We start from the raw sequence: 47,023 nt of genomic DNA on the forward strand, positions 1-47,023 counted from the left end.
CACCTTCCAAGCGAAGAAGATGCCCGAGAGCAGCACGCCCACCCCGACACCAAGCGCGAGATTGTGGGTCCCGACCACGGTGGTCACTGTCGCCAGCATGACGATGCTTGAACGACGGGGGTGCTTCCTGAGATCGTTCAGAGAAGACCAGCTGAACGTGCCGATCGATACCATGATCATGATGGCGACCAGGGCCGGCATGGGAATGACGCGCAGCCAGTCGCCGAGCGACATGAGCATGAACAACAGAAACGCCCCGGCCACAAATGTGGAAAGCCGCGTGCGTCCACCAGATTTGACGTTGATAACCGACTGGCCGATCATGGCGCAGCCGGCCATGCCGCCCAGGAACCCGGTTACGAAGTTGGCGATACCCTGGCCAACACATTCACGGTTCTTGTCGCTTTTTGTGTCGGTCATCTGGTCGACAATGGACGCCGTCAGCAGGCTTTCGAGCAGGCCAACCGCGGCCACGCCTAGTGAATAAGGCAAAATGATCCACAGCGTTTCCAGCGTGAAAGGCACGTCCGGCAGCAGGAAGGTCGGCAAGCTCGACGGCAGTTCGCCGAGGTCGCCCACCGTCCGCACGTCGATGTGAAGCAGCAGCGATAGGGTGGTGAGCACGATGATGCACACCAGAGGCGAGGGCACCGCCTTCGTGATGCGGGGAAACAGATAGATGATGGCAAGGCCGAGACTGATCATCGCATAGGTTTGCCACGGCATGCCGACCAGCTCCGGCAGTTGGGCCATGAAGATCAGAATCGCAAGCGCGTTGACAAATCCGGTCATCACCGAGCGCGACACGAACCGCATCACATAACCCAGCCTGGCGAAGCCGGCCGCGACCTGGACCACGCCGGCCAGAATGGTTGCCGCGAGCAGGTATTGCAGACCATGGTCGCGCACCAAGGTGACCATAAGCACGGCTGTGGCCGCGGTGGCAGCTGAAATCATCGCCGGCCGGCCGCCGGTGATGGAGATAATCATGGCGATGGAGAAAGAAGCGTAGAGCCCAATCTTGGGGTCAACGCCGGCAATGACAGAAAAACCGATGGCTTCTGGTATCAGCGCCAGGGCGACAACAATGCCCGCGAGCACGTCGCCGCGCAGGTTGCCGCGCCACTCGTCGCGGTAGGTTTTGAATGTGAGCATGGAATTCCGGTCAATCATTTCCAGACCGCGACGGACCGCAGCCCATCATAGTCAGCGCAGATCTGGTTTTGTTGTTGTCCGGCGGATCGGCGGCCGGAAGAGCCACCCGGAATTGCACTGGGTCCATCTTGGATATCTGCACATAGCCGCAAATTTTGGTGCAGTGCAACAAGTCTTTGCTGCACGGCGTAGGCGCTGGCCTCGCTGAAACGGCCGTTTTAGAGTGACCTTGAGCCGCGCAAAGAAAAAGCCCGGACGAACCGGGCTTTTTCTTTAAGTTTCTGAACCGTCGAAGGGTTCGAAACCGGAATTTGGTGCCCAGAAGAGGACTCGAACCTCCACTCCTTGCGGAACACGGACCTGAACCGTGCGCGTCTACCAATTCCGCCATCTGGGCTGGTGCGGGCTCATGTAAGCGGGCAAGCGATGTGTGTCAACGCGCTTTTTTCGCGGTTGCTCCGTTCGCCGGCTCAGTCGTCCAGCACTTCCTTGGACGCGACGGTGGAATCGGCGTTGAGCTGGTAGATGACCGGCACGCCGGTGCCGAGTTCCAGCTTGACGATCTCCTCGCCCGACTTGCCGTCGAGCGCCATGATCAGCGCGCGCAGCGAGTTGCCGTGCGCGGCGACCAGCACGGTGCCGCCGCGCAGCACATGCGGCTGCAGATCGTGCAGGTAATAGGGCCAGACGCGGGCGCCAGTGTCCTTAAGGCTTTCGCCGGCGGGCGGCGGTACGTCGTAGGAGCGGCGCCAGACATGCACCTGCTCCTCGCCCCATTTCTTGCGGGCATCGTCCTTGTTGAGGCCGGAAAGGTCGCCATAGTCGCGCTCGTTCAGTGCCTGGTCGCGGATGGTCTTCAGGTCGCTCTGGCCGACCGCGTCGAGAACGTGCTGGCAGGTCTTTTGCGCCCGGATCAGCGCCGAGGTGAAGGCGATGTCGAATTTCAGGCCGCGCGCCTTGAGTTTCTGGCCGGCGGCCTTGGCCTCGGCATGGCCCTGCTCGGTCAGGTCGACGTCGCGCCAGCCGGTGAACAGGTTTTTCAAATTCCATTCGCTCTGGCCGTGGCGCACGAGCACGAGGGTTCTCGACATGTTTGCTCCCTTCAGGTTGGGCAAGTTGGCAGATTGGCCGCTCAGCTGAGGCCGAGCACGTCCCGCATCGAATACAGCCCCGGCTTCTTGCCGCGCGCCCAAAGCGCCGCCTTGACGGCGCCGCGGGCGAAGATGGCGCGGTCCTCGGCATGGTGGGCAAGCGTGATGCGCTCGCCGGTGCCTGCCAGCATCACGCTGTGGTCGCCGACCACCGAGCCGCCGCGCAGCGTGGCAAAGCCGATCGAGCCCGTCTTGCGCACGCCGGTGTGGCCGTCGCGGACGCGTACCTCATTGCCTGAAAGCTCGATACCACGCCCGGCGGCGGCGGCTTCACCCAGCAGCAGCGCTGTGCCCGATGGCGCGTCGACCTTGTGCTTATGGTGCATTTCGAGGATCTCGATGTCGAAATCGTCGGCATCGAGCGCGCGTGCCGCCTGCTCGACCAGCACCGCCAGCAGATTGACGCCGAGGCTCATATTGCCCGACTTGACGATCGTCGCATGGCGCGCCGCCGCCGCGATTTTCGCATTGTCGTCGGCCGTGCACCCGGTCGTGCCGATGACGTGAACGATGCGCGCTTGCGCGGCGTAGCCAGCGAATTCGACTGATGAGGCCGGGGTGGTGAAATCGAGCACGCCGTCTGCCTTGGCGAAGACCGGCAGCGGGTCGTCGCCGATCGGCACATTGATGATGCCGATGCCCGCCAGTTCGCCTGCGTCCTTGCCCAGATAGGGCGAACCCGCCCGCTCGACCGCGCCGATGACCCGCGCGCCGGGGATGGTGTGGATGGCACGGATCAGCGTCTGACCCATGCGGCCGGCAGCGCCCACCACCACAAGGCCCATATCGCCTGCTTCGCTCATGTGCTCCTCACAGAAGTCTTCTTCGCACGCGTGGCCCGGACCGGAGTTTGGATCGGCTCGCGGTCCTCGACAAGCCCCAGCCCCTTCTTGCCCTGGATGCGGTGGAAGCGGGAATAGATGCTGTCCGGGTCGGCCATCAGCGTCGCATGAGTGCCTTCCTCGACCAACCGTCCCTCTTCCAGCACGATGATGTGGTCGGCATTGACCACCGTCGACAGCCGATGCGCTATGACGATGGTCGTGCGGCCTTGCATGACTTGGGTCAGCGCTTCCTGGACGCGCGCCTCCGCCTCGTTGTCGAGCGCCGATGTCGCCTCGTCGAGCAGCAGGATCGGTGCCTGGCGCACGATCGCGCGGGCGATCGAGACGCGCTGGCGCTGGCCGCCGGAAAGGGTCGAGCCGCCTTCGCCGACCGGCGTGTCGTAACCTTGCGGCTGCTGGCGGATGAACTCGTCGGCTGCCGCCTGTTTCGCCGCCTGCTCGATCTCGGCGTCCGTGGCCGACAGACGGCCGTAGCGGATGTTGTCGCGGATCGTGCCCTCGAACAGATATGGCGCCTGCGCCACATAGGCGATCGACTGCCGCAGCGAATGCTTGGTTACCTTCGAGATGTCCTGGCCATCGACCTCGATGCTGCCCCGGTCGACGTCGTAGAAGCGCTGCAAGAGCGCCACCAGCGTCGATTTGCCGGCGCCCGACGCACCGACGATCGCCGTCACCTTGCCGGCCGCGGCGGTAAAGCTCAGGTCCCTAAGCACCGGCATGTCGGCGCTGTAGCCGAACGTCACATTGTCGAAACGCACCTCGCCGGTGGTGATCCTCGCCTCGACGGCATCGGGTGCGTCGCCCTGTTTCGGCTCCAGGTCGAGCAACTCGTAGATCATGCGCGCGTTGACCAGGGCACGTTCCATGCCCACCTGTGTGCGCGCCAGGCGTCTTGCCGGATCGTAAGCCATGATCAGTGCGGTGATGAAGGAGAAAACCGCGCCCGGCGGCTGCCCAAGATACAGCGCCCGGTAGCCGGAATAGGCAAGCACGGAGGTGATGGCGAGACCGCCCAGAATCTCGGAAATCGGCGACAGCCGCTCCGAGACGCGGGCGATCTTGTTGTTACGCTGCTCGGCCGTGTCCGCCATGATGCCGATGCGGCGCGCCAGCTCGGCCTCCAAGGTGAAGGCCTTGACGATGGCGATGCCTTGCGTGGCTTCCTGCACGGACCCGTTCAGCCGCGAATTGATCAGGACGGATTCCCGGTTGATACGCCGCAGTCGGCGGGTGATATAGACGACGGCCCAGATCAGTGGAGGGCCGATCAGCAGCGAGCTGAGCGACAACACCGGATCCTGATAGATCATCACGCCGACGAGAGCGACCAGCGTGACCGCGTCGCGGCTGATGGAGGTCAGTGTCAGCGACAGCAGATCGCGAACGCCGCCGACATTCTCGCTGACCTGTGCCGCCAGCCGACCGGAACGCGTATCGTTGAAGAAGTTGACGCCGAGCTTCATCAGATGGTCGAAGCTGCGCTTCTGGTAGCGCGCGACCAGATTGTTGCCGATACTGGCCAACGCGACTGCTTGGCCGTAACCGGCGAAGCCGCGCAGCAGGGAGGCTCCCATGAAACCGGCGCAGATCAACCAGAGCATATCGCCGCGTCGTTCGTAGAAGATCTGGTTGATCATCGGGGCCATGATCCACGCCGTGAAGGCAGTGGTGCCGGAAACGATCAGCAGGCAAGAGACGGCGACGACATAGGTCCAGCGATACTCGTTGCCGTTTTCAGCGAGGATGCGGCGGAGCACCGCTGTGACCTCGCCGGGCCGGGCTTTTTGTTTGTTTGGAGCTTGAAGTGTCAAATCGGGAGCGCTTTGTGGTTTTCCGCCTCGTGGGACCGGGGCTGCAAATTCGGCACCCCTCTTAACGCCCTGCGGCCTGATTGCCTATGCCCGCACCTGATTAACTTCGTCGCGGGGGCGCGAGCGCTTCGCTGGCTTTCAGGCCTGCCAGCGCCGGCCCTCGGTCTGGACACCGAACAGCGAGGGGGTCCTGGCATAGGCGGCAAGGCCCAGAAGTGCAGCCAGCGGGTGGATGATGACGTAGACCGGCATGGTGCGCATCATCGCGCTGTGCGGCGCCTTGTCCTCGAAAGCGGCCCGGAAATTGCCGGCTTTCAGCGCCGGCACGATCTTCTGCGCGATGCCACCGGTGAGGAACACGCCGCCGCGGCTCATGAATACCAGAGCAAGGTCGCCTGCGGTGCGCCCAAGGCAGGTGACGAAGATCTCCAGCGCTTCCTCGGCAACCGGATCGGTTTTCGCAAGTGCCGCGGCAGTGATCTCGGCCGGCGTCGTGAAGGGCGACGCCTTGCCGTCCGCCTTGGCCACCGCCCGGTAGACATTGACCAGGCCGCGCCCGCACAGGATCTGCTCGCCCGAAACGCGGCCTTCGAGCTTCTCGATATGCGGAAAAACCTCGAAATCGCGCGGTGTGCGCGGGCCGATGTCCATATGGCCGCCCTCGCCGGGGACCGGTATCCAGTGGTGCAGCGCATGGACCAGCCCGGCGACGCCGAGCCCGGTTCCCGGACCGAGCACGACGCGCCCGGCATTGGGCTCCGGCGTGCCGCCGCCGATCTTTTCCATGTGCTCCTCGCCGAGCGCGACGACGGCCAGCGCCTGCGCCTCGAAATCGTTGAGCACGACGATGTCGCTCAGGCCGAGGCTGGCGAACATTTTCCTCGGCTTGACGATCCAGGGGCAGTTGGTCAGCTCGATCTCGTCGCCGTCGACCGGGCCAGCCACCGCCAGCACCGCCGAATTGGGACGCACCGACGAGCGGTCGAGCACGGCCGCCTGGATCGCCTCGTCGATGGTGTTGTAGTTTGCCGTCTGGACGATGGTCGGCTCGCCAGCCTCGGAATTGGCGTCGAGCACGATCGAAAAGCGCGCATTGGTGCCGCCGATGTCGCCGATCAGGATCGGAAACCGCAGCAAAGTGTCGTCGTCGCCTGTGCGTGGCATGCTCTCGTCCGTCTCCGGCGCCCCCGACGGCATCTGGCCGTTCTTCCGTTGACTAGCGCATGGGTTTGAAAAGGGAAACGGTTTTCGACCCCGGCGGCGCGCTGAGGCCGGCTCTGCGGCCAAACCGCCACGGTTTCGCAAAAATGCGGCGCTGAACCGATTGAGTCTGCCTATAAGCCGTGATCGTCAGTTTCCAGGCGGCCGCGGTCTCGGCAGCGGCACGCCGATCTCGGGCGTCGCCGTGAAAGCGTTCATCGTGCTTGGCAAGCCGGCGGCGGCCGGGGTGGCGGGCAACGAGGGCGCTTCGGGTTCGGGCGCGGCAGCCGCGACCGGCACGCCGCCGCCATGGTAGGTCGCCGCCTCGGCCGACGACGGCCCCGGCGCGTCGAGCACGGCGCGGCATTCGCTCGGCAGGTTCTCCATCGTCATCAGGTCGCGGGCCTTGGGCGCATCGGGGTTCTTGTTGGGGCGCCAGGGCTCCTGCGTGAACCACCAGGCCAGCGGCTTGCCGCAACCGTCATCGTCCGGCGTCGCTTCCTGCGCCTTGCAGCCGGGCGATCCGGGCTGACAGCCGATGCGCATGTGGAAATGATAGTCGTGGCCCCAGAACGGCCTGACCTTACGCAGCCAGAAGCGGTCGCCCTTGACGGTATCGCAGAGCTTTTTCTTGATGCCCGGATTGACCAGGATGCGCTCGACCTGGCTGTAGCTCGCCGCGCGCTTCAAAAGCCTTGTGTGCGCTGGCGTCCACAGCGCGTCCTTCACCAGATGGGTCTTCTCATCGACCATCAAGGTGGCGCTCATCGATTCGCGCTGCGCCATCGACAGCGGGCGGCTGGGCATCGGCGTCAGCCAGATGTCGGCGTCGAGCCCGATCTGGTGCGAGGCATGTCCTGTCAGCATCGGGCCGCCGCGCGGCTGCGAAATGTCGCCGATCAGCAGGCCTGGCCAACCATCGGCCGCTGCGTCGCGCGACAATTTCTCGACTACCGCGATCATCGCCGGATGGCCCCAGCGGCGGTTGCGCGACGGCCGCATCACCTGCCAGGTCGGACCGTCCAAGGGAATGGCGACGCCGCCGGCAAAACAGCCCTTGGAATAGAATCCGATCGACTGCGCCGCGGTGGCGGCCGGCAGTTTCTTGGCGCCGAACAGGTCTTTTGCCCGCTCCTCGGCGCTCGCCGGCTGAACGGCTAACCCAAGCACGGCAAGCAGGCCGACCGCAGCGGCCAACAGGGGCGTTTTGCCGAAAGATGGCCTCATCGCTGTCTTCATGAACCCGGTTCTCCACCGCAATCCCAAGGCCGAATCATAGCACGCCGCGCCCGCGGCTTCGATCGTCAGCGCTTCATCGGGCTGCGCGCTTCGCCGTCACGCCAATCGCCGCTTGCCCACATATGATCGAAGGCGGCGCGGTAGTCGCGAAAGCGCAGGGAATAGCCCGCCGCCTTGATCGCCGCGTTGGCGACACGCTTGTTCTCGCCATAGAAGGACCGCGCCATGGGCGAAAGTTGGGCGGCGTCGAAGGGAATCTCGGGCGGCGGCTCTATGCCCATCAGCGAAGCGGCATAGGCGACGACATCCTGTGGCGGCGCCGGCAGATCGTCGGTGACGTTGAAGATGCCGCCTGTGTTTCCTTCGATGAGCTGCCACAGGGAGCCTGCAATGTCCTCGCAATGGATGCGGTTGAACACCTGGTCTGGCTTGACCAGCCGCCTTGCGGTGCCGTTTTCCAGATTGACCAGCGCGTTGCGGCCGGGGCCGTAGATGCCGGACAGGCGCAGGATCGCCCCCGGTCGGCCGATCTCGCGGCCCAGCTCCAGCCAGTCCTGTTCGGCGGCAACTCGCATCACCGAGCGCTTCGACACCGGCCGGCATTCAGCCGTTTCATCAACCCAGGCGCCGTCATAATTGCCATAAACCCCGACCGTAGAGAGATAGCCGATCCATTCCAGCAAAGGCATTTGAGCGATTGCCGCGCGCGCGGCATTCAAAACGGGATCGCCGGCCTCTTCCGGGGCAATCGAAATCAGCAGATGCGTTGTTTTTCCCAATGCATCACCGATTTCGCCGGTCATCGCGCCGTCGAACAGGAGCGGCGCGATACCGGCCTGCCGCAGCGTCTCGAATTTTTCCGGCGAGCGTGTCGTGCCGAAGATCGTCGCGGCGCCTTTGTTAGCCCGAGCAAAAGCCCTGCCGGAATAGCCGGCGCCGAAGATGAAGATCTGCTTTTCGCTCATGCATTCGCCCTGGTTGGCCGCGCCAGACGCCATTCGTCGCGCACGGCTTCGTCGCTCTCGGTTTTCAGGCCGATGGCTGCCCTTTCTGAATATTCGGCGTCGAGCACCAGCCGCGCCAGCGCCCATATTGCCGCGCCCCGCACCAGCGGCGAAGCATCGTCCAGCAAGACGCGCACAGTGTCGGCAAGAGAGGCATCGCCGGAATTGCCGGCGGCGATCAGCACGTTGCGAATGAACCGGTCGCGGCCGATGCGTTTTATCGGCGAACCGGAGAAGAAAGCGCGGAAGGCCACGTCATCGAGACCCAAAAGGTCGGCGAGCGGCGGCTCGCGCAAATCATCGCGCGCGACGAGTTTTGCTTCGGAAGCCGCCCTGGCGAATTTGTTCCACGGGCAGGCGGCAAGACAATCTCGCAGCCATAGATGCGGTTGCCGATCTTTTCACGGAACTCATGCGGGATCGGCCCCTTGTTCTCGATGGTGAGATAGGAAATGCAGCGCCGCGCATCGAGCCGGTAGGGCGCCGGAAAAGCATCGGTCGGGCACGCGTCGAGGCAGGCGCGGCAGGAGCCGCAATGATCGATCTCGGCGCGGTCGGGCACGAGTTCGGCGGTGGTGAAGATGGTGCCGAGGAACAGCCAGGAGCCGTGCTCGCGGCTGACCAGATTGGTGTGCTTGCCTTGCCAGCCGAGCCCGGCGGCCTCGGCCAGTGGCTTTTCCATCACCGGCGCAGTGTCGACGAACACCTTCACATCACCGCCGGCGCGCGCCACGAGCTTGCCTGCGATCTCCTTCAGCCGCCCCTTCATCACATCGTGATAGTCGCGGTTCTGCGCATAGACCGAGATGGCGCCACGGTCGCGCTTGGCCAGCACGCCGCGCGGATCATGGTCGGGGCCGTAGTTCATCGCCAGCACGACGATCGACCGCACCTGCGGCCACAGTGCCGCCGGTTCGGCCCGGCGTTGCAGCGTCTCGGCGATCCAGTCCATCGAGCCGTGAAAGCCATCGGCGACGAATTCGGCCAGGCGCGCCGGCGCCAGCGGGATCGCATCGGGGGAGGTGACGGCGACGGCATCGAAGCCGGCGCGCTGCGCCTCCGCGTCGATCAGCGCGCGCAGTTTTGCGGCGTCAGAAGTCGAGGTCCGCATAGTGCGACACCGGTGACAGGCCACGCACCCGGTCGGTCAAAAGCGGCCGGAAAGAGGGCCGCGACTTGACCCGTGTGTACCATTCGCGTGCAGCGCTGTGCTCGCGCCAGTCGATCTCGCCGAGATAATCGAGCACCGACAGCGTCGCCGCGGCCGCGAGATCGGCATAGGTGACCCTCGAACCGGCCAGCCAATGGCGGGTGCCGGCCAGCCAGTTGGTGTATTTCATGTGCTGGCGGATGTTGGCGCGCGCGGCACGGATCGCGCCCGAATCGGGCGAGCCGCCGCCCGCCGTTTCCGGCATGACCGGCTTCAGCACGCGCTCGCGCACCAGATGGCGGGTGACTTCGCTTTCAGCCTTGTTGAGGTACCAGTCGATCAGCCGGCGGATTTCGGCGCGCTGCATCGGGTCTTCGGCGAACAGCCGCTTGTCGCGCTTCAGCACGCCGCGCGTTTCATCGAGATATTCCGATATGACCGTCGCGCCGACGATCGGCACGTCGCCTTCGGCCAGCAGGATCGGCAGCGTGCCGGCCGGGTTCAGCGCCAGGAACTCCTTGCGCCGGGTCCACGGCTTTTCCTCGATCAAAGCCAGCTCCTCGCCATACTCGCCGAATGCGAGGCGGACGAAGCGACAGGTGGCGAACATGGGATGGTGGAAAAGCGTCAGCATGGTTCCGCGATGATAAAGCGCACTGGCGAATCGCAGGGCGCACCGGTAAGTCTTGGCCGCCCGGTTAGCGGGCCGTCAGGGTGTTGCGACCTATAGGGGGACTTCAACGCCATGACAAGCAAGCCCTTCTGTCAGCCGTCACGCCAATGCCGAGGTAGCCATGGAAAGCCAGACCATCGTCGAAGCCCTGCTGCTCGGCCTGCTGGAGGGGCTGACCGAGTTCATCCCGGTGTCGTCGACCGGCCATATTCTGCTTGCCGGTCATTTCCTCGGCTTCCATTCGACCGGCAAGGCCTTCGAGATCCTGATCCAGCTCGGCGCCATCCTGGCGATCCTCAGCGTCTATTTCCCCCGGCTGTGGAAGATGCTGCTCGACCTGCCGCATGACCGGCTGACGCGGCATTTCGCCATCGGCATCCTGATCGCCTTCCTGCCGGCGGCGATCATCGGCGCGCTGGCGCATGATTTCATCAAGACGGTGCTGTTCGAATCGCCGAGGCTGATCTGCATCATGCTGATCATCGGCGGCGTCGTGCTGCTGGCGGTGGACCGCATGAACCTCAAGCCGGTCTACCGCGATGTCGAGCGCTTCCCGACCCGGCTTTACCTGCAGATCGGGCTTTTCCAGTGCCTGTCGCTCATTCCCGGCACATCGCGTTCGGGCTCGACCATCGTCGGCGCCCTGCTTTTGGGCGTCGATAAGCGCGCGGCTGCGGAATTTTCCTTCTTCCTTGCGATCCCGACCATGGTCGGCGCCTTCGCCTTCGACCTGTTCAAGAACCGCAACGTGCTGAGCAGTGCCGACCTGCCGATCATCGCCGTCGGCTTCGTCGCCGCCTTCGTCACGGCGCTGATTGTCGTGCGCTTCCTGCTCGACTACGTCTCGCGCAAAGGCTACGCGCTGTTCGGCTGGTGGCGGCTAGTGGTCGGCGGTGTCGGGTTGGTGGCGCTGATGATCTGGGGGTGAGGAGTGATCCGCGAAGCGGACCCTACGCTTCGTCATCCACGGGCGGAGCAAGGAGCGTAGCGACGCAGCGCAGACCCGAGGATCCATGCCGTGACGTCGATCGGAGGGTTCGGCGATCGAGAATAGCCATCGCCAAGCTCGCCAAATCCGGCGAAAAGTCTCCCAATTCCTGCACCGTAGAGGCGCTTAGAGGTCGCGGCATGGATCATCGGGTCTCCGCGACGGAGCTTCGCTCCTGCTCCGCCCGTGGATGACGAATGAAGGAGGGACGCTCCCTCAACTCCTTCCGTAAAACGCGTTCTCGACATGCACCGGCCAGCGCCAGGGCAGTACCGCGACCATGTCGAAGCGCATCGACAATCTGCCGTAGTCCGCTTGGCGTGACAGCCAGATGTCGGCCGCACCTTCTATGCGTCGCTCCGATTCGTGGCCGATCGCCTCCATGGCTTCCATCAGCGTGCGCCGCGCCTTGACCTCGACGAACAGCACCAGATCGCCGCGCCGCGCGATCAGGTCGATCTCGCCGAAGCGCGTACGATGGCGGCGCGCGAGAATCCGGTAGCCCTTGAGCATCAGCGCCAATGCGGCCAGCCATTCGCCGCGATGGCCGCGCCGATAGGCCTTTTGGCGGCTGGCGCTCGGGCGTTCAGCCACTGCCCTCTCCGGAAACATCCTTGAGTTCCAGCAGCCGCCGATAGAGACCCTGCTTCTGGCCGCCGGTCATCTTCGCGGCTTCCGCCGCCGCTTTGGAGGCCGGCATCTCGGCGGCAAGCGACAAAAGCAGCCGGTCGATGTCGGCGGGCTCGTCGGCCCTGGCCTCGGCCGGACCGACGCAGACGACGATCTCGCCCTTCGGCGTATCGGCCGCAGCATAGTGGTCGGCCAGCGCCTGAAGCGTGCCGGTGCGCATCTCCTCGAAGGTCTTGGTCAATTCACGGCCGATCGCCGCCTTGCGCTCGCCGCCCAGCGCTTCGACCATGGCACCGAGGGATTCGGCCAGCCGGCGCGGCGATTCGAAGAAGATCAGCGTCGCCGGCACGGCTTTCAGTGCCTCCAGCCGCGTCAACCGCTGCCCGGTCTTCACCGGCAAAAAGCCGGCGAACATGAAGGCATCGGAGGGCAGGCCGGATGCCGTCAGCGCCGCCAGCGGCGCCGATGGGCCGGGGATCGGCACGACGCGAATGCCGTGGTCGAGCGCCTCGCCGACCAGCCGGTAGCCGGGATCGGACACCAGCGGCGTGCCGGCATCGGAGATCAACGCCACGCTCTGTCCGGCCTGGAGCGCCGCGATCAGCTTCGGCCCGGCCTCGCCGGCATTGTGCTCATGATAGGCCGTGGTGCGACGGCGGATGCCGTAGCGGTCGAGCAGCACGCGCGACACCCGCGTGTCTTCGCAAGCGACGATGTCGGCGGCGGCCAGCGTCTCCAGCGCGCGCAGCGTGATGTCGGCGAGATTGCCGATCGGCGTCGCCACCAGATAGAGCGCCGGCTCCAATGGCCGTGCCGCGATCTCGGTCTGCCCGACCACATAGCTGCGCTTGCTCGTCTCTGCGGTCACCGATGACTTCTCCATTCAGCCCTGTTTGGCACGGCTGACGCGGGCTTGCAAAAGCTGACGCCGATGTAAGGAATTCGCCTTTCCTTTGCCACAGTGGGGAACCAAACCGGCGTTGGCAGATTAGCCCCTGATTCCGGAGGAGGACAGGATGGACAGCCTGAAGATACAGGACGCTTTCGAGCCCTACTATGCCGGCCGCAAGCGCGGTGCCGCGCCCACGGCCAAGCGCCCGCCCGCCAAGACCGAGAACAGCCTGACCAAAGAGCGGACCGCGAGCACCTCGCCGACGAAGGGCAGGCTTTCCGACAGCAACAAACCAGACAGCACGACGGAGCACTGACCGGACGATGCCCAATCGCTTCGATATCTTCATCACCCGTCTTGAAACAAAGAATGCCCGCAACGGCGCGCAACTAGCCTCGATAGGCGACCAGCACCGCGCCCGCCGCGATAAGGGCGACGCCAAGCCAATTCGCTCCGGACAACCGCTCGCCGAGAAAGGCCGCGCCAAACACCGCCACAAGCACGACGCTTAGCTTGTCGATCGGCGCCACCTGCGCCGCATTGCCGATCTTGAGCGCCCGAAAATAGCAGAGCCATGAGGCGCCGGTCGCCAGACCGGACAGGCCGAGGAAAGCCCAGGTCTTTCCCGAGATTGTAGCCGGCGACTGGAACTGGCCGCTGGCGAGCAGGATGGCACCGAGCACGATCAGGATGATGACCGTGCGGATGAAGGTGGCGAAATCGGAATTGATGTTCTCGATGCCGACTTTGGCGAAGACCGCCGTCAGGGCCGCGAATGCAGCCGAGAGGAGGGCCCAGAATTGCCAGGAGGATACGGTCAGGTTCATGCCGGTGGCCTTTGCGGATGGCGTCTCAACCGAGATACCGTGAAACGCGTGCCTTCAGAAGGCTAATCAACTCAAGATCCATGAATTCATACTCGTCAGGTATATCGAGGCAGATAACACGGGCCTTCTTCAGGCTGGCCTTGAATTTCTTCTGCAGTTTGGTGCGGTGCGCCTTTTCCATGACGAAGATGAGGTCGGCCCACGCCACCAGATAATGCGTCAGCGGCGTGTCGGCATCGTGGTTGGTCCCCGCCGAGGCCACCTCGATATCCCGGCGCGTTGAAAACACCTGTTCGGCGGTCGGGCTGCGCAAGCGGTTCTGGCTGCATACGAAGAGGACGTTCTTCAAGGGTTAGCGCGCCAGGTCCGCCACTACGGCGTCGAGCACGATCATACCGGCCGGCGTGGCGCGCAGGCGCGAATTGCCGATCGGCGCTACCAGCCCCTCTCCCTGCAGCATCGACAGTCGCGCGCTCGACAGGCCGCGTCCGGAGAACGCTTCGTAGCGGGAGAGGTCGATGCCTTCGGCGAGCCGCAGGCCCATCAGCAGGAATTCGTCGGCCTCTTCCGAACGCGTCAGGATTTCGCCGCCGGTGACGCCATGGCCCTTGGCCTCGACCAGATTGGCCCAGGTTTCCGGCATCCGCTCGGCGATCGTCACCGTGCGGCGACCGTTCTCGACGAAGCGGCCATGCGCGCCGGGTCCAACGCCGACATATTCGCCATAGCGCCAATAGGTGAGGTTGTGCCGGCTCTCGGCGCCCGGCCTTGCGTGGTTGGAAATCTCGTAGGCCGGCAAACCATGCGCCGATGTAATCTCCTGCGTCAGCGCATAGAGGTCGGCGGCGTGGTCATTGTCGGGAATGATGAATTTCTTTGCCGCGTGCAGGGCGTGGAAGGGCGTGCCTTCCTCGATGGTCAGCTGATAAAGCGACAGATGGTCGGCGGCATGGCCGATCGCCTGTTCCAGCTCCGATGCCCAAGCGTCCGGGGTCTGGCCGGGGCGGGCATAGATCAGGTCGAAGGATAGCCTTGGGAATATTTCCCGCGCGAGGCCGATGGCGTGCAGCGCTTCCTCGACATTGTGCAGCCGCCCGAGGAAGCGCAAATCCTTGTCATCCAGCGCCTGCACGCCGAGCGACACGCGGTTGACGCCGGCTGCCCGGTAGCCGCGAAAGCGTTCGGCCTCGACCGAGGACGGATTGGCCTCCAGCGTCACCTCGATGCCGTCAGGCACAGTCCAGTTCTTCGCCACGGCGTCCAGAACCCTGGCCACCGTTTCCGGCTTCATCAGCGACGGCGTGCCGCCGCCGAGAAAAATGCTGGTCACCTCGCGCGGCCCGGTGCGTTCGCGCATCGTCGCCAGCTCGGCCTCGAAGGCGCTGGCAAAACGATCCTGGTCGACGGGCTGGTGGCGGACATGGCTGTTGAAGTCGCAATAGGGGCACTTGGCCGCGCAGAACGGCCAGTGGACATAGACGCCGAAGCCGGGCGCCCGGTCGAGCAGCATGCTCATGTCGAGCCCAATCTCGCTTTGGCGAATTTCTGGAAGGCGCGAGCGCGATGCGACAGCGCCGTCGGCTGGCCGGGCTTCCAGCCGTGCTTTTCCTCGGCCGTCATCTCACCAAAAGTCTTGTCGAAGCCGTCGGGGAGGAAGACCGGGTCGTAGCCGAAGCCGAGTTCGCCGCGCGGCGGCCAGACCAGCGTGCCTTCGGCCTCGCCGCGATAATATTCCGCCTCGCCGTCGGGAAACGCCAGGCAGATGACGGCAACGAAACGTCCCTTGCGCTGTTGCGGCAAGGCCGCGCCGACTTCCTGCAACGCCACTTCGGTGCGCTGCATGGCCATGCCGAAATCGCGCGATCCATCCGGGGTTTCGGCCCAGTTGGCGGTGTAGACGCCGGGCGCGCCGTCGAGCGCGTCGACGCACAGGCCGGAATCGTCCGACAGCGCCGGCAGGCCTGTCGCCTTGGCTGCGGCGAGCGCTTTGATGTAGGCGTTCTCCTCGAAGGTGGTACCGGTCTCGTCCGGTTCCGGCAGGCCATACTCCTTGGCCGATTTCGCTTCGAAGCCGAACGGCCCCATCAGGTCGGCGAATTCGCGCAGCTTGCCTTCATTGTGGCTGGCGACGACGATCTTCTTTCCGTCGAGAGAATGCATCAAAGGCCCCAGATTCGTGGCTCGGCGAATTCGATCGAATTGCCCGAGGGGTCGCGTGTATAGATCGAACGGCCGCCCTGCGGCCATTCAAATTCGCTTTCGATAGCGATGTTCTTCGCCTCAAGATGCGCTTTCCAGCGCACGATTTCGTCGGCGGTCGCAGCAAAGCAGAGATGGCCTTCGCCGACCGTGCCGTGCGGCGGCACCGGCAGCCTGGCGTCGGACGCCGGCGGGATTTTGGTCGCCTCGGCGTTGAAGACGAGCAGCACGCCGGGGCCGCAGCGGAAGAAGAGATGCCGGCCGGCCACCTTGCCGAGGAGGGGGAGGCCGAGGATGTCGGTGTAGAAGGTTTCCGCTGCGGTCAGGTCGCTGACGTAGAGAGCTGATTCAAGGATGGCAGAGGGCATCACGAGGCACCCCCCTCTGCCCTGCCGGGCATCTCCCCCGCAAGGGGGGAGATTGGCAGCCTCCGCATCGCCGCGCCCTTTGCAACGTTAGAGATTAGCGAAGCCCGAAACGACATCCGATCTCCCCCCTTGCGGGGGAGATGCCCGGCAGGGCAGAGGGGGGTGTTCAAGCTCGGCATTTAATCCTAAGCCACTGCCATCTGCTGCAAACTCACCAACCGCTGGATGCCTTTCTTGGCCAGGCCCATCAAGTCCGCGAACTGCTCTTCGGAGAAAGGCTCGCCCTCGGCGGTGCCTTGGATCTCGACGATGCCACCCTTGCCGGTCATGACGAAATTGGCGTCGGTGCCGGCCGCGGAATCCTCGATATAGTCGAGGTCGATAACCGGCTGACCGTCATGGATGCCGCAGGAGATCGCAGCGACATGGTCCTTCAGCACCTTGGCGACGCTGGCCATCTGGCGCGCTTCCATCCAGCGCAGGCAGTCATACAGCGCCACCCAGCCGCCGGTGATCGATGCGGTGCGGGTGCCGCCATCGGCCTGGATGACGTCGCAGTCGACGGTGATCTGCTGCTCGCCCAGCGCCTGCAAATCGACCACGGCGCGCAGGGAGCGGCCGATCAGCCGCTGGATTTCCAGCGTGCGGCCGCCCTGCTTGCCGGCCGAAGCCTCGCGGCGCATGCGCTCGCCGGTCGAGCGCGGCAGCATGCCGTATTCGGCCGTCACCCAGCCCTTGCCGGAATTGCGCATCCAGCCAGGCACTTTTTCCTCAAGGCTGGCCGTGCACAGGACATGCGTGTCGCCGAACTTCACCAGGCACGAGCCTTCGGCATGCTTGGAGACGCCGCGCTCGAAGGAGATGGCACGCATTTCGTCGAATTGGCGTTTGGAAGGGCGCATTCAGGCTGCTTTCTTGTCATTTTTCGGAATCTTGGCCGGCTTGTAACCGCATGGGACGCGTGGCGCAAAGGAAAATGGCCTGACGATCTGACGCAGACACCGGGTGATCTCACACAGACACCGGGTGATCTCACAAAGACACCGGGTTGCGCGGGTGCAGTGTAAGTCTATATCCTTGGGCCGGAGGTTTTTGGCCGTATGACCAAGGCAGTCGATCCGAGTTCGCAGTCGCCCGCGCTTCAGTCGCTCGATATGCGTTCCCGCGACATCTTCCGGCGCATTGTCGATTCCTACCTCAGGGACGGTGAACCGGTGGGCTCGCGCAGCCTGTCGCGCATCCTGCCGTCCTCGCTGTCGCCGGCGACCATCCGCAACGTGATGAGCGATCTCGAGCATCTCGGCCTGATCTACGCGCCGCACATCTCGGCCGGCCGGTTGCCGACGCAGGCCGGCCTGCGTTTCTTCGTCGATGCCTTCATGGAGCTTGGCGACCTTTCCGACGAGGAGCGCCGCGCCATCGAGGCACAGGTTCGGGCGTCCGGCTCGGGCGCGACGCTGGAACACATGCTGACCGAGGCCAGCCAGATGCTGTCAGGCATGTCGCGCGGCGCCGGCCTGGTGCTGGCCGCCAAGAACGAGGTGGCGCTGAAGCACATCGAATTCATCCAGCTCGAACCGACCAAGGCGCTGGCGGTGCTGGTGTCGCAGAATGGCGACGTCGAAAATCGCGTCGTCGAGCTGCCCGCCGGCATCACCGTCTCGCAACTGCACGAGGCCTCGAATTTCCTCAACGCCCATATACGCGGCCGCACGCTGGCCGAGGCGCGGATCGAGATCGCCCGCATCAAGGAAGAAACCCGCGCCGCACTCGACACGCTGTCGCAGGACCTGGTCGAAAAGGGACTGGCGGTGTGGGCAGGCGCAGACAGCGGCCTGCCGGCGCGGCTGATCGTGCGTGGCCGCGCCAATCTGCTCGAAAACGTCACCGCCCAGGCCGACATCGAACTGCTGCGCCATCTGTTCGAGGACATGGAGACGCAGGACGGGCTTATCCAGCTGCTTGACCTCGCCGAAGAGGGATCGGGCGTGCGCATCTTCATCGGCTCGGAAAACAAGCTGTTTTCGCTGTCAGGCTCGTCGCTGGTTGTCGCGCCCTATCGCGACAAGGATGCCCGCGTCGTGGGCGCGCTCGGCGTCATCGGCCCGACCCGGCTGAACTACGCGCGCATCGTCCCAATGGTCGACTATACGGCGCAGCTGATTTCCCGCATGCTGCGCTGAGCTGATCCAACCGAGGAGACGATGATGGCGCTCGAAGAATTCAAGGCCCGGATCAGCCTGCTGCTGGAAGAGATGGTCAACCAGCCGGAAGACCAGCACGAGATCCAGGAGCAGTTGCGTGAAAAACTGCAGGAAATGCGCGCCATGGGATTGCCGCTGCCGGCTGACCTCGTCGAGTTGGAAAAACGCCTCGACGACGATTTTTACGCCGCCGGGACCTGAGCCGGGAAACCGGAAGCTTCCTCCACCTCATCGTGTGCCGTGGAACGATCGACGAGACCGCTCGTTCCTGTTCTCACGCCCAAACATTGGAGGACCGAATGATGCGTTTTGCCGGCCCCGCACTTTTCGCCGCACTGTTTCTCTCGACCGCTTCGTTCGCGCAGCAGGCGGACGAGCCGGTGCTGAAAGGTGCGGCCGCCTTCGGCGACTGGCGAGCGGACAAGCCGGGCACACGTCGGCTGATCAGACCGGATGATCTGCCTAAGCCCTATGCCAACAGATCGACCTCGAACAGCGCCGGCGTTGCGGACATGCCGGCAGACGCGAAGCTGCAACTGCCGCCGGGATTCTCGGCCGAGCTGGTTGCATCAGGCATCGACAATCCACGCGTCGTGCGCGTCGCGCCGAACGGTGACCTGTTCGTCGCCGACAGCAAAGCAAATCAGGTCCGCATCTATCGCCTGGCGGAAGGCAGCGCGAGCCCTGTGCAGGACGGCATCTTTGCCGGCAATCTCAAACGGCCCTATGGCATTGCCTTCTATCCGCCGGGCGCTGACCCGCAATGGATCTATGTCGCCAACAGCGACAGCATCGTGCGCTTTGCCTACCGCAATGGCGACCTGAAGGCCTCCGGCGATCCGGAAACCATCGTCGGCAACATCCCCGCCAATCATCACTGGACCCGCGACATCGCCTTTTCGCCGGATGGCAAGACGCTTTATCTGTCGGTCGGCTCGGGATCGAATGTCGCCGAGCGCATGGGCAAGGAACCGAAGGGCGGCCTCGACGCCTGGGCGAAGTCGCAGCCGCTCGGCGCCACATGGGGATCCGAGGACGGCCGCGCCGGCGTCCTGGCCTTCGATCCCAATGGCAAGAATGGCCGCATCCTTGCCACCGGCCTGCGCAACTGCTCGGGCATGACCGTGCAGCCGGCGACCGGCGCGCTGTGGTGCGTCGTCAACGAACGGGATGCGCTTGGCGACAATGTGCCGCCCGAATACGCGACCGTGATCAAGGACGGCGCCTTCTATGGCTGGCCGTGGTATTATATCGGCGACAATGAGGATCCGCGCCACAAGGGTGAGCGCCCCGATCTTGCCGGCAAAACGACCGTTCCCGATGTGCTGATGCAGGCGCATTCGGCGCCGCTCAACATCGCCTTCTACGATGGGAAGAGCTTTCCGGCCGAGTACAAGGGCGATGCTTTCGTCGCTCTGCACGGGTCATGGAACCGCGGCAACCGGACCGGCTACAAGGTGGTGCGGTTGCTGTTCAAGGACGGCAAGCCAACCGGCGAGTATGAGGATTTCATCACCGGCTTCGTCGTCTCGAACGGTGAGGTCTGGGGGCGGCCGGTCGGCGTGGCGGTGGCCCTGGATGGCGCGCTGATCGTCACCGAGGACGGCAACGGCACCATCTGGCGTGTCACCCATGGCGACGGTCGTTCCTGAGCGCAGTTCGCACAGGCGTGGTGCAATCGAATCCGAGTTTCAGGGAATTCACGCCCGCCGGACTTTGTGCGATAGGATGCCGTGATAGCAGCGTCGCGCAAGGCCGCAACCATGACCCTCACCGGATTCCTCGCCTACAGCGCCGCTCTCGGCATCGCCGCCGCGATTCCTGGTCCCGGCATCACCGCGCTGGTCGCCCGTGCGCTCGGCTCCGGCTTCCGCTCGTCGCTGGCGATGTCCTTTGGCCTGATGGTTGGCGACATCACCTATCTGACCGCTGTGGTGCTCGGCCTCGCCATCGTTGCACAGAGTTTCGGCATGGTTTTCCTGGCCATCAAATGGCTCGGCGTCGCCTATCTCGCCTTCCTCGGCTGGCGCTTCTGGAACAGCGGCATCACGCCCGAGACCGTCGAGGCCAGAAAAGGCAAAAGCGGGTTGCTGTCGAGCTTTGCCGCCGGCCTGACCGTCACGCTCGGCAATCCGAAGACGATGATCTTCTACCTCGCCATCACGCCGACCATCGTCGACCTGAAGACCATTACGCTGGCCGACTACGGCATTCTCGTCGCGCTGACGGTCGTCGTGCTTCTGGTGGTGCTGGTGCCGTATCTGGCGCTGGCCGCCAAGGCGCGCTGGTTCCTGAAGTCGCCGCGCGCGCTCAAGGCGCTGAACCGTACGGCTGCCGGCTTCATGGTCGGTGCCGCTGCAGCGATTGCCGCCCGCCAATAGCGGGCTTTCGGCCAAAGCATTTCGCAAACAGGCCTTTGCGGGAAATGCTTTTCCGAGACGGCACTGTTTTAGACACAGGTCCCACTCGGATATTTTCAATCGACAGTCTATCTTGCGCGGTCGAAGGTCCTATGTTGCCCGCAAATCCACTTGCCTGAATTCTGGGAGCGAAACCAATGAACAAGCCCGCCACATCAGCCCGCGTGCCCGGCCGCGGCCGCGTCTACGATTCCATCACCGACACGATCGGCGATACGCCTCTGGTGCGGCTCGACAAATTCGCTCGGGAAAAGGGCATCGTCGCCAATCTCATCGCCAAGCTCGAATTCTTCAATCCGATCGCCTCGGTCAAGGACCGCATCGGCGTGGCGATGATCGAGGCGCTGGAGGCGTCAGGCAAGATTTCTCCCGGCAAGACCACGCTGATCGAACCGACGTCGGGCAACACCGGCATTGCGCTTGCCTTCGCCGCTGCCGCCAAGGGCTACAAGCTGATCCTGACGATGCCCGAAACGATGTCGATCGAGCGCAGGAAAATGCTGGCGCTGCTCGGCGCCGAGCTGGTGCTGACAGAAGGCCCGAAAGGTATGAAGGGCGCCATCGCCAAGGCCGACGAACTGGCAGCGACGATCCCCAACGCGATCATCCCGCAGCAGTTCGAGAACCCGGCCAATCCGGAAATCCACCGCACGACAACGGCCGAGGAAATCTGGAACGATACGCATGGCGAGGTCGATATCTTCGTCGCCGGCATCGGCACCGGCGGCACCATCACCGGCGTCGGCCAGGTGCTGAAGAAGCGCAAGCCCTCGGTGCATGTCGTCGCCGTCGAGCCGGACTCCTCGCCGGTTCTGTCGGGCGGCCAGCCCGGCCCGCACAAGATCCAGGGCATCGGCGCCGGCTTTGCGCCCAAAATCCTCGACACGACGATCTATGACGAGATCGTCAAAGTGTCGAACGAGGATTCCGTGGCCAATGCCCGCCTCGTCGCCCGCCTCGAAGGCGTGCCGGTCGGCATCTCTTCGGGCGCCGCCCTGCAGGCGGCCATCGTCGTCGGCTCGCGGCCGGAGAACAAGGGCAAAAATCTTGTGGTGGTCATCCCGTCCTTCGCCGAGCGTTACCTGTCGACCATCCTGTTCGAGGGGCTGGGATCGTAATCCGACGCTTCTTCGTGACCAAGCTGGCCCGCTGAAAAAACGCCCGTGGCCGCCATCGGCGGCTTGAGCACGACACCGCTTCCGGTTCATATCGCCCCCGGCCTGCTTTGCGCGGGCCGGGGGAGGATTTCATGTACAAGCTTTATACCCGTCCCGGCAGCGGCGGCTTCGTGGTCGAGGCGGCGCTGGCGCTGGCCAATGTACCATTTGAGCAGATCGACGTGCCGAAGACCGACCGGCCCGATCCCGCCTTCCTCGACATCAGTCCGTTGAACCAGGTGCCGGTGCTGACCCTGCCGGACGGAAGGTCGATGACCGAATCGGCAGCGATCTGCATCGTGCTTGCCGAGCGCCACCCCGACGCCAATTTGGCGCCGGGAGCAGAAGCGCCTGCCCGCGCGGATTTCCTGCGCTGGATGGCCTTTATGTCGTCTGTTCTCTATTCGGCAGGGCTGCGTTTCTACTACGCATACCGCTACACTGCCGGTCCCGAAGGCAGTCAAGCAGGCGGCCGTGGCCGAGATGGACCGTGGCTTTACCATTCTCGATGCCGCGCTCGAAGGCCGTGACTGGCTGGTCGGTGACCGGATGTCGCTGGCCGACATCTATCTGGTCATGCTGGTGGCCTGGCATCCCGACATCGACAAGGCGCGGGCGGCCTGGCCCGAGATCGAGCGTCTGTGGTCGAAGCTGCGCGGGCACCCGCTGATGAGGACGCTCAACACATCGCATGAGATGTGGCCAGGCTGAACGAGCCGGCAAGGCGCCGCCTTGGCGAGGCTCAGTTTCGAAGCACCGCTCTTTTACCTTGCAGGAACCGGCGCACCGCCGGGTCTCGCTCGAGGCCGATCGCCCGGTCGTAGGCTTCGCAGGCTTGCGGTACCTGACCAAGCCTGGCCAGGAGACCGGCGCGTGCGGCCCAATAGGGCTGGTACTCGTCAAGCCGCTTGTCGTCGCCCAGCACGTAAAGGGCCGCCAATCCGGCCACTGCGCCCTCGGCCTCGGCGATCGCCACCGCGCGGTTTATCGCCACCACCGGCGATCCTGCGATCGAAAGCAGCGCGTCGTAGAGTTCCTGGATCGCCACCCAGTCGGTGCGGCCGGTGAACCTTCGTGCCGCATGCGCGGACTGCACGGCCGCCTCAAGCTGGTAACGGCCGATGACGCCCTTGGACGCGGCGTGGGAAAGCAGCGCCTCCGCCTCATCGATGAGGGCGCGGTCCCATAGAAGGCAATCCTGTTCCGCCAGCGGCACGAAGTCGCCTTCGGCACTGCGCCGTGCGGCGCGGCGGGACTCAGCAAACAGCATCAGCGACAAGAGGCCCAGTGCCTCCGGCTCCTCCGGCAACAGCGAAGCCACCAGCCGGCCGAGCCAGATGCCTTCGGTCGCCAGGTTGCGGCGCCGCGTTTCGGTGCCCGCCGGATCGGACCAACCTTCGGCGAAGGCGGCGTAGATCGCTTCCAGCACCGCATCCAGCCGTTCCCCGAGTTCGGCCCGCTCCGGCACGCGGAACGGAATGCCGGTTTCACGGATGCGGGACTTGGCCCGCACCAGGCGCTGGCCCATGGCTGCGGGCGAGACCAGGAAGGCGGAGGCGATCGTCGCGGCGTCGAACCCCAGCACCGTCTGCAGGATAAGTGGCGAGCGTACGCTCGATTCGATCGCCGGATGGGCGCAAGCGAACATCAGCCGCAGCCGATCGTCGGGCAGATCTTCCTCGGTCATGCGTGCCTCCGCCTCCTGCGCAATCAGCTTGAGATGCTGGCGGCCGGCCTCGCTGGTGAGCCGCCGCCGCACCGCATCGACACGGCGCCGCCGCGCCACCGCCAGCAGCCAGGCTTCCGGCTTTTCCGGCACGCCGGTTCGCGGCCAGCGCTCGAGGGCGGCCGCAAAGGCATCGGCCAGCGCGTCCTCGGCGGCGGCCACGTCGCGCGTGCGCGCCGCGAGCCAGGCGACCAGCTTGCCGTAGCTCTGCCGCGCGGCCGCCGCGGCGGCCGCCCGGGCGATGTCCGGGCGACTGTCCATCACCGTCATTTCTTGGGCATGTAGTCGGCCATTTCCCAGATCGGCCGCAATTCGACCGTGCCGGTGCTGGCTGCCGGACAGCGTGCCGCCCATTCGATGGCTGTATCGATGTCAGCCGCCTCGATCATGTAGAAGCCGGCAAGCTGCTCCTTGGTGTCGGCGTAGGGGCCGTCGATCACGTTGGTCTTGCCGTCAGCGATCCGCACCGAGGTGGTGGCCTGGGTCGGGCGCAGCCTTTCGCCAGCCAGCCACGCACCGGATTTCTTCAACGCTTCGGTATAGGCGCCATAGGCCGCGCTCATCTGCTGGGCCTTCTCGATCGGCGTGTTCGCCAATGCGGCTTCGTCGCTATTGATCAAAATCATGTATCGCATGGTCTTCTCCCGTTTTGCGAAGGCCGCGTCCTTGCGAGGCCGGACGTATGTCGCGCGGCAGTGGCCGATTTCGACAGGCTGCTCAAAAAACTTTCGGCCCCGATGGCTTTTTGTGCAAGCGGCCATCTGTTTCCTGATCCCTCAACCGTTCGTCTAACGAGCACAATTGCGGGTTGGCATTTGCGGCTCGCTGTCTAAACTCGCCCCGGTTCGCATCTAGGAGGCGGTGCGGTCGTCGATATTTTCAGGGAGGAGATCCGATGTTCAATTTCAGAACGAAATTCGTTGCAGCCGGCGCCGTGGCGCTCTCGCTTGGCCTGGGCACCATCTCAGCCAGGGCGCAGGAATTCATCAATGTGCTGACCGGCGGCACATCCGGCGTCTATTATCCGCTCGGCGTGGCGCTGTCGGAAATCTACGGCAAGGGCATCGAAGGCGCACGCACCCAGGTGCAGGCGACAAAGGCTTCGGTCGAAAACCTCAATCTGTTGCAGCAGGGCAAGGGCGAGATTGCGTTTGCGCTGGGCGATTCCGTCAAGCTGGCCGCCGAAGGCAATGCCGAGGCCGGTTTCCCCGGCAAGCTCGATAAATTGCGCGGCATCGCCGCCATCTATCCCAATTATATCCAGATCGTCGCCAGCCAGGAGTCCGGCATCAAGACGCTGGCCGACCTCAAGGGCAAGAGCCTGTCGGTCGGCGCGCCTGCCTCCGGCACCGAGCTCAACGCCCGCGCCATCTTCGCCGCCGCCGGGCTGAAATATGAGGATCTCGGCCGGGTCGAATACCTGCCCTTCGCCGAATCGGTCGAACTGATCAAAAACCGGCAGCTCGACGCCACGCTGCAATCGGCCGGGCTCGGCGTCGCCTCGATCCGCGACCTCGCCACCTCGGTGCCGATCAATGTCGTGGCGGTGCCAGCAGAGGATGTTGCGAAGATCGGCTCGCCCTATCTTTCGGTGGTCATTCCCAAGGGTACCTATGAGGGCCAGAGCGAGGATGTCGCCACCGCCGCCGTCGGCAATTTCCTCATCACCCGCGCCGATGTCTCCGACGAAACCGCCTACCAGATGACCAAGCTTTTGTTCGAGCATCTCGACCAGCTTGCCGCGGCCCACGCCGCCGCCAAGGCGATCGACCCGGCCAAGGCGCTCGACGGCATGCCGGTGCCGCTGCACCCCGGTGCCGAGCGTTATTACAAGGAGAAGGGGCTGTTGAAGTAAGACGCGTGGCAACCTGACATGTCTTCGCCAGGCGCCCCCCTCTGCCCTGCCGGGCATCTCCCCCTCAAGGGGGGAGATTGGACGTCACCACACCCTTCGCCAATCGCTAACGTTGCAGGACGTGCGCAGACACCAACGCTGCTGATCTCCTCCCTTGAGGGGGAGATGCCCGGCAGGGCAGAGGGGGGCGCCACGCACTACACTTCGCTCCTTTTGGAGACCGTCGGATGAGCGAAGCAACGTCTGGAACAATACCCGACGGCAAATCCGCCACCTTCCATCTTCCTGTCGTCGAAGAGCAGGTCGAAGGCCTGCCGCCAGGCTTCGGCGACGGCATCGCCGGCAAGGCCGCCTTTCTCACCGCCGTCGCCTTTTCCGTGTTCCAGATTTATGTCGCCGCCTATGGCAGCATTCCGAGCCAGGTGGTGCGGGCCATGCATGTCGGCTTCCTGCTGCTGCTTGGCTTTGGCCTGATTGCCAATCTGCGCGCCAAGAGCCTGCCGGCGAAAGCCGCGTTCTGGACGCTCGGGGCGCTCGGCTTCGGCACCGGCCTGTACAATTGGGTGTTCTACACCGACCTCATCCGGCGCTCCGGCTTCCTGACCACGCCCGATCTGATCGTCGGCGCGGTGCTGGTGGTGCTTGTCTTCGAAGCCGCGCGGCGGCTGATGGGCCTGCCGCTGGCGGTCATCGCCTTCATCTTCCTCGCCTATTGCTTCGTCGGCAACCATTTGCCGCCGCCGCTCATCCATCGCGGCTATGATTTCGCCCAGCTCGTCGACACCTTCGCCTACGGCACCGAAGGCATCTACGGCACGCCGATCTATGTCTCGGCCGCCTACATCTTCATCTTCGTCGTCTTTGCCGCCTTCCTCGAACGTGCCGGCATGATCGCGCTGTTCAACGATTTCGCGCTCGGCCTTGTCGGCACATGGCGCGGCGGCCCGGCGCAGGTCTGCGTGCTGTCGTCGGCGCTGATGGGCACCATTTCCGGCTCGGGCGTCGCCAATGTGGTGGCCAGCGGCCAGTTCACCATCCCGCTGATGAAGCGCTTCGGCTTCCGCTCGGCCTTTGCCGGCGCCGTCGAGGCGACCTCCTCGATGGGCGGCCAGATCATGCCGCCGGTGATGGGCGCGGTCGCCTTCATCATGGCCGAGACGCTGAACGTGCCTTATGCCGAAGTGGTCAAGGCGGCGATCATCCCGGCGCTGCTCTATTTCGGCGCCTGCTTCTGGCAGGTGCATCTGGAAGCCGGCAAGGCCGGCCTGCACGGCATGGCCAAGGCCGAGCTGCCCAACCCGTGGGACGCGGTGCGGCAACACTGGCCGCTGGTGCTGCCGCTGGCAGCGCTGATCTATCTGCTGTTTGCCGGCTACACGCCGATCTTCGCCGGCACGATGGGCCTGGCGCTGACCATCGTGCTCATCCTCGGCACGCCGCTAGCGGCGGCGATCGGACCGCTCGCCTTCCGCATCGTCTTCTGGATCGCCCTCGGGCTTGCCGCCGCTTCGTTCATGAAGTTCGGCGTCAACCTCCTCGGCCTGGTGATCGCCGCACTGGTCGTTGCCTGCTTCACGTTCAAGGGCGGCCGCGCGACGTTGCAAATCTGCGTCGACTCGCTTGCCGAAGGCGCCAAGAACGCGCTGCCGGTCGGCATTGCCTGCGCCATCGTCGGCATCGTCATCGGCACGCTGACGCTGACCGGCATCGCCTCGACCTTCATCGGCTGGATCATCTCGATCGGCCAGGACAATCTGTTCCTGTCGCTGGTGTTGACCATGGTCACCTGCCTGGTGCTCGGCATGGGCATCCCGACCATCCCCAACTACATCATCACCTCGTCGCTGGCCGGGCCGGCGCTGCTGGAACTCGGCGTGCCGCTGCTGGTCAGCCACATGTTCGTGTTCTATTTCGGCATCATGGCCGATCTGACGCCGCCGGTGGCGCTGGCCGCGTTTGCCGCCGCACCGATGGCTAGGGAAAGCGGCCTCAAGATCGGCATCCAGGCGACCAAGCTCGCCATTGCCGGCTTCGTCGTGCCGTTCATGGCGGTCTATACGCCGGCGCTGATGCTGCAGGACGCCGGGCCAATCGCCGCCCAGTTCGGCTATCCCGTCGAGGTCGCATACATCGTCGCCAAGGCGTGCATGGGCATCGTGTTGTGGGGTGCCGCCGCCGTCGGCTTTCTCGCCCGCCGCATGGCGTTGTGGGAACGGCTCATCGCCTTCGCGGCCGGCGTGCTTCTGGTCGCTGCGGTGCCGCTCACCGACGAGGCCGGCTGGGTGCTGGCGCTGGCCTGGATCGGCTGGCACTATTTTCGCTCACGGCAGGCCGCCAAAGCATGAGCCTGTGCATCCTGGCCGCCGGCAAGACGGTGACGCTCTCCGTTGCCGCCTTCACGCTGTCCTGGACGCATTCGGTGGAACGGACGCGGTGGGAGGAGGACTGGAAGATCACGCCTTCCGGCCTGCAGGTGGTCGAAGCCCGGATCGAGGGTTCGGGTGCCGGCATGGAGCCCCCGGAAGGCGCGGTGCTGCGCGACGGCTGGTGGATCTATGCGCCTGATGTCGGCCCGCAGCGGCGCGTCGTGCTGGCCGCCTCCGGCGCGACCGGTGACGGGTGGACGCTGTGCACGGCTCAGGGCTGCAGGGAGCTCGGCAAGACTGCAGGCAGACCGATCGTGCTTGAGCCATGCGGGCCGGATGGCACCGGCCAACCACGATAACGCGTGATCGGCCTTCTGAGCAGATGAGAAATCTCGCCGGGAACGTGGAAGCGGCTACCCTCGGCAGCTTCGAACAATGTGGGCAGCGATCACAGCCACCTTGGCAACGCAAATGGACAATGCAGCCGCCAGAAGCCGTCGGTGTTAGATGAGACGCTTCACGCGCTGCTCCCCACGTTTTCTAGCCAAGGAACCGTTCCCGCAGCTCGGGTGCGGGGATCTCGCAGCTGTCCTTCCTGCCGAACAGGGCGTAGCGGTTCTTGGCGATGCGATCGTAGAGCCAATCACGCAGCGGGCGCGGCAGCAGCAACAGCGCTTTTGCCGCCCGCCAGGGCCAGCCGAGTTCCGCCATGACGGCGACGAAGCTGTCAAGCCGCGTGAAGGCGACGCCGTCGATCAGGACGAGATTGGTTTCGTAAGAGTCCGTGCGCAGTCCATGCCTCCGGAACAGCGTTTCACCGAAGGGCGACTGCGCCGTGGCGAAGCGGAAACGGCCTTGGCGGTCGAGCCTGACCACCATGCGCACGAAGCCGGAACAGAGCACGCAGACGCCATCGAAAACGATCAATGGATAGCGTGCGTCGAGAGTTGTTCCGGAGGGACGGTTTGACTTGGGTCGACTGGGTTGGGAATGGTCGGTCAAGCTGGCCTCGGCTGCTCGTGTCCTACGACACTAAGCCGGCCAGCGTCGGTATCAAAGCCGTGGCGATGTCGCACGGCGCCTGTCGGCGAGAGCGGGACGCTCGGCGCGATAGGTGGTGGCGCGGGTAGAGGCGGCGGGCCTGCAGATCCGGCTGTCGTGGCGATTTTCGAAAGCCATGATCAGTGCGCGCCCAGCGAGTTGCCGCGACGGGCGCAGGCCGGGCCGGGGCCGCGCATGTAATAGCGCTCGGGCCGATAAGTCGGCGCGATGAATTCGCGGATTGCGGCGGCATAGCCGATGAGGTGCGCGAGGAAGTTCATTACCCTGGTCCCTGTCCCGATTTTCGGATGTCCCTTCCGAATTGCGGTCATCATAGCGTCGAGGCGTGAATAGTCGGTGAACGTGATGTTAATATCTGGTCGAAAATGCCTCGCTTCGTGGCTGGAATGCGGCTGATTCGGGGTCTTTCGGTGCAGTTGGTCGGCATTCCGGTCAATGTGACTTTTGCATCACATATGTTTCGTTTGAATGTCGCCCGTGCGCGGTTCTGTTTCAACTTTTGCCGCGCTCGCGAAATTTCCGTGCTGGCGGCCAGAACGCCACGGGTGGCCCTCGGCATCCAGATCGGCGCGTGAGCGCGGAACTGGAGCGCGGTCTGTCCGTTCTCACCTTCATCTCGTTCTGGAAGGGAAGAGCTCATGGCGCCGCGTCCGGCCTGGAAGGGCTATCTGAAGCTATCGCTGGTCACCTGTGCCGTCGAACTGACCAATGTCGTCACCCACACGGAGCGGGTCTCGTTTCGCATTCTCAACCGCAAGACCGGCAACACGGTGAAGCGGCTCTATGTCGATGCCGAAACCGGCAAGCCGCTGGAGGAGGATGAGGAGGTCAAGGGCTATGAACTCGACGATGGCGATTTCATCCATATCGAGGAGGACGAGATCGAGGCGGTACAGATCGAATCCTCGCACACGATGGCGCTGGACGGTTTCGTCGACAAAGCTTCGATCCAGCAGATCTATCTCGATACGCCCTATTATGTCGCCCCGGCCGACAAGGTGTCGGAAGAGGCGTTCGCCGTCATCCGGGATGCGATGGCGGGCAAGAAGATGGCCGGGTTGGCGCGTATCGTGCTCTACCGACGCGAACGGCCGGTGGTTATCGAGCCGCTCGGCAAAGGGATGGTGCTGACGACCTTGCGCTACGACAACACGGTGCGCCAACCGGAAACCGTGTTCGGCGACATCGAGTCCGTGAAGACCGATCAGGAGATGACCGACCTCGCCGAGTTGATCATCGACAAGAAGAAGACGAAGTTCGACCCCTCGAAATTCGACGACAAATACGAGGAGGCGCTGCTGGAGCTGATCCGCGCCAAGAAGGCCGGCCACAGGGCGCCGAAGGCCAAAGCGGCGCCCAAACCTTCCAATGTCGTCAATCTGTTCGACGCGCTGAAGAAGAGCCTGTCGGACTCCGGGTCATCGAAAAAGCCTTCGTCGGCGAAAGCCAAGCCGGCGGCCAAACGCGCCAAGCCGAAAGGCAGCGCGCCCAAACGCAAATCGGCCTGAGGAACCCAACGGATGGCCAGCCTCGAACAATATCATTCCAAGCGCGATTTCAAGAAGACCGCCGAACCGGCCGGCAAGGTTGCCCTGGCCAAGAAGGGCGAGGCCGGCGGCATCTTCGTCATCCACAAGCATGCCGCGACGCGGCTGCATTACGACCTGCGGCTTGAGCATGACGGCGTGCTGTGGAGCTGGGCGGTGACGCGCGGCCCGAGCCTCGACCCGCATGAGAAGCGGCTCGCCGTGCATGTCGAGGACCACCCGATCGACTATGCGCCGTTCGAGGGCACCATTCCCAAGGGCGAATATGGCGGCGGTTCGGTCATCGTTTGGGACGAGGGCACCTGGACCCCCGAGATCGACCCGGCCAAGGCGATGAAGAAGGGCCATATCAGCTTTGAGCTTGAGGGCCACAAGCTGCATGGGGCATGGCATCTGGTGCGGCTGAAGCCGCGTGCGGGTGAAAAACGCGACAACTGGCTGCTGATCAAGTCGGACGATGCCGCAGCGCGTCCTGGCGAGGACATCCTCAAGGAAGCGCCAGAATCGGTGAAGTCCGGCCTGACCATCGAGGAGGTCGGCGAGGGCAAGTCCGCAAAGGGTGAGAAGCCGAAAGTATGGCATTCCAACAAGCCGGCCGCCGGCAAAGCGAAACCCGGCAAACGCCTCGACTTCATCGAGCCGCAGCTGGCCACGCTGGAGCGCGATGCACCGCCGGGCAAGGACTGGCTGCATGAGGTGAAGTTCGACGGCTACCGCATGCAGGCGCAGATCGCCGGCACCGATGTGCGGCTGCTGACCCGGACCGGCCTCGACTGGACAAAGAAATTCGGCAGCGAGATCGTCGCGGAGCTGGCCGGGCTGAAGTGCAGCGACGCCATCATCGATGGCGAGGTGGTCGTGCTCGCCGACAGCGGCGTCTCGTCTTTCGCGCTGCTGCAGCAGGACCTGTCGGCGAAGCGGACGCATCGGTTCGTCTATTACGTGTTCGACCTGATGCGCCTCGACGGAAGGGATTTGCGCCGCGAGCCGCTGGTCGAGCGCAAGCAGGCCTTGCAGGAGCTGCTCGGCGAACAGTCCGACAATCCCGCGGCCCGCTTCAGCGACCATTTCTCCGAACCTGGCAAGATCATGCTGGAGCATGCCTGCCGCATGGGCCTGGAAGGCGTCGTCTCAAAGCGTGCCGATGCCCCCTATCGCAGCGGCCGAGGCCCGACCTGGGTGAAGTCGAAATGCACGGCGCGGCAGGAATTCGTCATCGGCGGCTATCTGCCGTCGGACAAGACCGGGCGCGGATTGCGCTCGATCCTCGTCGGCTTCCATGAGGGCGGCAAGCTGCATTATGCCGGCCGCGTCGGCACCGGTCTTTCGGGCAAGGGCGCCAATGAGCTGAAGGCAAAACTCGATGCATTGACGGCAAAAACATCGCCCTTCTCCGCCGCCGTGCCGAAGGGAAAGGGCCTGGTCTGGGTCAAGCCCGAGCTTGTCGGCGAAGTGGAGTTTCGCAGCTGGACCTCGGACCGTATAATACGCCACGCCTCGTTCCAGGGATTGCGCGAGGACAAGGCGGCGGAGGAAGTCGTGCAGGAAAAGCCCAAAGCGTCGACAGGCAAGCCATCGACAGGCGAGAGCACGGCCAAGCCGGCACCGGGTGGCAAAGCCGCTAGATCGATGACGACCACGGTAAAACTCTCGCATCCCGACAAGCTGCTGTGGCCGGACGAAAACATCTCCAAGCGGGGCCTGCTGGACCATTACGCGCAGGTTTGGCCGCGCATGGAACAGTTTGTCGTCAACCGGCCGCTCAGCTTGGTGCGGGCGCCGGACGGTGTCGGTGGCCAACGTTTCTTCCAGAAACATGCCTCGGCCGGCATGAGCGACAAGATCGCCCGCATGAAGGACCCTAGTGACGGCGAGGAGATCCTGTACATCCGGGATTTCGATGGTGTTGCCGCACTGGTCCAGTATGGCGTGGTCGAGATCCACATTTGGGGGTGCACGATCGATGAGATCGAAAAGCCCGACCAGATCATCTTCGATCTCGATCCCGATGAAGGTGTCGACGTGAAGGCGGTCCGCGAGGCGGCACTCGATATCAGGGGCAAGCTCGACGAGCTGTCGCTGCCGAACTTCGTCAAGACGTCGGGCGGCAAGGGCTTTCACGTCATGGTGCCGCTGAGACCAGCGGCGGATTGGGAGGAGGTCAAAACCTTCGCCCATGATTTCGCCAGGGCGCTGGAGCAGGGTGCCCCCGACCGCTACACGGCGACGCTGTCGAAAAAAGCGCGCACCGGAAAGATCTTCGTCGACTATCTGCGCAACGGCAGGGGCTCGACGACGGTCGCGCCCTATTCGTCGCGCGCCAAGAAGGGCGCCACCGTGTCGATGCCGGTGACCTGGCCAGAGATCGAGGCCGGCTTGGCGCCGAACGCTTTCCCGATCGGCGACAAGACGACGCTGAAGCAATTGGCGAAAGCCGATCCGTGGAAGGAGTTTTTCAAGCAGGGGAAGGTGTTGAAGCGGGGGTAGAGTTCGCCGCAATTTGCCAACGCAGCGATCCTTCGCGTACCCCCCTCTGGCCTGCCGGCCATCTCCTCCTCAAGGGGGAGATTATGCGCTCCACCGCTTTCGCCAACTATCAACGCTGTAAGGTGAGCGAAACGATGAAACTGCCAATCTCCCCCAAGAGGGGGAGATGCCCGGCAGGGCAGAGGGGGGCGTTGTCCCGCCGACGTCTCACGTCAAAAACACCCTCTCAAACGCCTGCCTACCCGGCGGCGAGAAGATCACCGCGCGGCTGTCCTTCTCGCGGCGCGCCCATTTCTCGGCAAGGATCTTGTCGAGGATGGCGGCGCCCAGTGTGCCGGCGAGGTGTGAGCGCCGCACGCTCCAGTCGAGGCAAGCGCGGCACACCGGCCGTCGCGGCTTGGTGTAGACGTCGATGCCTATCGCTGCGAAATGCGATGCGGCCGAAGGACCGAGCCTGATCTCCTGTTCGTCGCGGACCAGCACGTTTTTGGCGACGAGCCGATCGAGCATCGTCACCGCCTGCTCGCCAGCGAGGTGATCGTAGCAGACGCGCGCCACGCGCATGGCGCCATCGCGCGGACCCGGGCGCACACGCTTTGGACCGACGGCTTCCGCGACACCTGTGATGGCTTCGATCATGCCCGCCACCTGCGGTCCGGCGAGGCCGTAATAGCGATGCCGGCCCTGGCTCGCCACCGTGAGCAGCCCACCTTCCATCAGTTTGCCCAGGTGCGAGCTGGCGGTCGGCAGCGAGACGCCGGCCTCGAGCGCCAGCTCGCTCGCCGTCAGCGCCGTGCCGCCCATCAGGGCATTCAGCATGTTTGCCCGTGCCGGGTCGCCGACCAGGCTGGCGATGCGGGCGATGTCTGGTCCTTCGCGCATGGTTCGTTCCTCATCGAAGCATCCTTGTCAGATAATCACTATTCTCAGGTGAGATCAAGGAGACGACGATGGCCGCACGAACCGCTTTCCCCTCGGCGCTCCCCAGCCGACAATCGTTCCCGTTCGTCACCTGGTTGCGTTCGCGGCTGCTGGCCCGCTGGTATGACCGTCATCTGCAGCGCCTCGACCTTGCCGAGATCGACGATCATCAGCTGCGCGATCTTGGCCTTACACGGCAAGACGTGCGCCGCGAATGCGCGAAATCCTTCTGGCAGCCCTAGCAGGTCGGGCGGCAGGACGTTTCGATGCGGCTCGAACTATTGACGCAATCCCGAGGAGACCACAATGACCATCACTTGCTTCATCCGCTATGAGATCGACCCGTTCGGCAAGGCGGCCTTCGAGGAGTACGCCCGCAACTGGGGCCAGGCCATTCCACGCTGCGGCGCCGATTTGATCGGTTATTACGCGCCTCATGAAGGCTCGGCGACAACGGCCTATGCCGCCTACAACATCGACAGCCTGGCGGCCTATGAGGCCTACCGCGCGCGACTTGCCGCCCATCCCGCCGGCAAGGCAAACTACGAGTTTGCCAAGCGTGAAAGATTCATCCTCAAGGAGGACCGCATGTTCCTGAAGCACGTCTCGGGCCCGCACGCGAAACTGGTGCTGCCGTGATTGCCGTCATCTTCGAGGTCGAGCCGGCGGCGGGCAGGCGCGATGCATATCTGAGCATCGCCGCCGATCTGCGGCCGCTGCTCGACGGCATCGACGGCTTTCTGTCGATCGAGCGCTTCCAGAGCCTGGCCGATCCGAACCGCGTCCTGTCGCTGTCGTTCTGGCGCGACGAGGAAGCGGTCAAGGCCTGGCGCAGCACCGAAGAACACCGGCAGGCGCAGCAGGCCGGTCGTGGCGGCATCTTTGCCGGCTACCGACTGCGCATCGCCCATGTGGTGAGGGATTATGGGCTGACGGAGAGGGACGAGGCGCCTAGGGATAGCCGGGCGGTGAATGGGTGAGTGGTAGCCGATCGCCGCGCCGTCGCCCCCTCATCCGGCCGCTTCGCGGCCACCTTCTCCCCCAGGGGAGAAGAGTTGGCGCCGGCGCTGGTAGTCTCCTCTCCCCTCGGGGAGAGGTCAGCCGAGCGAAGCGGAGGCTGGGTGAGGGGGCGCTTTGCGGTTACGCATTCCCGATCAGCACGCCGGCCGCGAACACCAGGGCGCCGCCCAGCACCACCTGGAAGGCGGCACGCAGGAAGGGCGTCTGCATGTAGCGGTTCTGGACAAAAGCGATCGCCCACAGTTCGAAGAACACCACCACTGCAGCGACACCCGTCGCCGTCCAGAAGCTCGGAATGAGATAGGGGAGCGCGTGTCCGAGACCGCCCAACGTCGTCATGATGCCGACGGTCAAACCGCGCTTGATCGGCGAGCCGCGGCCCGACAGCTTGCCGTCGTCGGAAGCGACCTCGGTGAAGCCCATCGAAATGCCGGCGCCGATCGAGGCGGCAAGCCCAACCAACAGCGTCTGCCAGGTGTCATGCGTGGCGAAGGCGGCGGCAAAGATCGGCGCCAGAGTGGACACCGATCCGTCCATCAGCCCGGCCAGCCCTGGTTGCACATAGGTGAGGATGAACTGGCGCTGCTCGGCGGCGGTCTCTTCATCCTTCACTTCGCCCGGCACATGTTTCTGCTCCAGACGCTGCGCCAGGGTCTCATGGCCCAGTTCGGCCACCGCCAGATCGTCGAGCAGTTTTCGCGTCGAGGCATCCGCCGTGCGCTTGGCCGCCTCGACATAGAAAAGGTAGGCTTGCCGCTCCATCGCCTCGGCCTGGCTGCGGACGTGCTCGATGCCGAGCGGCCGGACCAGCCAGTCGGGCTTGCGCTCGTAATAGCCCTTCACATGTTCGCGCCGGATCAGCGGTATGCGCTCGCCGAACCGTTTGCGGAACAGCTCGATCAGCGCATCGCGATGGCCATCCTCTTCCTCGGCCATCTCCTCGAACACTTTTGCCGATTGCGGGAAGTTTTCCGTCAGGCCGTCGGCATAGGCGCGGTAGATGCGTCCGTCATCCTCCTCGGAGGAAATGGCCAGCGCCAGGATCTCCTGTTCGGAGAGCGATTCGAAGGGGCGGCGGCCGAAGCCGAAAACACGGGAAAGCATGAGGAATTCACCCTAGTTTAGAATAGTTCTAAACTAGGGTTTTGAACGCCTTCGGTCAATTGCGCGCTGGGTCGCGGTCAAGAATTGTTGAAGCCCCGCGCCCGCGGTGACCCTTCATTATCAGTGAATGTTCACCTATATTGCTGGACTCAAGCCAAGAACAAGGAACCGGCAGATGACGGCAAAACAGCCTCCGCACCCCTATGATCCCAAGCCCGTTCTCGATCTCATCGCCAGCATCGAGGCCGACCTGCAACGCCTGAAGGGGCTGGTCGAGCAGCAGGTCGAGAAATTCGATCCCGCCAACCCGCACAACAAGGCGCCGGACGGCAAACTGACCGAGGAGGGCGTCGAGTGCTGCTACCGCATGTTCGACGAGGGCAAGTCGCGCTATTCGGTCGCCCAGCAGATGAAGATCTCGTTTGCCGCCGCCAGCCACCGGTTCAACAACTGGCGCAAGCTGGGTGGGGGCAAGAGGCAGAGGACTTTGCTCGGATAAGTAGGGAGTTAACTGCCCATCTCGGCGCCGCCCCTCATTGCCCTGCCGGGCATTTCTCCCCGTAGAACGGGGAGAAAGACGCCGGCCGCAACCTCGGCACTCTTCCTGCAACGCTAGTGATTGGCGAAACCGTTGATGAAGGCCCCTCTCCCCGTCACTATACGGGGAGAGGATGCCGGCAGGCAGGTGAGGGGCGGCGCAAGCGCCGTTCATGACCCGCCAAACTTTGTAACGGTCACATTTTTTCATTGGTGCGCCGCCTCCCTTTGCGGGCATCATGAAGGGCAACATGTTTCCGCAGGACCCGCCATGACCACCCCTCCCGGCATCGCCGACATCCACGCCGCCGCCGCGCGTCTCTCCGGCCTGATCGTCGAAACCCCGTTGCTCGAATCGCAGGAGCTGAACAAGCGCTTCGGCGGCCGCATCCTGTTCAAGCCGGAGACGCTGCAGCGTACCGGCTCGTTCAAATTCCGCGGCGCCTACAACAAGCTGTCGTCGCTCGGCGAGGCGGAACGCAGCCAAGGTGTCGTCGCTTTCTCGTCGGGCAATCATGCGCAAGGCGTCGCCGCTTCGGCCGCGATGTTCGGCGTCAGGGCGGTGATCGCCATGCCTTCGGACGCGCCGGCGATGAAGATCGCCAACGTGCGCAAGATGGGCGCGGAGGTGGTCCCGTTCGACCGCTTTCGCGACGACCGCATGACCGTGATCCGTCCTTACATGGAGAGAGGCATGGTGCTGGTGCCGCCTTTCGACGATCCGGCCATCATTGCCGGCCAGGGCACGATCGGCCTCGAATTGATGCGCCAGGCAAAAACACTTGGCGTCGACCTCGACGCGGTGGTCGTTCCCTGCGGCGGCGGCGGCCTGACCAGCGGCATTTCGGTGGCCGTCAAGGACGCCTCGCCGGACACTGCGGTCTGGGCGGTGGAGCCCGAGCATTTTGATGACACCCGCCGGTCGCTGGCCGCAGGCGCCAAGGTTTCGAACGAGCCCGGCCATAGCTCCATCTGCGACGCGCTCCTGACCGCCGAGCCCGGCCTGATCACCTTCGAGATCAACCGCAGGAACCTCACCGGTGGCATCGCCGTCTCGGACCAGGCGGCGGCTCAGGCGATGCGCGACGCCATGGCCTATCTCAAGCTGGTGGTCGAGCCCGGCGGCTGCGTGGCGCTGGCGGCACTGTCGTCGGGCGAGATCGAACTGTCCGGCAAATGCATTGCAGTGGTGCTGTCCGGCGGCAATGTCGATTTCGGGACTTATGCCGAGATCATGGCGGCGGCTTAAAGCGGTGACAGGCGGATCGAGCGGATACCCTGAAATCCGGCAGCGCTGAGCATGGCCATCCACCGCCCGCTCGCGCGCTCGGAACTGCTTGGTGATACGGCATCGCTGGCCCGCACTCTCATCGGCAAGATCGTGGTGCGCGAGCTTCCTGAAGGCGTCGTCAGCGGCCGCATTGTCGAGACCGAGGCCTATGTGACCGGCGACGCCGCCGGGCACGGCTACCGGGGCATGACGCCGCGCAACCGTTCGCTGTTTCTCGAGCCTGGGCACGCCTATGTCTATCTCGCCTACGGCATCTCCTACATGCTCAACGTTTCGAGCGAGATGGTGGGGACCGGAACCGGCGTGCTGATCAGGGCGCTGGAGCCGCTCGAAGGCATCGCGATCATGCGGCTCAATCGCGGCATCGAGCGTTTGCGCGACCTGGCGCGGGGACCGGGAAGGCTCGCCCAGGCGTTGCGGATCGATCGTTCGCTCGACGGGCTCGATCTCTGCCGCGAAGGCCCGCTATGGCTCGGACATGATGGTGGCGAACCCGGCGAAATCGGGAAGAGTGTCAGGATCGGCATCTCGAAGGATGCGGACCGCCTGCTGCGGTTCTATGTCAAAGGGAACCCGTTCGTCAGCGGTCCAGCTTCGCTCAACGGTTAAGCGATGGCCGCTGATTGGCCTTGACCCTAATCCAGCGTCCGCCTGAACCGCACCAATGCCACACCGGCAAACAAGGCCACGAACACCACCAGCCAGCCGATCTCGCCTGCCACTGCGGGCAGTTCAGCGCCCTTCAGCATCACGGCGCGGGTGATGCGCAGGAAATGCGTCAGCGGGAATATCTCGCCGAAGATTTGCGCCCAGTCCGGCATACCGCGATAGGGGAACATGAAACCCGACAGCATGATCGACGGCAGGAAGAAGAAGAAGGTGAGCTGGAGCGCCTGCATCTGCGTGCGGGCGACGGTGGAAATCGTGTAGCCGAGCAGCACCAGCGCCAGCACGAAGATCAGCACGGCGGTCAACAGCAGCGACATCGACCCGGTGAAGGGGATGGCGAACAGAAGCTTCGCCGCCGCCAGTACCACCACCACCTGAACGCCGCCGACCGCCAGATAGGGCAGCACCTTGCCCATCATGATCTCGAGCGGGCTCGACGGCATCGCCAGAAGGTTTTCCATCGTGCCGCGTTCGGTCTCGCGGGTCAGCGCGATCGAGGTCATCATCACCATGGTCATCTGCAGGATGACGCCGAGCAGGCCGGGCACGATGTTGTATTGCGAGATGCCTTCGGGATTGTAGCGCCGGTGTACGACGACATCGAGCTGACCCTTGGCGGCCTCGGCGGCGGCTTCCTGCGTCCCTTGCGCCCTCAGCAGTGCCTGGCTGGCGACGGTGCCGAGCGTCGAGATGGCGCCGCTGGCCACCGCCGGGTCGGTGGCGTCGGCCTCGATAAGTATCTGCGGGTTGTTGCCGCTCTCCACCCTCCTGGCGAAATCGGCGGGGATGGTGACGACAAAGGCGACGTCGCCGCGCGATATCAGGAACTCGGCCTCGGCGGCACTTTGCGCGACATGGTCGAAACGATAGTAGCCGGTGGTCTGCAGCGCCGCGACAATGGCCCGCGTGTAGGGATCGTTGCTCGTCGCCACGAGTGCCGCCGGCAGGCTTTTCGGGTCGTTGTTGATGGCGTAGCCGAAGAGCACCAACTGTATCAGCGGCACGCCCAGCATCATGGCGAAGGTGATGCGGTCGCGCCGCATCTGGATGAATTCCTTGATCAGCAGCGCGCCAAGCCGGGCGAAGGAAAAGACGCTGTTCATGCCATGTTGTCCTTCGACCCGGACATGAACTGGATGAAGACGTCCTCGAGGCTAGTTTCGCCGGGCGAAACTTTCACGCCCTTATGCTCTTTCTCGACGTCGGCGAGTGCGGCTTCGAGCTTCTTCCTGTCCGAGCCGACGACATGCAGCGTCGCGCCGAACGGCGCCACCTGGTCGACGCCGGCGCGGCCCTGCAGCGCTTCGGCGATCTGATCGAGCCGCGGGCCCTGGAGGACGAAAGTGGTCAACCCGGCATTTTTCACCACTTCGGCGACAGTGCCGGTGGCCAGCATCTTGCCATAGGAGATGTAGCTGATGCGGTGGCAGCGCTCGGCTTCGTCCATGTAGTGGGTGGAGACCAGCACGGTCAGCCCGCCGCTGGCGAGGCGATGGATCTCGTCCCAGAACTCGCGCCGAGCCTTCGGGTCGACACCGGCCGTAGGCTCGTCGAGCAGCAGCAATTTCGGCTTGTGCATGATGCAGGCGGCCAGCGCCAGCCGCTGCTTCCAGCCGCCCGACAAGGTGCCGGCCAGCTGGTTGCGGCGCGACGTCAGGCCGAGGTCCTCCAACGTGCGCGCCACATGCTCTTCGACCGGCTTCAGCCGGTAGAGCCGCGCGACGAATTCGAGATTCTCGCCGATCGTCAGATCCTCGTAGAAGGAGAATTTCTGCGTCATGTAGCCGACTTCGCGCTTGATGCGCAGGCTCTCGGTGCGGATGTTGAAGCCGAGCACCGTGCCTTCGCCTTCGTCCGGCGTCAGCAGACCGCACATGATGCGGATGGTGGTGGTCTTGCCCGAGCCGTTGGGGCCGAGAAAGCCGACGATCTCGCCCTCGGCGACCGACATCGTCACATGATCGACGACGGTCTTGTCGCCAAAACGCTTGACCAAGCCATGGACGTCGATGGCGTTCATCTTGCGCTGTCCGCCAGATCGACATCGACGATCTGGCCCGGTTGCAGCGGGCCGGCATCGCCCTCCGGCCGCGCCTCGACGAGGTAGACCAGCTTTTGCCGGTTCTCCAGGGAGTAGATCACCGGCGGGGTGAACTCGGGATCCGGCGAGACATAGCTGACGCGCGCCTTCACATCCGGGCCGCAGCCGTCGCAATGGACGCCGAGCAAGGTGCCGACCTTGACCGAGGAGAAAGCGCTCTCTGGAATGTAGACGCTGAGCTTCACCGCGCCGTCGGGCAGGATCGAGATGACCGGCGCGGTCGGACCTGATGTGTCGCCCGGATTGCGGATGACATCGTTGACGCGGCCCGGCGAAGGCGCCGCCAGCACCCGTTTCGACAGCCGCCACTGCGCCTGCTCCAACGCGGCCTGCGCCTGCTTGACCTGATTGTCGGCGGCCTTGATCGTTTCGGGCCGTGCCGGCAGGCCGCCGACGGCGAGATTGGCATTGGCCTGGCCGACCTGCGCATTGGCCGTCTCGAGCGTGGCCGACGCGGTGTCGAAATCGGCCTGCGTGCCGGCGCCGCGCTTGAACAGATCGGCGGCGCGGTCGTATTTGCGCTTGGCGTCGGCGGCCTGGGCGCTGGCCATGTCGACCTCGGCCTTCAGCACGGCGATCTCTTCCGGCCGCTTGCCGATCTGCAGGTCGGCCAACTGCGCCTGGGCCTGGGCAAGGCCGGCCTGCGCCTGCGCAACCGCGATCTTGGCATCGGCACTTTCCAGCGTCACCACGGTCGTGCCAGGCACCACACGGTCGCCGCGCTTCACCGTGACGGTCTCGACCTGCGCCACCTCGATCGGCGCCAGCAGCACATAGTCGCCTTCGACATAGCCGACGGCCAGCGGGGCAGCCGGGGCACAGGCCGAGAAGAGCTGCGCGGCGAGCGGCAGCGAACACAGAAAGCTCATGGTCTTTGCCCCTTCATGCTTTGCTCTTTCTGAAAGCCAATATGGCCTTGAGATTACCCGATGTGACCGCCACCACCTTGGCCGCCTCGGCGGCGCCGATGTCTTTCCAGCCCATGCGGCGCATCACCGCCTCGCGGCCGATGCGGAAATAGATGACCTGGCCAATCAGCGTGAACACGGTGAGCCTTGTGGCCTCGCTTTCGGCCGGCTCGTCGGTCGCCTGTTCCCAGAGTTGGCACAGCCGGCGATGGCTCGGCTCGAAGACACCGTCATAGATACGATCGAGGGCTGCCGTTGGATGGGAAAGTTCGCGCAGGATGAACTGCACGATCTCGCCGGCCTGCGGACTGGCCACGACAAAGCCGACCATTCGCTCCAGCGCCGCGAAGAGCTGCGCCTGCGCTGCCTCGGGACCGACCGGCGCGGTCGCCTGCGCGTTGCCGAGCGCCGGGCCGGCGACCGTCTGGATGGTATCGACGATAAAGTCGGCGGCGGCCGTGCGAAGACCCTCCTTGCCGCCGAAATGATAGGCGATCGAGCCGATATTGGCTTGCGCCTCGGCGGCGATCTCGCGCGTCGAGGTGCCATCGAAGCCCTGCCTTCCGAACAGCTTCAGCGCCGCCTGGACAAGGGCCGCGCGCGTCATCTCGGCGGGCTCGCGGCGAAGAATTTTAGGCTCAGGTAGTTTGATCATGAGAACAGTTAATCAATCGATTGATTAAAGTCAACTTCTGTTCGTCATTGCCTTGCCATCGACGGCGGCAAACGCTTTAGTGCGCGGCCATGGGCAAGGAAGTCGAACGAAAATTCCTGGTCACCAGCACCGCATGGCGGGAGTTGGCCGAGGCCAATATCCGCATTCTTCAGTTCTATCTCGCTGCCGGCCCCGGGCGCACGGTGCGCATTCGCATCAGCGATGGCACTTCCGCCAGGCTGACGCTCAAATTCGGCAGCAAGGCGCGCGAACGCGACGAATTCGAATATTCGATCCCGCTGTCGGAGGCGGTGGAGATGCTGGACTTCGCCATCGGACGTGTCATCGAGAAGACACGTCACCATGTTAGGCACCGTGGCTATCTCTACGAAATCGATGTCTTTGGCGGTCCGCTTGCGGGACTTGTGATCGCCGAACTTGAGACGCCGGAGGACGTGCCGGACGAAATGCTGCCTGACTGGCTCGGCCGTGAAGTCACCGGCGAGTCAAAGTTCTACAACGCGTCGCTCGCCCTTGGGGGGATACCGGAGATCGCCGCATGAGCTTTCGTATCGATCCGCGCCTGCCGCTGACCGGCGAGGTCAGGCGTATCCTTGCCGAGGAAATCGGCAAGGCGCTGCATCACCTTGACGCCGCACGGAGCCGCCCGGAACAGGCGCTGCACAAATGCCGCAAGCGACTGAAGAGCGCCCGCGCCCTGCTGCGGCTTGTTCGTTCCGGCGACGAAACGTTCTGTGAGACCGAGAACCAATGCTATCGCAATGTGGCCGGCCTGCTTGCCGGTCCGCGCGAGGCGACTGCGCTGATCGAGACCATCGACCGGCTGGCGGCGAGCTTTCCCAAGGAGAGCGCCGACGATGGGCTTACTGCTGCGCGCGACAGGCTGATCGCGCGCCAGCATGAACTGCACGAAGGCAGCGGGCTCGAAGCGGCGATCGGCGCGGCGACCGCCGCTTGCGAGGATGGCCTCAAACGCATCGAAGCGCTGGCCTTGCCCGACCAGCCGGAACAGGCGGCCGACGTGCTTGCCGAAGGTGCCCGCGTCACGCTGCGCCGTGCCAGGAAGGCGCTCGACAAGGCCGGATCGCGGGGCGCGGCCGATGATTTCCACGATTTGCGCAAGGCGGCCAAGACCCACGGCATGCATCTGTCGCTGCTCGGCAGGCTGTGGCCGACACCGATCAAGGCCCGGCGCAAGGCGGTCGACGAACTGGGCGAGCGGCTGGGCGACCTGCACGATGTGCTGGTGATGCGCGCGCTGCTCGAGGCCGACGACCAGCCGCTCGGGCTGCCCGAGGACACGAAACTTCTGGGCAAGCTGTTGAAACGGTCGGAGAAGCAGCTGAAGAAGAGCTGCCTTGCTGAGGCGGCCGAACTGTTCAGCGACAGTCCCAAACGCTCGACACGCAAACTGGCCCGCAAGGCGCGTGACGATCTGGCTGCGCCGCCGGAAGAGGCCGCTGCGACGGCAAGCTGACTTGGCGCCTTTCCTCTCGGTCCGGACAGGGGGAGGAAAGGCGTGCGCTAGCCCTCATTACCCGCCCATGCTAATCGCCATGGGGCATGACCGAGCCCGGCGACACGCTTCTGGATCGACTTGGCCGCTGGCTTGCCGGCCGGCTGCAGGAAGAATCCTCCGGCTACGAGCCCTACACACCGTCCGATGCCGAAACGCTGCGCCGCACGCTTGAGCCCGGCGACATCCTGCTGATCGAGGGCAACCAGAAGATCTCGGCGGCGATCAAATACCTGACCCAGTCGACCTGGTCGCATGCGGCCTTCCATGTCGGCGACGCCTTGCCAGAGCCGCAAGACGGCTCGGAGCGGCCGCGCCTGATCGAGGTCACGATCGGCGAAGGCTGCGTCGCCGTGCCATTGTCGCGCTACCGCACCTACAACACCCGCATCTGCCGGGCGAGCGGGCTGGCGCCGGAGGATCGCGACAAGGTCGTCGCGTTCATGATCGGCAGGCTCGGCCTGAAATACGACCTCAAGAACATTTTCGACATGCTGCGTTTTTTCTTCCCGACACCGCCGGTGCCGGTGCGCTGGCGGCGCCGCATGCTGGCCTTCGGCTCCGGCGACCCGACACGGGCGATCTGCTCTACGCTGATCGCCGAGGCCTATGGCCAGATCCGCTATCCGATCCTGCCCGAGATCACCCGTGCGCCCGGCCGCGCCTCGGCGCAGTCGAATTACTCGCGCAAGGAGATCCTGCACATCCGCCACCACTCGCTCTACACGCCGCGCGATTTCGACCTGTCGCCCTATTTCCGCATCGTCAAGCCGACGCTGGAATATGGTTTCGACTACCGGCAGATGGTCTGGGACGACAAGATTGCCGATCCCGGGGCGAAGGCCGCCGAATAGACGCGATCAAATGAGTCCAACCGCGTGGACGGCCCGGGAGCGCGCCGGCCGACGGCGCTTTGGCGTCAGTGCTTGCAAGCCGCGGCCCGCACGTCCGAGGGAGTAGCGTCATAACGGCGACGGAACGCCCGGTTGAAATAGGAAAGGTCGTTGAAGCCGGCCTCGTAGGCGATCGCGGTGATGCTGCGTCCGGCATGGCGTGGATCGCCGAGCATGCGATGGGCGCGCGCCAGCCGCTGGTTCATCATGAAATCAATCAAGGATGTGCCATCGCTCTCGAACAGCTTGCGGACGTAGCGGGCCGACAGTCCGTGGCGGGCGGCGACGTCCTGCGCCGACAGGTCGACATGGCCACCATGCGCGACGATATCGGCCTTGATGGCGCGCAAGCGGGCAACGCTGACGCCGCGGCCGCGTGCGATCTGGGCCGCATCCCTGGTCGCGCCCATGGCGAGTGCGGCAAGGTGGAAGACATGCGTCGCCGCAAGGTGGCAGGCCTCCGCGGTCAACTCGTCTCCGACCTCCTGGATCGAGCTGATATAGTCGAGCAACAGCCGCATCGCCCCGCTCTGGGTCGGCAAGGGCCGCATAAGGACCGCGGCCGGATCGCCGATCAGAGGCGAAAGCTGCTTGCGCGAAAAACTGAGATTGACGAAGCGGAACCCGCCGGCGCCGATCAGGTTGAGGCCAACCTCTTCACCGCTCATCATGAGCGCCTGGCCGTTGCCGACCGCCTCCTCGCGGCCGCGATGCTTCATCACGCTGCCCCCGTCGAGGGCCGCCAGAAGAACGAAGTCGTCGTTGTCGATCAGCGACGACGTATGATGCACCCGGAATTCCGATGAGCTGCCGGTGGCGATGCCGAGGCCCGGCAACGCGCGCACCCGCATGTCGATCTGCGCCGGCGCCAGCGGATCGAGGTCCACCCTCAGAACGGTGCGGCCGTAAACCTCGCGCGTAATCTCGACGCGATCCCGCTCCGGAAACATCTCCGTCGCCAGCCTGAACGAAGCTGACGGCCCCATCGTCGCAGTCATCGACACCCCCATGCCCAAGAGCGCGGTCATATGCGCCGCGGCCTGCAAAACGTCAATCCCGGGCCGTTTTGGCCGCTTTCAGTGCCGTTCTGTCCAAGCTGACCCCCTTCGATGCCCCTAGTTTGCGGCGCGATTCCAAAACCGGAACCGCATTGGCGGCAATCCAAGGGGGCACGATGTTTCATTTGCAATTGTTCAAGACGCTGTCGGCACTGGCCGCGGCGGGCTTCAATCCGCGCGTCTATCTGCTGTCGATCGCCTTGGGCAACGCGGTGACCGATCATCGCGAGGCCAAGCTGCCGCCGCGCGCTGCCCGATGATGAGCAGCACCATGAAAAGGATCATTTTCCTGGCCCTGACCCTTGCCCTGGCGGGCTGCCAAACGGGCCAGGCCGACAACAACCCGGCATCGATCGCGAGCGCGGCCGGCAGCAAGAAGGCCCAGAACGAACCGACGACGGAAACGGCCTGCGCCGATGCCGCCAAGACGGCGGCGAAGGCGCAGACCAATGCGGCTCTGCTCGGCGGTGTCCTGTCGATGGCGGGGGGTCTTGGCGGTCTGGCTGGCAATGGTGGGGTCATTGCCGGCCAGGCCGCCTCGATCGGCGGCTCGGTTCTGCAGTCCCAGGCGACGAGCAGTGCCCGGGCCGGCATTGCGGAGGATTGTTATGGCTGAGCGGCGTTTCGCAGCCATGCGCCGGCTGGCCGGCGCGCTCGCACTTGCCGGCATGATCTTCGACAGCCCGCAGGCCTTGGCGCTGACAGCGCGGGATGCGTCGGCGGTCGTCGGCCTGATCGAGGCCTTGCAACCCGAATTCGGTCAGTTCGCCTATGACGAGGAGATCGCCGCCGACTGGTACGAGCGCGATGCCGCGGACAAGGGCTTGATCGACACAGCCGGTTTCACCGCCGACAGCTGGAAGATCGCGCTTGGCGAGACCATGCGCGGGTTCCTGGCGACGATGCCGGTCGCAGAACTCGATGCCATTTTCGCCAAGCTCAGGAATGCCATATCCGGCATGAAGGAGCTGACCGACGCGCAGAAGACAGAGACCATCGACGCCATCAACGAAGAGGTCGAAGGGTTGATGGCTTTGCGGGCCGAGGGCGGCCCCTTCGCCGATGTCGTCAGGCCGCTGACGCCAAAAATCCGCAGCCTCATCCTCGGCCCGGCGATGGGGCGATAGGATGTTGGGCAACAGGAAACGGGTGGCGGGAAAAGCAACTCCGAGCGGGAGCCTCGAGGCCGAACATCGCGGCATTTTTCCAACCACGGCACGTGTCAGGCGGGGCAGCCCGATCGCGATGCTTATCTGCCTGCTGGCGTCCAGCTGCAGCCAGACGGCCGCCCCCCCGCCCCTAACGCCCGAGCCGCATGCGCAAATTGCGGCGCTGGCGGCCGGGCCCGCCACCCCGGAGGGCCATGGCGG

General features: G+C 64.4%; 52 protein-coding genes, 1 tRNA gene, 2 pseudogenes and 1 other annotated feature (1 of these 56 running past the window's edge). Of the genes and pseudogenes, 26 read left to right on the top strand and 29 right to left on the bottom strand.

Going from position 1 to position 47,023, the window contains the following annotated elements:
* From NKI69_RS08630 to NKI69_RS08675, 10 genes and pseudogenes are all read right to left on the bottom strand, one after another.
* Nucleotides 1–1,155, bottom strand: the 5' portion of a protein-coding gene (locus NKI69_RS08630; protein ID WP_127296996.1) for a SulP family inorganic anion transporter. 330 nt of this gene lie to the left of the window's left edge; the window shows 1,155 of its 1,485 coding nt (coding positions 1–1,155); its start codon is at nt 1,153–1,155; its stop codon lies beyond the left edge, outside the window.
* Nucleotides 1,156–1,227: 72 nt separating this feature from the next.
* Nucleotides 1,228–1,283, bottom strand: a sequence feature (sul1 is cis-regulatory element that is thought to sense ions involved in sulfur or methionine metabolism; They are found in Alphaproteobacteria).
* Nucleotides 1,284–1,467: 184 nt separating this feature from the next.
* Nucleotides 1,468–1,552, bottom strand: a tRNA-Leu gene (locus tag NKI69_RS08635).
* A 73-nt stretch (nt 1,553–1,625) separates the two neighbouring features.
* Complete coding sequence (locus NKI69_RS08640) at nt 1,626–2,246, bottom strand: 2,3-bisphosphoglycerate-dependent phosphoglycerate mutase (protein WP_352720969.1); 621 nt, start codon at nt 2,244–2,246, stop codon at nt 1,626–1,628.
* A 41-nt stretch (nt 2,247–2,287) separates the two neighbouring features.
* Nucleotides 2,288–3,109 (bottom strand): 4-hydroxy-tetrahydrodipicolinate reductase, encoded by an 822-nt coding sequence (dapB, locus tag NKI69_RS08645; RefSeq protein WP_352720971.1) that lies wholly within the window; start codon nt 3,107–3,109, stop codon nt 2,288–2,290.
* Nucleotides 3,106–4,965 carry an ABC transporter ATP-binding protein gene (locus tag NKI69_RS08650; RefSeq protein WP_352720973.1) on the bottom strand — a complete coding sequence of 620 codons (1,860 nt, stop codon included), beginning with the start codon at nt 4,963–4,965 and terminating at the stop codon, nt 3,106–3,108. Before NKI69_RS08650 ends, dapB begins: the two co-directional genes overlap by 4 nt.
* A 138-nt stretch (nt 4,966–5,103) precedes the next feature.
* The gene (locus tag NKI69_RS08655) at nt 5,104–6,129 is read right to left on the bottom strand and encodes a glucokinase (RefSeq protein ID WP_128305278.1); all 1,026 of its coding nucleotides are present in this window, start codon (nt 6,127–6,129) and stop codon (nt 5,104–5,106) included.
* 186 nt (nt 6,130–6,315) lie between these two features.
* Complete coding sequence (gene mepA, locus NKI69_RS08660; protein WP_352613496.1) at nt 6,316–7,404, bottom strand: penicillin-insensitive murein endopeptidase; 1,089 nt, start codon at nt 7,402–7,404, stop codon at nt 6,316–6,318.
* Nucleotides 7,405–7,469: 65 nt separating this feature from the next.
* Entirely contained in the window at nt 7,470–8,369 is a 900-nt protein-coding gene (locus NKI69_RS08665; RefSeq protein WP_128305280.1) for an SDR family oxidoreductase, read from the bottom strand.
* Nucleotides 8,366–9,519, bottom strand: a pseudogene (gene queG / locus NKI69_RS08670) (tRNA epoxyqueuosine(34) reductase QueG). The gene NKI69_RS08665 and the pseudogene queG overlap by 4 nt, the downstream one beginning before the upstream one ends.
* Nucleotides 9,500–10,192 (bottom strand): glutathione S-transferase family protein, encoded by a 693-nt coding sequence (locus NKI69_RS08675; protein ID WP_013528622.1) that lies wholly within the window; start codon nt 10,190–10,192, stop codon nt 9,500–9,502. The pseudogene queG and the gene NKI69_RS08675 overlap by 20 nt, the downstream one beginning before the upstream one ends.
* Nucleotides 10,193–10,352: 160 nt before the next feature.
* Here NKI69_RS08675 and NKI69_RS08680 point away from each other — a divergent pair, with 160 nt between their 5' ends.
* The gene (locus NKI69_RS08680) at nt 10,353–11,159 is read left to right on the top strand and encodes an undecaprenyl-diphosphate phosphatase (protein WP_352720975.1); all 807 of its coding nucleotides are present in this window, start codon (nt 10,353–10,355) and stop codon (nt 11,157–11,159) included.
* A 276-nt stretch (nt 11,160–11,435) separates the two neighbouring features.
* Here the strand turns inward: NKI69_RS08680 and NKI69_RS08685 are convergent, their stop codons facing one another.
* Entirely contained in the window at nt 11,436–11,813 is a 378-nt protein-coding gene (locus NKI69_RS08685; protein ID WP_352720977.1) for a YraN family protein, read from the bottom strand.
* Nucleotides 11,806–12,732, bottom strand: a complete 927-nt coding sequence (gene rsmI / locus NKI69_RS08690) for a 16S rRNA (cytidine(1402)-2'-O)-methyltransferase (protein WP_352720979.1) — start codon at nt 12,730–12,732, stop codon at nt 11,806–11,808. Before rsmI ends, NKI69_RS08685 begins: the two co-directional genes overlap by 8 nt.
* Nucleotides 12,733–12,865: 133 nt before the next feature.
* Between rsmI and NKI69_RS08695 the strand changes: the two genes are divergently transcribed.
* Nucleotides 12,866–13,057 carry a hypothetical protein gene (locus NKI69_RS08695; protein ID WP_127808453.1) on the top strand — a complete coding sequence of 64 codons (192 nt, stop codon included), beginning with the start codon at nt 12,866–12,868 and terminating at the stop codon, nt 13,055–13,057.
* Between the two features lie 73 nt (nt 13,058–13,130).
* Here the strand turns inward: NKI69_RS08695 and NKI69_RS08700 are convergent, their stop codons facing one another.
* The 6 genes from NKI69_RS08700 to rph form a co-directional block, all read right to left on the bottom strand.
* On the bottom strand, nt 13,131–13,568 hold the full coding sequence (locus NKI69_RS08700; RefSeq protein ID WP_023814162.1) for an EamA family transporter: 438 nt from the start codon (nt 13,566–13,568) through the stop codon (nt 13,131–13,133).
* Nucleotides 13,569–13,593: 25 nt separating this feature from the next.
* Nucleotides 13,594–13,917: a low molecular weight protein tyrosine phosphatase family protein gene (locus tag NKI69_RS08705; RefSeq protein ID WP_352720982.1), complete on the bottom strand. Its 324-nt coding sequence runs from the start codon at nt 13,915–13,917 to the stop codon at nt 13,594–13,596.
* Nucleotides 13,918–13,920: 3 nt separating this feature from the next.
* Nucleotides 13,921–15,084, bottom strand: a complete 1,164-nt coding sequence (hemW, locus tag NKI69_RS08710; RefSeq protein ID WP_352679927.1) for a radical SAM family heme chaperone HemW — start codon at nt 15,082–15,084, stop codon at nt 13,921–13,923.
* Entirely contained in the window at nt 15,081–15,728 is a 648-nt protein-coding gene (gene rdgB, locus NKI69_RS08715; protein WP_352720984.1) for an RdgB/HAM1 family non-canonical purine NTP pyrophosphatase, read from the bottom strand. Before rdgB ends, hemW begins: the two co-directional genes overlap by 4 nt.
* Entirely contained in the window at nt 15,728–16,138 is a 411-nt protein-coding gene (locus NKI69_RS08720; protein ID WP_352613485.1) for a VOC family protein, read from the bottom strand. Before NKI69_RS08720 ends, rdgB begins: the two co-directional genes overlap by 1 nt.
* Nucleotides 16,139–16,320: 182 nt before the next feature.
* Complete coding sequence (rph, locus tag NKI69_RS08725) at nt 16,321–17,037, bottom strand: ribonuclease PH (protein WP_013528632.1); 717 nt, start codon at nt 17,035–17,037, stop codon at nt 16,321–16,323.
* Nucleotides 17,038–17,235: 198 nt separating this feature from the next.
* Here rph and hrcA point away from each other — a divergent pair, with 198 nt between their 5' ends.
* The 6 genes and pseudogenes from hrcA to NKI69_RS08755 all read left to right on the top strand — a co-directional run bounded on the left by hrcA (nt 17,236) and on the right by NKI69_RS08755 (nt 22,627).
* Complete coding sequence (gene hrcA / locus NKI69_RS08730; protein ID WP_127261208.1) at nt 17,236–18,318, top strand: heat-inducible transcriptional repressor HrcA; 1,083 nt, start codon at nt 17,236–17,238, stop codon at nt 18,316–18,318.
* Between the two features lie 24 nt (nt 18,319–18,342).
* Nucleotides 18,343–18,540 carry a hypothetical protein gene (locus tag NKI69_RS08735; protein ID WP_023814156.1) on the top strand — a complete coding sequence of 66 codons (198 nt, stop codon included), beginning with the start codon at nt 18,343–18,345 and terminating at the stop codon, nt 18,538–18,540.
* Nucleotides 18,541–18,638: 98 nt separating this feature from the next.
* Nucleotides 18,639–19,991: a PQQ-dependent sugar dehydrogenase gene (locus NKI69_RS08740; protein WP_352442644.1), complete on the top strand. Its 1,353-nt coding sequence runs from the start codon at nt 18,639–18,641 to the stop codon at nt 19,989–19,991.
* A gap of 111 nt (nt 19,992–20,102) precedes the next feature.
* Complete coding sequence (locus NKI69_RS08745; RefSeq protein ID WP_352720987.1) at nt 20,103–20,720, top strand: LysE family translocator; 618 nt, start codon at nt 20,103–20,105, stop codon at nt 20,718–20,720.
* Nucleotides 20,721–20,896: 176 nt separating this feature from the next.
* Nucleotides 20,897–21,877, top strand: coding sequence for a cysteine synthase A (gene cysK / locus NKI69_RS08750; protein WP_352720989.1), 981 nt, complete (start codon nt 20,897–20,899; stop codon nt 21,875–21,877).
* A gap of 131 nt (nt 21,878–22,008) precedes the next feature.
* Nucleotides 22,009–22,627, top strand: a pseudogene (locus tag NKI69_RS08755) (glutathione S-transferase family protein).
* 31 nt (nt 22,628–22,658) lie between these two features.
* On the opposite strand, the gene NKI69_RS08760 reads toward NKI69_RS08755, so the two are convergent.
* Together NKI69_RS08760 and NKI69_RS08765 are read right to left on the bottom strand one after the other, a co-directional pair.
* Nucleotides 22,659–23,903, bottom strand: a complete 1,245-nt coding sequence (locus NKI69_RS08760) for an RNA polymerase sigma factor (protein WP_352720991.1) — start codon at nt 23,901–23,903, stop codon at nt 22,659–22,661.
* A 5-nt stretch (nt 23,904–23,908) separates the two neighbouring features.
* Nucleotides 23,909–24,277: a YciI family protein gene (locus NKI69_RS08765; RefSeq protein ID WP_031213674.1), complete on the bottom strand. Its 369-nt coding sequence runs from the start codon at nt 24,275–24,277 to the stop codon at nt 23,909–23,911.
* Between the two features lie 260 nt (nt 24,278–24,537).
* On the opposite strand from NKI69_RS08765, the gene NKI69_RS08770 reads away from it, so the two are divergent.
* The 3 genes from NKI69_RS08770 (at nt 24,538) to NKI69_RS08780 (ending at nt 28,222) form a co-directional block, all read left to right on the top strand.
* Nucleotides 24,538–25,497: a TAXI family TRAP transporter solute-binding subunit gene (locus tag NKI69_RS08770; RefSeq protein ID WP_023813505.1), complete on the top strand. Its 960-nt coding sequence runs from the start codon at nt 24,538–24,540 to the stop codon at nt 25,495–25,497.
* Nucleotides 25,498–25,724: 227 nt separating this feature from the next.
* A complete protein-coding gene (locus NKI69_RS08775) occupies nt 25,725–27,842 on the top strand; it encodes a TRAP transporter permease (RefSeq protein ID WP_352720993.1) in 2,118 nt (705 codons plus the stop codon).
* Nucleotides 27,839–28,222, top strand: coding sequence for a DUF1850 domain-containing protein (locus NKI69_RS08780; RefSeq protein ID WP_352443170.1), 384 nt, complete (start codon nt 27,839–27,841; stop codon nt 28,220–28,222). The genes NKI69_RS08775 and NKI69_RS08780 overlap by 4 nt, the downstream gene beginning before the upstream one ends.
* Nucleotides 28,223–28,403: 181 nt before the next feature.
* Here the strand turns inward: NKI69_RS08780 and NKI69_RS08785 are convergent, their stop codons facing one another.
* Nucleotides 28,404–28,865, bottom strand: coding sequence for a DCC1-like thiol-disulfide oxidoreductase family protein (locus NKI69_RS08785; RefSeq protein WP_031213673.1), 462 nt, complete (start codon nt 28,863–28,865; stop codon nt 28,404–28,406).
* Between the two features lie 179 nt (nt 28,866–29,044).
* Nucleotides 29,045–29,185 (bottom strand): hypothetical protein, encoded by a 141-nt coding sequence (locus NKI69_RS08790; RefSeq protein WP_023813501.1) that lies wholly within the window; start codon nt 29,183–29,185, stop codon nt 29,045–29,047.
* 150 nt (nt 29,186–29,335) lie between these two features.
* Here NKI69_RS08790 and NKI69_RS08795 point away from each other — a divergent pair, with 150 nt between their 5' ends.
* The 3 genes from NKI69_RS08795 (at nt 29,336) to ligD (ending at nt 32,959) form a co-directional block, all read left to right on the top strand.
* Entirely contained in the window at nt 29,336–29,500 is a 165-nt protein-coding gene (locus tag NKI69_RS08795) for a hypothetical protein (RefSeq protein WP_164893053.1), read from the top strand.
* A gap of 63 nt (nt 29,501–29,563) precedes the next feature.
* On the top strand, nt 29,564–30,433 hold the full coding sequence (gene ku / locus NKI69_RS08800) for a non-homologous end joining protein Ku (RefSeq protein ID WP_128305295.1): 870 nt from the start codon (nt 29,564–29,566) through the stop codon (nt 30,431–30,433).
* 12 nt (nt 30,434–30,445) lie between these two features.
* Nucleotides 30,446–32,959, top strand: coding sequence for a DNA ligase D (gene ligD / locus NKI69_RS08805; RefSeq protein WP_352720996.1), 2,514 nt, complete (start codon nt 30,446–30,448; stop codon nt 32,957–32,959).
* 207 nt (nt 32,960–33,166) lie between these two features.
* Here the strand turns inward: ligD and NKI69_RS08810 are convergent, their stop codons facing one another.
* Nucleotides 33,167–33,841 (bottom strand): ArsR/SmtB family transcription factor, encoded by a 675-nt coding sequence (locus NKI69_RS08810; protein ID WP_023813497.1) that lies wholly within the window; start codon nt 33,839–33,841, stop codon nt 33,167–33,169.
* Nucleotides 33,842–33,909: 68 nt separating this feature from the next.
* Between NKI69_RS08810 and NKI69_RS08815 the strand changes: the two genes are divergently transcribed.
* From NKI69_RS08815 to NKI69_RS08825, 3 genes are all read left to right on the top strand, one after another.
* The gene (locus NKI69_RS08815; protein WP_023813496.1) at nt 33,910–34,122 is read left to right on the top strand and encodes a DUF1127 domain-containing protein; all 213 of its coding nucleotides are present in this window, start codon (nt 33,910–33,912) and stop codon (nt 34,120–34,122) included.
* 64 nt (nt 34,123–34,186) lie between these two features.
* Complete coding sequence (locus tag NKI69_RS08820; protein ID WP_023813495.1) at nt 34,187–34,519, top strand: NIPSNAP family protein; 333 nt, start codon at nt 34,187–34,189, stop codon at nt 34,517–34,519.
* Nucleotides 34,516–34,860: an antibiotic biosynthesis monooxygenase family protein gene (locus NKI69_RS08825; protein WP_023813494.1), complete on the top strand. Its 345-nt coding sequence runs from the start codon at nt 34,516–34,518 to the stop codon at nt 34,858–34,860. Before NKI69_RS08820 ends, NKI69_RS08825 begins: the two co-directional genes overlap by 4 nt.
* A gap of 160 nt (nt 34,861–35,020) precedes the next feature.
* Here NKI69_RS08825 and mbfA read toward each other — a convergent pair whose 3' ends face one another.
* Complete coding sequence (mbfA, locus tag NKI69_RS08830) at nt 35,021–36,004, bottom strand: iron exporter MbfA (protein ID WP_023813493.1); 984 nt, start codon at nt 36,002–36,004, stop codon at nt 35,021–35,023.
* A gap of 175 nt (nt 36,005–36,179) precedes the next feature.
* On the opposite strand from mbfA, the gene NKI69_RS08835 reads away from it, so the two are divergent.
* The 3 genes from NKI69_RS08835 (at nt 36,180) to NKI69_RS08845 (ending at nt 38,441) form a co-directional block, all read left to right on the top strand.
* Nucleotides 36,180–36,503, top strand: coding sequence for a hypothetical protein (locus NKI69_RS08835; protein WP_023813492.1), 324 nt, complete (start codon nt 36,180–36,182; stop codon nt 36,501–36,503).
* Nucleotides 36,504–36,812: 309 nt separating this feature from the next.
* The gene (locus NKI69_RS08840; protein WP_352721000.1) at nt 36,813–37,790 is read left to right on the top strand and encodes a threonine/serine dehydratase family protein; all 978 of its coding nucleotides are present in this window, start codon (nt 36,813–36,815) and stop codon (nt 37,788–37,790) included.
* A 51-nt stretch (nt 37,791–37,841) separates the two neighbouring features.
* On the top strand, nt 37,842–38,441 hold the full coding sequence (locus NKI69_RS08845; RefSeq protein ID WP_352613457.1) for a DNA-3-methyladenine glycosylase: 600 nt from the start codon (nt 37,842–37,844) through the stop codon (nt 38,439–38,441).
* A gap of 26 nt (nt 38,442–38,467) precedes the next feature.
* Here NKI69_RS08845 and NKI69_RS08850 read toward each other — a convergent pair whose 3' ends face one another.
* Genes NKI69_RS08850 through NKI69_RS08865 form a run of 4 tightly spaced genes read right to left on the bottom strand, consistent with a single transcriptional unit; the run spans nt 38,468 to nt 42,165 of the window.
* Nucleotides 38,468–39,604, bottom strand: coding sequence for an ABC transporter permease (locus NKI69_RS08850; RefSeq protein ID WP_352613459.1), 1,137 nt, complete (start codon nt 39,602–39,604; stop codon nt 38,468–38,470).
* Entirely contained in the window at nt 39,601–40,521 is a 921-nt protein-coding gene (locus tag NKI69_RS08855; RefSeq protein ID WP_352721002.1) for an ABC transporter ATP-binding protein, read from the bottom strand. The genes NKI69_RS08850 and NKI69_RS08855 overlap by 4 nt, the downstream gene beginning before the upstream one ends.
* Nucleotides 40,518–41,471, bottom strand: a complete 954-nt coding sequence (locus NKI69_RS08860) for an HlyD family secretion protein (RefSeq protein WP_023813487.1) — start codon at nt 41,469–41,471, stop codon at nt 40,518–40,520. Before NKI69_RS08860 ends, NKI69_RS08855 begins: the two co-directional genes overlap by 4 nt.
* A 13-nt stretch (nt 41,472–41,484) precedes the next feature.
* Complete coding sequence (locus NKI69_RS08865; RefSeq protein ID WP_031213671.1) at nt 41,485–42,165, bottom strand: CerR family C-terminal domain-containing protein; 681 nt, start codon at nt 42,163–42,165, stop codon at nt 41,485–41,487.
* A gap of 89 nt (nt 42,166–42,254) precedes the next feature.
* On the opposite strand from NKI69_RS08865, the gene NKI69_RS08870 reads away from it, so the two are divergent.
* From NKI69_RS08870 to NKI69_RS08880, 3 genes are all read left to right on the top strand, one after another.
* The gene (locus NKI69_RS08870; protein WP_023813485.1) at nt 42,255–42,728 is read left to right on the top strand and encodes a CYTH domain-containing protein; all 474 of its coding nucleotides are present in this window, start codon (nt 42,255–42,257) and stop codon (nt 42,726–42,728) included.
* Nucleotides 42,725–43,663, top strand: a complete 939-nt coding sequence (locus NKI69_RS08875) for a CHAD domain-containing protein (protein ID WP_023813484.1) — start codon at nt 42,725–42,727, stop codon at nt 43,661–43,663. The genes NKI69_RS08870 and NKI69_RS08875 overlap by 4 nt, the downstream gene beginning before the upstream one ends.
* A gap of 86 nt (nt 43,664–43,749) precedes the next feature.
* Nucleotides 43,750–44,556, top strand: a complete 807-nt coding sequence (locus tag NKI69_RS08880) for a C40 family peptidase (RefSeq protein ID WP_352677914.1) — start codon at nt 43,750–43,752, stop codon at nt 44,554–44,556.
* 65 nt (nt 44,557–44,621) lie between these two features.
* On the opposite strand, the gene NKI69_RS08885 is transcribed toward NKI69_RS08880, so the two are convergent.
* Nucleotides 44,622–45,623: a helix-turn-helix transcriptional regulator gene (locus NKI69_RS08885; protein WP_245273289.1), complete on the bottom strand. Its 1,002-nt coding sequence runs from the start codon at nt 45,621–45,623 to the stop codon at nt 44,622–44,624.
* A gap of 146 nt (nt 45,624–45,769) precedes the next feature.
* On the opposite strand from NKI69_RS08885, the gene NKI69_RS08890 reads away from it, so the two are divergent.
* The 3 genes from NKI69_RS08890 to NKI69_RS08900 are packed head-to-tail and all read left to right on the top strand — an operon-like array spanning nt 45,770 to nt 46,780.
* The gene (locus NKI69_RS08890; protein ID WP_023813481.1) at nt 45,770–45,913 is read left to right on the top strand and encodes a hypothetical protein; all 144 of its coding nucleotides are present in this window, start codon (nt 45,770–45,772) and stop codon (nt 45,911–45,913) included.
* Between the two features lie 11 nt (nt 45,914–45,924).
* On the top strand, nt 45,925–46,269 hold the full coding sequence (locus tag NKI69_RS08895; protein WP_352613473.1) for a hypothetical protein: 345 nt from the start codon (nt 45,925–45,927) through the stop codon (nt 46,267–46,269).
* The gene (locus NKI69_RS08900; protein WP_023813479.1) at nt 46,262–46,780 is read left to right on the top strand and encodes a hypothetical protein; all 519 of its coding nucleotides are present in this window, start codon (nt 46,262–46,264) and stop codon (nt 46,778–46,780) included. Before NKI69_RS08895 ends, NKI69_RS08900 begins: the two co-directional genes overlap by 8 nt.
* The last annotated feature ends 243 nt before the right edge of the window (nt 46,781–47,023 follow it).

Source organism: Mesorhizobium sp. M0491, assembly GCF_040321265.1.
Lineage (GTDB): Bacteria > Pseudomonadota > Alphaproteobacteria > Rhizobiales > Rhizobiaceae > Mesorhizobium.

What these genes read in the sequence shown, in the direction of transcription:
- NKI69_RS08640 (WP_352720969.1), bottom strand. Translation starts at nt 2,246, where the DNA reads ATGTCGAGAACCCTCGTGCTCGTGCGCCACGGCCAGAGCGAATGGAAT.
- dapB (WP_352720971.1), bottom strand. Translation starts at nt 3,109, where the DNA reads ATGAGCGAAGCAGGCGATATGGGCCTTGTGGTGGTGGGCGCTGCCGGC.
- NKI69_RS08655 (WP_128305278.1), bottom strand. Translation starts at nt 6,129, where the DNA reads ATGCCACGCACAGGCGACGACGACACTTTGCTGCGGTTTCCGATCCTG.
- mepA (WP_352613496.1), bottom strand. Translation starts at nt 7,404, where the DNA reads ATGAAGACAGCGATGAGGCCATCTTTCGGCAAAACGCCCCTGTTGGCC.
- NKI69_RS08665 (WP_128305280.1), bottom strand. Translation starts at nt 8,369, where the DNA reads ATGAGCGAAAAGCAGATCTTCATCTTCGGCGCCGGCTATTCCGGCAGG.
- NKI69_RS08675 (WP_013528622.1), bottom strand. Translation starts at nt 10,192, where the DNA reads ATGCTGACGCTTTTCCACCATCCCATGTTCGCCACCTGTCGCTTCGTC.
- NKI69_RS08680 (WP_352720975.1), top strand. Translation starts at nt 10,353, where the DNA reads ATGGAAAGCCAGACCATCGTCGAAGCCCTGCTGCTCGGCCTGCTGGAG.
- rsmI (WP_352720979.1), bottom strand. Translation starts at nt 12,732, where the DNA reads ATGGAGAAGTCATCGGTGACCGCAGAGACGAGCAAGCGCAGCTATGTG.
- NKI69_RS08695 (WP_127808453.1), top strand. Translation starts at nt 12,866, where the DNA reads ATGGACAGCCTGAAGATACAGGACGCTTTCGAGCCCTACTATGCCGGC.
- NKI69_RS08700 (WP_023814162.1), bottom strand. Translation starts at nt 13,568, where the DNA reads ATGAACCTGACCGTATCCTCCTGGCAATTCTGGGCCCTCCTCTCGGCT.
- hemW (WP_352679927.1), bottom strand. Translation starts at nt 15,084, where the DNA reads ATGAGCATGCTGCTCGACCGGGCGCCCGGCTTCGGCGTCTATGTCCAC.
- rdgB (WP_352720984.1), bottom strand. Translation starts at nt 15,728, where the DNA reads ATGCATTCTCTCGACGGAAAGAAGATCGTCGTCGCCAGCCACAATGAA.
- rph (WP_013528632.1), bottom strand. Translation starts at nt 17,037, where the DNA reads ATGCGCCCTTCCAAACGCCAATTCGACGAAATGCGTGCCATCTCCTTC.
- hrcA (WP_127261208.1), top strand. Translation starts at nt 17,236, where the DNA reads ATGACCAAGGCAGTCGATCCGAGTTCGCAGTCGCCCGCGCTTCAGTCG.
- NKI69_RS08735 (WP_023814156.1), top strand. Translation starts at nt 18,343, where the DNA reads ATGGCGCTCGAAGAATTCAAGGCCCGGATCAGCCTGCTGCTGGAAGAG.
- NKI69_RS08740 (WP_352442644.1), top strand. Translation starts at nt 18,639, where the DNA reads ATGATGCGTTTTGCCGGCCCCGCACTTTTCGCCGCACTGTTTCTCTCG.
- NKI69_RS08745 (WP_352720987.1), top strand. Translation starts at nt 20,103, where the DNA reads ATGACCCTCACCGGATTCCTCGCCTACAGCGCCGCTCTCGGCATCGCC.
- cysK (WP_352720989.1), top strand. Translation starts at nt 20,897, where the DNA reads ATGAACAAGCCCGCCACATCAGCCCGCGTGCCCGGCCGCGGCCGCGTC.
- NKI69_RS08760 (WP_352720991.1), bottom strand. Translation starts at nt 23,903, where the DNA reads ATGGACAGTCGCCCGGACATCGCCCGGGCGGCCGCCGCGGCGGCCGCG.
- NKI69_RS08765 (WP_031213674.1), bottom strand. Translation starts at nt 24,277, where the DNA reads ATGCGATACATGATTTTGATCAATAGCGACGAAGCCGCATTGGCGAAC.
- NKI69_RS08770 (WP_023813505.1), top strand. Translation starts at nt 24,538, where the DNA reads ATGTTCAATTTCAGAACGAAATTCGTTGCAGCCGGCGCCGTGGCGCTC.
- NKI69_RS08775 (WP_352720993.1), top strand. Translation starts at nt 25,725, where the DNA reads ATGAGCGAAGCAACGTCTGGAACAATACCCGACGGCAAATCCGCCACC.
- NKI69_RS08780 (WP_352443170.1), top strand. Translation starts at nt 27,839, where the DNA reads ATGAGCCTGTGCATCCTGGCCGCCGGCAAGACGGTGACGCTCTCCGTT.
- NKI69_RS08790 (WP_023813501.1), bottom strand. Translation starts at nt 29,185, where the DNA reads ATGAACTTCCTCGCGCACCTCATCGGCTATGCCGCCGCAATCCGCGAA.
- ku (WP_128305295.1), top strand. Translation starts at nt 29,564, where the DNA reads ATGGCGCCGCGTCCGGCCTGGAAGGGCTATCTGAAGCTATCGCTGGTC.
- ligD (WP_352720996.1), top strand. Translation starts at nt 30,446, where the DNA reads ATGGCCAGCCTCGAACAATATCATTCCAAGCGCGATTTCAAGAAGACC.
- NKI69_RS08810 (WP_023813497.1), bottom strand. Translation starts at nt 33,841, where the DNA reads ATGCGCGAAGGACCAGACATCGCCCGCATCGCCAGCCTGGTCGGCGAC.
- NKI69_RS08815 (WP_023813496.1), top strand. Translation starts at nt 33,910, where the DNA reads ATGGCCGCACGAACCGCTTTCCCCTCGGCGCTCCCCAGCCGACAATCG.
- NKI69_RS08820 (WP_023813495.1), top strand. Translation starts at nt 34,187, where the DNA reads ATGACCATCACTTGCTTCATCCGCTATGAGATCGACCCGTTCGGCAAG.
- mbfA (WP_023813493.1), bottom strand. Translation starts at nt 36,004, where the DNA reads ATGCTTTCCCGTGTTTTCGGCTTCGGCCGCCGCCCCTTCGAATCGCTC.
- NKI69_RS08835 (WP_023813492.1), top strand. Translation starts at nt 36,180, where the DNA reads ATGACGGCAAAACAGCCTCCGCACCCCTATGATCCCAAGCCCGTTCTC.
- NKI69_RS08840 (WP_352721000.1), top strand. Translation starts at nt 36,813, where the DNA reads ATGACCACCCCTCCCGGCATCGCCGACATCCACGCCGCCGCCGCGCGT.
- NKI69_RS08845 (WP_352613457.1), top strand. Translation starts at nt 37,842, where the DNA reads ATGGCCATCCACCGCCCGCTCGCGCGCTCGGAACTGCTTGGTGATACG.
- NKI69_RS08850 (WP_352613459.1), bottom strand. Translation starts at nt 39,604, where the DNA reads ATGAACAGCGTCTTTTCCTTCGCCCGGCTTGGCGCGCTGCTGATCAAG.
- NKI69_RS08855 (WP_352721002.1), bottom strand. Translation starts at nt 40,521, where the DNA reads ATGAACGCCATCGACGTCCATGGCTTGGTCAAGCGTTTTGGCGACAAG.
- NKI69_RS08860 (WP_023813487.1), bottom strand. Translation starts at nt 41,471, where the DNA reads ATGAGCTTTCTGTGTTCGCTGCCGCTCGCCGCGCAGCTCTTCTCGGCC.
- NKI69_RS08865 (WP_031213671.1), bottom strand. Translation starts at nt 42,165, where the DNA reads ATGATCAAACTACCTGAGCCTAAAATTCTTCGCCGCGAGCCCGCCGAG.
- NKI69_RS08870 (WP_023813485.1), top strand. Translation starts at nt 42,255, where the DNA reads ATGGGCAAGGAAGTCGAACGAAAATTCCTGGTCACCAGCACCGCATGG.
- NKI69_RS08875 (WP_023813484.1), top strand. Translation starts at nt 42,725, where the DNA reads ATGAGCTTTCGTATCGATCCGCGCCTGCCGCTGACCGGCGAGGTCAGG.
- NKI69_RS08880 (WP_352677914.1), top strand. Translation starts at nt 43,750, where the DNA reads ATGACCGAGCCCGGCGACACGCTTCTGGATCGACTTGGCCGCTGGCTT.
- NKI69_RS08885 (WP_245273289.1), bottom strand. Translation starts at nt 45,623, where the DNA reads ATGACCGCGCTCTTGGGCATGGGGGTGTCGATGACTGCGACGATGGGG.
- NKI69_RS08890 (WP_023813481.1), top strand. Translation starts at nt 45,770, where the DNA reads ATGTTTCATTTGCAATTGTTCAAGACGCTGTCGGCACTGGCCGCGGCG.
- NKI69_RS08895 (WP_352613473.1), top strand. Translation starts at nt 45,925, where the DNA reads ATGAAAAGGATCATTTTCCTGGCCCTGACCCTTGCCCTGGCGGGCTGC.
- NKI69_RS08900 (WP_023813479.1), top strand. Translation starts at nt 46,262, where the DNA reads ATGGCTGAGCGGCGTTTCGCAGCCATGCGCCGGCTGGCCGGCGCGCTC.